The 57,032-nt window shown below is 37.5% G+C and carries 63 protein-coding genes and 1 pseudogene (1 of these 64 running past the window's edge); 26 read left to right on the forward strand and 38 right to left on the reverse strand.

Going from position 1 to position 57,032, the window contains the following annotated elements; genetic code table 11:
• Positions 1-39 precede the first annotated feature (39 nt).
• The gene (locus tag J582_RS07410; RefSeq protein ID WP_032047653.1) at positions 40-231 is read right to left on the reverse strand and encodes a hypothetical protein; all 192 of its coding nucleotides are present in this window, start codon (positions 229-231) and stop codon (positions 40-42) included.
• Between the two features lie 91 nt (positions 232-322).
• On the opposite strand from J582_RS07410, the gene J582_RS07415 reads away from it, so the two are divergent.
• Positions 323-664, forward strand: a complete 342-nt coding sequence (locus tag J582_RS07415) for a helix-turn-helix domain-containing protein (protein ID WP_032047655.1) — start codon at positions 323-325, stop codon at positions 662-664.
• Positions 665-675: 11 nt separating this feature from the next.
• A complete protein-coding gene (locus J582_RS07420; RefSeq protein WP_005137944.1) occupies positions 676-1,569 on the forward strand; it encodes a hypothetical protein in 894 nt (297 codons plus the stop codon).
• A gap of 15 nt (positions 1,570-1,584) precedes the next feature.
• On the opposite strand, the gene J582_RS07425 is transcribed toward J582_RS07420, so the two are convergent.
• The 3 genes from J582_RS07425 to J582_RS07435 form a co-directional block, all read right to left on the reverse strand.
• Positions 1,585-1,800 carry a hypothetical protein gene (locus J582_RS07425; protein ID WP_003655138.1) on the reverse strand — a complete coding sequence of 72 codons (216 nt, stop codon included), beginning with the start codon at positions 1,798-1,800 and terminating at the stop codon, positions 1,585-1,587.
• Between the two features lie 116 nt (positions 1,801-1,916).
• Positions 1,917-2,750 carry a Rha family transcriptional regulator gene (locus J582_RS07430; RefSeq protein WP_005137947.1) on the reverse strand — a complete coding sequence of 278 codons (834 nt, stop codon included), beginning with the start codon at positions 2,748-2,750 and terminating at the stop codon, positions 1,917-1,919.
• A 107-nt stretch (positions 2,751-2,857) separates the two neighbouring features.
• Complete coding sequence (locus J582_RS07435; protein WP_005137949.1) at positions 2,858-3,052, reverse strand: hypothetical protein; 195 nt, start codon at positions 3,050-3,052, stop codon at positions 2,858-2,860.
• A gap of 316 nt (positions 3,053-3,368) precedes the next feature.
• Here J582_RS07435 and J582_RS0104390 point away from each other — a divergent pair, with 316 nt between their 5' ends.
• From J582_RS0104390 to J582_RS07450, 4 genes are all read left to right on the forward strand, one after another.
• A complete protein-coding gene (locus tag J582_RS0104390; RefSeq protein WP_005137951.1) occupies positions 3,369-4,391 on the forward strand; it encodes a hypothetical protein in 1,023 nt (340 codons plus the stop codon).
• A 119-nt stretch (positions 4,392-4,510) separates the two neighbouring features.
• Positions 4,511-5,389 carry a BRCT domain-containing protein gene (locus tag J582_RS07440; protein ID WP_000451464.1) on the forward strand — a complete coding sequence of 293 codons (879 nt, stop codon included), beginning with the start codon at positions 4,511-4,513 and terminating at the stop codon, positions 5,387-5,389.
• Between the two features lie 128 nt (positions 5,390-5,517).
• Positions 5,518-6,366 (forward strand): hypothetical protein, encoded by an 849-nt coding sequence (locus tag J582_RS07445; RefSeq protein WP_000572407.1) that lies wholly within the window; start codon positions 5,518-5,520, stop codon positions 6,364-6,366.
• 14 nt (positions 6,367-6,380) lie between these two features.
• Positions 6,381-7,214 (forward strand): hypothetical protein, encoded by an 834-nt coding sequence (locus tag J582_RS07450; RefSeq protein ID WP_000065251.1) that lies wholly within the window; start codon positions 6,381-6,383, stop codon positions 7,212-7,214.
• 409 nt (positions 7,215-7,623) lie between these two features.
• Here the strand turns inward: J582_RS07450 and J582_RS07460 are convergent, their stop codons facing one another.
• The 4 genes from J582_RS07460 to J582_RS07475 all read right to left on the reverse strand — a co-directional run bounded on the left by J582_RS07460 (position 7,624) and on the right by J582_RS07475 (position 9,942).
• Positions 7,624-7,824, reverse strand: coding sequence for a TraR/DksA C4-type zinc finger protein (locus tag J582_RS07460; RefSeq protein WP_000130083.1), 201 nt, complete (start codon positions 7,822-7,824; stop codon positions 7,624-7,626).
• A complete protein-coding gene (locus J582_RS07465) occupies positions 7,821-8,060 on the reverse strand; it encodes an ogr/Delta-like zinc finger family protein (RefSeq protein WP_000113727.1) in 240 nt (79 codons plus the stop codon). Before J582_RS07465 ends, J582_RS07460 begins: the two co-directional genes overlap by 4 nt.
• Before the next feature lie 127 nt (positions 8,061-8,187).
• A complete protein-coding gene (locus J582_RS07470) occupies positions 8,188-9,501 on the reverse strand; it encodes a contractile injection system protein, VgrG/Pvc8 family (protein ID WP_032047657.1) in 1,314 nt (437 codons plus the stop codon).
• Positions 9,502-9,942 (reverse strand): phage tail protein, encoded by a 441-nt coding sequence (locus J582_RS07475; protein ID WP_032047659.1) that lies wholly within the window; start codon positions 9,940-9,942, stop codon positions 9,502-9,504.
• Positions 9,943-10,235: 293 nt separating this feature from the next.
• Here J582_RS07475 and J582_RS27580 point away from each other — a divergent pair, with 293 nt between their 5' ends.
• Positions 10,236-10,292 (forward strand): hypothetical protein, encoded by a 57-nt coding sequence (locus tag J582_RS27580; protein WP_227556605.1) that lies wholly within the window; start codon positions 10,236-10,238, stop codon positions 10,290-10,292.
• 546 nt (positions 10,293-10,838) lie between these two features.
• Here J582_RS27580 and J582_RS27585 read toward each other — a convergent pair.
• The 20 genes and pseudogenes from J582_RS27585 to J582_RS07570 form a co-directional block, all read right to left on the reverse strand.
• A pseudogene (locus J582_RS27585) lies at positions 10,839-12,398 on the reverse strand (phage tail tape measure protein); the annotation flags it as partial.
• Positions 12,399-12,411: 13 nt separating this feature from the next.
• On the reverse strand, positions 12,412-12,549 hold the full coding sequence (locus J582_RS25820) for a GpE family phage tail protein (protein WP_100221757.1): 138 nt from the start codon (positions 12,547-12,549) through the stop codon (positions 12,412-12,414).
• Positions 12,550-12,551: 2 nt separating this feature from the next.
• Positions 12,552-12,893: a phage tail assembly protein gene (locus J582_RS07485; protein ID WP_024436757.1), complete on the reverse strand. Its 342-nt coding sequence runs from the start codon at positions 12,891-12,893 to the stop codon at positions 12,552-12,554.
• A 66-nt stretch (positions 12,894-12,959) separates the two neighbouring features.
• Positions 12,960-13,478 carry a phage major tail tube protein gene (locus J582_RS07490; RefSeq protein ID WP_032047661.1) on the reverse strand — a complete coding sequence of 173 codons (519 nt, stop codon included), beginning with the start codon at positions 13,476-13,478 and terminating at the stop codon, positions 12,960-12,962.
• Positions 13,479-13,490: 12 nt separating this feature from the next.
• Complete coding sequence (locus J582_RS07495; protein WP_032047662.1) at positions 13,491-14,666, reverse strand: phage tail sheath protein; 1,176 nt, start codon at positions 14,664-14,666, stop codon at positions 13,491-13,493.
• A gap of 105 nt (positions 14,667-14,771) precedes the next feature.
• Positions 14,772-17,072, reverse strand: a complete 2,301-nt coding sequence (locus J582_RS07500) for a phage tail protein (protein ID WP_032047663.1) — start codon at positions 17,070-17,072, stop codon at positions 14,772-14,774.
• A gap of 11 nt (positions 17,073-17,083) precedes the next feature.
• Positions 17,084-17,689, reverse strand: coding sequence for a phage tail protein I (locus J582_RS07505; RefSeq protein WP_032047664.1), 606 nt, complete (start codon positions 17,687-17,689; stop codon positions 17,084-17,086).
• The gene (locus J582_RS07510; RefSeq protein ID WP_032047665.1) at positions 17,689-18,591 is read right to left on the reverse strand and encodes a baseplate J/gp47 family protein; all 903 of its coding nucleotides are present in this window, start codon (positions 18,589-18,591) and stop codon (positions 17,689-17,691) included. The genes J582_RS07505 and J582_RS07510 overlap by 1 nt, the downstream gene beginning before the upstream one ends.
• Positions 18,588-18,935 carry a GPW/gp25 family protein gene (locus J582_RS07515; RefSeq protein ID WP_032047666.1) on the reverse strand — a complete coding sequence of 116 codons (348 nt, stop codon included), beginning with the start codon at positions 18,933-18,935 and terminating at the stop codon, positions 18,588-18,590. The genes J582_RS07510 and J582_RS07515 overlap by 4 nt, the downstream gene beginning before the upstream one ends.
• Positions 18,932-19,558, reverse strand: coding sequence for a phage baseplate assembly protein V (locus J582_RS07520; protein ID WP_032047667.1), 627 nt, complete (start codon positions 19,556-19,558; stop codon positions 18,932-18,934). Before J582_RS07520 ends, J582_RS07515 begins: the two co-directional genes overlap by 4 nt.
• A gap of 72 nt (positions 19,559-19,630) precedes the next feature.
• On the reverse strand, positions 19,631-20,080 hold the full coding sequence (locus tag J582_RS07525; RefSeq protein WP_032040914.1) for a phage virion morphogenesis protein: 450 nt from the start codon (positions 20,078-20,080) through the stop codon (positions 19,631-19,633).
• Positions 20,077-20,604: a phage tail protein gene (locus J582_RS07530; RefSeq protein ID WP_032047668.1), complete on the reverse strand. Its 528-nt coding sequence runs from the start codon at positions 20,602-20,604 to the stop codon at positions 20,077-20,079. Before J582_RS07530 ends, J582_RS07525 begins: the two co-directional genes overlap by 4 nt.
• The gene (locus tag J582_RS07535) at positions 20,601-21,431 is read right to left on the reverse strand and encodes an N-acetylmuramidase domain-containing protein (RefSeq protein WP_024436839.1); all 831 of its coding nucleotides are present in this window, start codon (positions 21,429-21,431) and stop codon (positions 20,601-20,603) included. Before J582_RS07535 ends, J582_RS07530 begins: the two co-directional genes overlap by 4 nt.
• Positions 21,428-21,697, reverse strand: coding sequence for a phage holin family protein (locus J582_RS07540; RefSeq protein WP_024436838.1), 270 nt, complete (start codon positions 21,695-21,697; stop codon positions 21,428-21,430). Before J582_RS07540 ends, J582_RS07535 begins: the two co-directional genes overlap by 4 nt.
• Complete coding sequence (locus J582_RS07545; RefSeq protein ID WP_001114936.1) at positions 21,694-22,044, reverse strand: putative holin; 351 nt, start codon at positions 22,042-22,044, stop codon at positions 21,694-21,696. The genes J582_RS07540 and J582_RS07545 overlap by 4 nt, the downstream gene beginning before the upstream one ends.
• A gap of 8 nt (positions 22,045-22,052) precedes the next feature.
• Positions 22,053-22,262, reverse strand: coding sequence for a tail protein X (locus J582_RS07550; protein WP_032047669.1), 210 nt, complete (start codon positions 22,260-22,262; stop codon positions 22,053-22,055).
• Entirely contained in the window at positions 22,263-22,715 is a 453-nt protein-coding gene (locus J582_RS07555; protein ID WP_032047670.1) for a head completion/stabilization protein, read from the reverse strand.
• 102 nt (positions 22,716-22,817) lie between these two features.
• Entirely contained in the window at positions 22,818-23,582 is a 765-nt protein-coding gene (gpM, locus tag J582_RS07560; RefSeq protein ID WP_032047671.1) for a phage terminase small subunit, read from the reverse strand.
• Positions 23,583-23,592: 10 nt separating this feature from the next.
• Positions 23,593-24,582, reverse strand: coding sequence for a phage major capsid protein, P2 family (locus J582_RS07565; RefSeq protein ID WP_001243257.1), 990 nt, complete (start codon positions 24,580-24,582; stop codon positions 23,593-23,595).
• Between the two features lie 15 nt (positions 24,583-24,597).
• Positions 24,598-25,401 (reverse strand): GPO family capsid scaffolding protein, encoded by an 804-nt coding sequence (locus J582_RS07570; RefSeq protein ID WP_000039402.1) that lies wholly within the window; start codon positions 25,399-25,401, stop codon positions 24,598-24,600.
• Positions 25,402-25,558: 157 nt separating this feature from the next.
• Between J582_RS07570 and J582_RS07575 the strand changes: the two genes are divergently transcribed.
• The 4 genes from J582_RS07575 (at position 25,559) to J582_RS07585 (ending at position 29,226) form a co-directional block, all read left to right on the forward strand.
• Entirely contained in the window at positions 25,559-27,343 is a 1,785-nt protein-coding gene (locus J582_RS07575; RefSeq protein ID WP_032047672.1) for a terminase large subunit domain-containing protein, read from the forward strand.
• A complete protein-coding gene (locus J582_RS07580; protein ID WP_032047673.1) occupies positions 27,344-28,327 on the forward strand; it encodes a phage portal protein in 984 nt (327 codons plus the stop codon).
• A gap of 270 nt (positions 28,328-28,597) precedes the next feature.
• Positions 28,598-28,762 carry a hypothetical protein gene (locus J582_RS26730; RefSeq protein ID WP_155766476.1) on the forward strand — a complete coding sequence of 55 codons (165 nt, stop codon included), beginning with the start codon at positions 28,598-28,600 and terminating at the stop codon, positions 28,760-28,762.
• A 2-nt stretch (positions 28,763-28,764) separates the two neighbouring features.
• Positions 28,765-29,226, forward strand: coding sequence for a type II toxin-antitoxin system YafO family toxin (locus J582_RS07585; protein WP_050674824.1), 462 nt, complete (start codon positions 28,765-28,767; stop codon positions 29,224-29,226).
• A gap of 8 nt (positions 29,227-29,234) precedes the next feature.
• Here the strand turns inward: J582_RS07585 and J582_RS07590 are convergent, their stop codons facing one another.
• On the reverse strand, positions 29,235-29,939 hold the full coding sequence (locus J582_RS07590; RefSeq protein ID WP_032047675.1) for a hypothetical protein: 705 nt from the start codon (positions 29,937-29,939) through the stop codon (positions 29,235-29,237).
• Positions 29,940-29,981: 42 nt separating this feature from the next.
• Positions 29,982-31,025 carry a putative phage abortive infection protein gene (locus J582_RS07595; protein WP_050674825.1) on the reverse strand — a complete coding sequence of 348 codons (1,044 nt, stop codon included), beginning with the start codon at positions 31,023-31,025 and terminating at the stop codon, positions 29,982-29,984.
• A gap of 301 nt (positions 31,026-31,326) precedes the next feature.
• Here J582_RS07595 and J582_RS07600 point away from each other — a divergent pair, with 301 nt between their 5' ends.
• The 6 genes from J582_RS07600 to J582_RS07625 all read left to right on the forward strand — a co-directional run bounded on the left by J582_RS07600 (position 31,327) and on the right by J582_RS07625 (position 39,579).
• Positions 31,327-32,154 carry a Rha family transcriptional regulator gene (locus tag J582_RS07600; protein ID WP_050674826.1) on the forward strand — a complete coding sequence of 276 codons (828 nt, stop codon included), beginning with the start codon at positions 31,327-31,329 and terminating at the stop codon, positions 32,152-32,154.
• Between the two features lies 1 nt (position 32,155).
• Positions 32,156-32,365, forward strand: coding sequence for a hypothetical protein (locus J582_RS07605; protein ID WP_032047678.1), 210 nt, complete (start codon positions 32,156-32,158; stop codon positions 32,363-32,365).
• Positions 32,366-33,589: 1,224 nt separating this feature from the next.
• Positions 33,590-34,858, forward strand: coding sequence for a sensor histidine kinase (locus J582_RS07610; protein ID WP_031981598.1), 1,269 nt, complete (start codon positions 33,590-33,592; stop codon positions 34,856-34,858).
• Positions 34,859-34,926: 68 nt separating this feature from the next.
• Positions 34,927-37,677: a bifunctional [glutamate--ammonia ligase]-adenylyl-L-tyrosine phosphorylase/[glutamate--ammonia-ligase] adenylyltransferase gene (glnE, locus tag J582_RS07615; RefSeq protein WP_031981599.1), complete on the forward strand. Its 2,751-nt coding sequence runs from the start codon at positions 34,927-34,929 to the stop codon at positions 37,675-37,677.
• A gap of 24 nt (positions 37,678-37,701) precedes the next feature.
• Positions 37,702-38,628, forward strand: coding sequence for a branched-chain amino acid transaminase (locus tag J582_RS07620; protein ID WP_002051336.1), 927 nt, complete (start codon positions 37,702-37,704; stop codon positions 38,626-38,628).
• Between the two features lie 66 nt (positions 38,629-38,694).
• Positions 38,695-39,579 (forward strand): mitochondrial fission ELM1 family protein, encoded by an 885-nt coding sequence (locus J582_RS07625; protein ID WP_031953335.1) that lies wholly within the window; start codon positions 38,695-38,697, stop codon positions 39,577-39,579.
• Here the strand turns inward: J582_RS07625 and J582_RS07630 are convergent.
• Positions 39,564-40,973 (reverse strand): phosphoethanolamine transferase, encoded by a 1,410-nt coding sequence (locus tag J582_RS07630; protein WP_227556601.1) that lies wholly within the window; start codon positions 40,971-40,973, stop codon positions 39,564-39,566. The two genes, J582_RS07625 and J582_RS07630, sit on opposite strands and share 16 nt — an antisense overlap.
• A gap of 290 nt (positions 40,974-41,263) precedes the next feature.
• Here J582_RS07630 and J582_RS07635 point away from each other — a divergent pair, with 290 nt between their 5' ends.
• The 4 genes from J582_RS07635 to J582_RS07650 are packed head-to-tail and all read left to right on the forward strand — an operon-like array spanning position 41,264 to position 44,851.
• The gene (locus J582_RS07635; RefSeq protein ID WP_004711948.1) at positions 41,264-42,292 is read left to right on the forward strand and encodes a glycosyltransferase; all 1,029 of its coding nucleotides are present in this window, start codon (positions 41,264-41,266) and stop codon (positions 42,290-42,292) included.
• Positions 42,289-43,044: a polysaccharide deacetylase family protein gene (locus tag J582_RS07640; RefSeq protein WP_031981603.1), complete on the forward strand. Its 756-nt coding sequence runs from the start codon at positions 42,289-42,291 to the stop codon at positions 43,042-43,044. The genes J582_RS07635 and J582_RS07640 overlap by 4 nt, the downstream gene beginning before the upstream one ends.
• Positions 43,041-43,805: a glycosyltransferase family 2 protein gene (locus J582_RS07645; RefSeq protein ID WP_031981604.1), complete on the forward strand. Its 765-nt coding sequence runs from the start codon at positions 43,041-43,043 to the stop codon at positions 43,803-43,805. Before J582_RS07640 ends, J582_RS07645 begins: the two co-directional genes overlap by 4 nt.
• Before the next feature lie 11 nt (positions 43,806-43,816).
• Positions 43,817-44,851 (forward strand): glycosyltransferase, encoded by a 1,035-nt coding sequence (locus J582_RS07650; RefSeq protein ID WP_031981605.1) that lies wholly within the window; start codon positions 43,817-43,819, stop codon positions 44,849-44,851.
• On the opposite strand, the gene ghy is transcribed toward J582_RS07650, so the two are convergent.
• Positions 44,848-45,735: a glycosyl hydrolase Ghy gene (gene ghy, locus J582_RS07655; RefSeq protein ID WP_031981607.1), complete on the reverse strand. Its 888-nt coding sequence runs from the start codon at positions 45,733-45,735 to the stop codon at positions 44,848-44,850. The two genes, J582_RS07650 and ghy, sit on opposite strands and share 4 nt — an antisense overlap.
• 83 nt (positions 45,736-45,818) lie before the next feature.
• Between ghy and J582_RS07660 the strand changes: the two genes are divergently transcribed.
• Positions 45,819-46,586: a glycosyltransferase family 25 protein gene (locus tag J582_RS07660; protein WP_031981608.1), complete on the forward strand. Its 768-nt coding sequence runs from the start codon at positions 45,819-45,821 to the stop codon at positions 46,584-46,586.
• A 424-nt stretch (positions 46,587-47,010) separates the two neighbouring features.
• Here the strand turns inward: J582_RS07660 and J582_RS27235 are convergent, their stop codons facing one another.
• Together J582_RS27235 and J582_RS07665 are read right to left on the reverse strand one after the other, a co-directional pair.
• A complete protein-coding gene (locus J582_RS27235) occupies positions 47,011-47,565 on the reverse strand; it encodes a capsular polysaccharide synthesis protein (RefSeq protein ID WP_228131706.1) in 555 nt (184 codons plus the stop codon).
• Positions 47,566-47,591: 26 nt separating this feature from the next.
• Positions 47,592-47,807, reverse strand: a complete 216-nt coding sequence (locus J582_RS07665) for a hypothetical protein (RefSeq protein WP_006580305.1) — start codon at positions 47,805-47,807, stop codon at positions 47,592-47,594.
• Between the two features lie 203 nt (positions 47,808-48,010).
• Here J582_RS07665 and J582_RS07670 point away from each other — a divergent pair, with 203 nt between their 5' ends.
• Positions 48,011-49,039: a stealth conserved region 3 domain-containing protein gene (locus J582_RS07670; protein WP_031981611.1), complete on the forward strand. Its 1,029-nt coding sequence runs from the start codon at positions 48,011-48,013 to the stop codon at positions 49,037-49,039.
• A gap of 58 nt (positions 49,040-49,097) precedes the next feature.
• On the opposite strand, the gene aspS is transcribed toward J582_RS07670, so the two are convergent.
• Complete coding sequence (aspS, locus tag J582_RS07675) at positions 49,098-50,882, reverse strand: aspartate--tRNA ligase (protein ID WP_004711960.1); 1,785 nt, start codon at positions 50,880-50,882, stop codon at positions 49,098-49,100.
• Between the two features lie 169 nt (positions 50,883-51,051).
• Complete coding sequence (locus J582_RS07680; protein ID WP_004711963.1) at positions 51,052-51,816, reverse strand: DUF4184 family protein; 765 nt, start codon at positions 51,814-51,816, stop codon at positions 51,052-51,054.
• Positions 51,817-51,941: 125 nt separating this feature from the next.
• Between J582_RS07680 and znuD the strand changes: the two genes are divergently transcribed.
• Together znuD and J582_RS07690 are read left to right on the forward strand one after the other, a co-directional pair.
• Complete coding sequence (gene znuD, locus J582_RS07685; protein WP_017394152.1) at positions 51,942-53,954, forward strand: zinc piracy TonB-dependent receptor ZnuD; 2,013 nt, start codon at positions 51,942-51,944, stop codon at positions 53,952-53,954.
• Positions 53,955-54,028: 74 nt separating this feature from the next.
• The gene (locus J582_RS07690) at positions 54,029-55,492 is read left to right on the forward strand and encodes a phospholipase D family protein (protein WP_031981612.1); all 1,464 of its coding nucleotides are present in this window, start codon (positions 54,029-54,031) and stop codon (positions 55,490-55,492) included.
• Between the two features lie 315 nt (positions 55,493-55,807).
• Here J582_RS07690 and J582_RS07695 read toward each other — a convergent pair whose 3' ends face one another.
• Entirely contained in the window at positions 55,808-56,254 is a 447-nt protein-coding gene (locus J582_RS07695) for a hypothetical protein (protein ID WP_002051512.1), read from the reverse strand.
• A 163-nt stretch (positions 56,255-56,417) separates the two neighbouring features.
• Between J582_RS07695 and J582_RS07700 the strand changes: the two genes are divergently transcribed.
• Positions 56,418-56,792: an RcnB family protein gene (locus J582_RS07700; protein ID WP_002051261.1), complete on the forward strand. Its 375-nt coding sequence runs from the start codon at positions 56,418-56,420 to the stop codon at positions 56,790-56,792.
• Positions 56,793-56,836: 44 nt separating this feature from the next.
• On the opposite strand, the gene J582_RS07705 is transcribed toward J582_RS07700, so the two are convergent.
• Positions 56,837-57,032, reverse strand: partial view of a phosphate-starvation-inducible protein PsiE gene (locus J582_RS07705; protein WP_004885289.1) — the final stretch only. The gene runs 287 nt beyond the window's last position; the window shows 196 of its 483 coding nt (coding positions 288-483); the start codon falls outside the window, past its right edge; it ends in the stop codon at positions 56,837-56,839.

Below are 57,032 nucleotides of genomic sequence, written 5' to 3' on the forward strand. Positions count from 1 at the left end.
CTAAATTTAATAACACTAAGCATTGCGAATTGGCTTTGATTACAATTGCTCGTCTTTGCACGGTTCTTGTAATTCGGGGTGATGGTTCACCATAAAATTACGGATGTAGATGGCAACTTTTGTGTCCTTTTCATACGCAATTTTCTTGAGGACTTTTAACTGAGCTTTGGTCCAGCGGACTTGAGTGAGTTCAGTGTGTTTAGGTTTAGTTTGAACATTTGATGTAGTCATGCGAAAATCACCATAAATCGTACTTAGATACTTAGTGTTATTAAATTTAGTACTATTTATGGTGATTTACAAGTGCTTTTAAGGAAAAAGTATGAAAAATGGTGATTTTTCTAATCGTGGTGAACGTTTAAAAGAAGAACGTAAGCGCTTGGGCATAGGTACACAAGATGAGTTGGCCGAGATTTTAAACGTTAAAAAGAACTCAGTTGTGCGTTATGAAAAGCACAATGCACCTTTAGACACTGACCAGTTAGATTTGCTTGAAGATCATGGGTTTAATATTGCTTATATTCTTTGGGGAGCTTCGGAACTTAAGAGCAGTGAACTGGCAGATGATGAAGTAAAGCTGATTCAGTTATACCGTCAAACACGTGAAGAAATGCGTTCGGGGTTAGTCTCTATAGCTGAGACTTATGCAAATCAATTTAAATAAAATATGAAAAAATGAACATAACTGACTTTCAAAAAAAAATGATATGGGGTGTAGGAGTTCTATCTATTGTTTGTTTATGGATAGCTTTTCCATTTATTTTTAAACTTTTAATTGAAGCTTATAAATTTCCAAAGGACTTCACGGATTTTGGACCTTTTGGCGATATTTATGGAAGTTTAAATACGCTTATCTCATCCATTGCTTTATGTGCAGTTGCTTATTCGACTTATTTGCAAATTACTTCTTTAAATGAAACAAGAGTGACTAATAAGGAGCAATTGAAGTTAGCTGAAAAATCACATCAAGAACAATTAAACGAATCTAGGAATGCTATTTTTGCTAATCAGTTCTATTCATTGCTTAATTATAAAAGAGAAAAATTTAATAGTATTGTTCTAGAGTGTAGGAATAATGAATATCAAAAAGAAATAAAAAAGGCTAGCGGTTTAACAGTTATGCAAATTCTAACTACAGATTTTGTTGCTAGATTAAGTAGTAACCCACTATTTTTTGAAAATCTTAGCGAATCCGAAATACGTGACCATTTTTTTGAGGTAGGACGTCATTTATTTACGGATTCAATCAGTCCTGTTGTCTCTTATTTTTTTATCTATAAAAATTTGATTAATTTAATTAATGAATCAGAAATTTCTGCAAAAGATAAGGCTCATTTCTTGGATGTCCTTTGTAATTCTATGTTCCAAGAAGAACAAATGGTTCTATTTTGGATTGCACCTGTCTTCCCTGATATAAAAAGATTTATTGAGAATAGTTATATATTTAATCAAATTTGGTATGACGAGAGTTTAAAGAATTATGGTTTAAGATTTCATAAAATCAAAACTTTCCGTATTAGTGGTTGGGTAGAATTATTTAAAAAAAATGAGAGTGAAAACCCGACCTAAGTCGGGTTTTTTAATTCATTTGGCATGAACCGCGCGGTTAATGTTTACCACTTGGTGATGTAGCGTGTTGATGATGGCGCTAAATTCTTGTTCTTTTAAACCATCATCGACTTTCATTTTTGAAAAGGCAAAAAGTAAGTTTTGAAGGTTCTCAAGTGGATATTCAATTTCTTCCAGTATTTCTTCGGCCGTCATTTTCTTTTGGCTATTAACGTCTAGTGTTGAGTGCATTTCTCCCCCTGTCTATTGATCATGGGTCTATTTTCTTAAAATCTGCTTTGAAAATATAGATAGTGGCGACACGTTGTGTCGCTTATCTGTTTGATATTATGAAATTTTCCATAACATTAGCCCATTTCAGGTGCTGATATAGCGAGCTTTTTAATGTCGAAAACCATGCATCTCACCGTTTTATTGATGATCCCACTCTGTACAGGGTGGTTATGTTGCATAAAGACAGGGAAGGGAGCACTGCTTTGCATGAGGATGCTAGACAGTTGGTTTCGTGGCGGCAAACCTTCAATGCACTCGTAGATCTGCCCGAGATTAAACGCCAGTAAGTTGTGCTTACGGCTATGGTTGAGTTTATCTATTCCGTAGTTATGAACTGATGCCCAGAAGTCTTCTAGAGTTTTATTTTGAATGAGATTTTTAGACTCAAGCGTTAGGCAGTTAATGGGTAAAGTTTCACGGCACAGATTAGATTTGTTGTGCCAGATGACTTCAGCACTTTCCATGTAACCGTTTTGGTCATAAAGAATTTTACTGACCGTGTAGAGCGGACCACCAGACTTGAGCTGAACCACAGCACCTACATGAATTTGGTCATGGTTGCCTTGCGTATTGTAGAGCATGGCTGCCATGTGGTTAAAGGTGTTGATATAAGCTTCTTTGATTTGTGCTGCTTTGGCACCTGTAAAACCCATGACTAAGAAAATAAAACCGTCTTTGGTCATTTCATAATATTTAGATTCGCGGGTTGCACCATTCCCAATTTCAACTGTCTGAACATGAGCGCAAAAATGCGCTGATGTAAATTCAGGAGAACATTCTAAACTTTCTATTTTTCGTAATACGTCTTTGTGCTGTTTACCAAAAAGCTCGGCCACTTTGAGGCTAGAAGTTTTGACTTGCTCGTTTTGAATAAATACAGCATCTTCAACATAAGTGACTGCGTTCATAGCTATACTCCCAATTTGTTAGATTGAGAGAAATGATACAGAGCTTGAAGTGAAAACAAAGGCGCACAAGAGGTGTGCAAAAGGCGCGCAAAAAATTTATTCATGACTTAGGCTCCCCAAAACAAAGTTGAGAAGGTAAAGCCGGCAATACTTAGGAAGATTGCAGCATCAAATATGTTTTTGATGAGTTTTTGACGTTTGAGCTTGTGCTGGCGTTTTTTGAATGCAGCCAAGTCTTTGACTGGAGTATGTTCCTGAACGGAATTTTGAGTAGGGGCGTTCTTGAAAGCGAATGAGTTCATTTGCTATTCCTTGTATCAAGCTTAATAAAACCTGACGCCATTACTTCCTACGATAATGGTGACAGACTGAACAGGAGTAGGAATTACCGTGATACAAGAAACGGCCAGCCGAAGCTGTCCTGTCCAGCCTGCCATGAACAGCAAAGCTGAATTTTACGCAAAAAAATAGCCCGAAGACGGACTTTTATGCGTCTTGTATCTGTTTTTCAGGTTCCTACGCCTGACTAAAAAGACTTATGTCTCTCTAGCGTTTTTACAGTAGCTTAGATACTATTACGCGTCAAGACTTTATAATAATTTTTGGGGTGGGAATTACATGTCAACTGATGAAGCTACAATTAAACTAACCGAAATTATTAAGCAGCAAACAGATGAACTTAATCAAAAAATAGAAAAAAATGCAGAGATTCAAAATGGTCTTTTAGAGAATATTCAAAAGACAATTGATTATTTTTATGAGTTGAAAGACGGTAATCATATTAGTGAAGAAGCAATGACTAAATATCCTCTTCATTTAGATAACTGTAAACGTGGTATTAATAACTGTATAATTCTTGCAGAAAGATTAAAAAGTTATGTGTCAAGTGTTAATGAGCACCATGAAGACTTAAGTTATATGGAGTCATTGAATTTAACTTTAACTAGTATGATCAAAGAATATGATGCCTATAATTTCTATAAATTGCCTAATGAAATTGGAAGTGCAGAGGCAAGTTTAATAATTGGTGAAAATTTTATAACAAATTACACTACTGAGAAGAAAAAATTTAATCAAATAATTGTTAAAGAAATAAAAGAAATGTTGGATGAGGCAGAAAAAGAATTAAGAGACTTTAAAATTTTAAAGAATATTTTAAAAAATTTAAAAACTGAAGATTATTATTCAAATGAAAGTAAAAAGTATAAAATAGCACATTATATTTACTTAGGGCTTTTTTTAGTCACTCTTATTGGTGCTTTATGTATTTCAGCATATTCAATTTGTGCTGAACCTATATACTTTCTAGATAATTTTGATTATTGGTTTTTAAAAATATCATTTATTTTAGTTGTTATCACATTGGTTTCTTTCTTTATAAAGCAATCATCTCATTATCAAAGTTTAGCTGATCAAGCCAACCAGACTCGGTTGGAAATACAAGCATTTCCAACTTTTGTGACTGGAATTGAAAAAGCTGATGAAGTTGCAATTCGCAAAGAACTCGCACTTAAATATTTTGGACGTGAAGTTGATAAAACTGCTCATAAAGATATGGGTAATTTAGTTTCTGACCAAATGAAAAGTACAACTGAAATGGTTAAAGCTACAACAGAAGCAATTAAGAATTTAAAGGGGTAAATAAGACTAAAGATACAGATATAACCTTTTAAGAATTAAGAAAAATATAGATTATCAATAGTATCTTGGATACTATATAGCCAACTTTATTTTAATAATAAAATGAGATTGGTGCCATCATGGAAGTTGATTTAAATCGTATAAATTTCAATGCGAATCAAAGTAAATTAGGTAATTTGTTTTTAGGTTTTTTTGAGGGTTTGTTCTTAGATGGTCGTGTGCGTTTACAGGAAATTGAAGCCTTAATTAAATGGGTAGAGCAATATCCAGAAGCTGTAACAGTACCTCATTTTGAACCGCTTTATCAGGTTCTACTTAAAGCAGCTGAAGACCCGCAGTTCTTATTAGCGAATCACCAAGAAGTTCAAGCACATTTAGATTTATTCAAAAACTCAAAGTACTTTAAAGAACATACTTGTGATGTCCAAAGATTACATGGCGTGTTAGCAGGTTTGGCCTGTGATAGTGATTATACAGATGATGAGGTATTAGCTTTAAATGCTTGGTTGGATCGTCATGAATATCTGAAAGATGATCCTATCTATAAAGAAATAATTCTTGCTTTGAATCATGTACGTATTTTAAACCGTGTTAGTAGTGATACAAAAGAAGTTCTACGTTTAACGTTGGCTAAATATATCCAGCTCAATAATTTTGGTTTACCACAAGTTAGAGTATCTAGCTCTGAAGATAATAAAAATCCTGATTTCTACCATGGCAACGTTGAAATCATTGGCAAGACCATTTGTTTAACTGGTGCATCTGCTCGTTATAGTAAAGCAGAATGGAAACAGGTGATCGAATCACAAGGTGGTATTTTTAAAGATGATCTCACCAAAACTGTTGATTATCTCGTGATATGTAATAAGGGTAATCCTCATTGGGCACATATGAGCTATGGGCGTAAGTTTGAACAGGCTCTGAAGTGGCAAAAAGATGGAGCGAATATTCGTATTTTAACTGAAGATGATTTTGTGAAAGTATTGGGACAGGAGTAATGCATATTTATTATTACTGTGTGATGACTTAAAAATCGATGTTTAAAACTTTAATTTGGTGAGTATCTTAGTTACTATTAAAATGTAAGATAAAGATATTTATAAGGGCTAGTAGTATAATGATAGAAATGATTGAGCAAGATGGTTATTTGTCTACTTTAAAAGAAATGAGTCCAACAAGTGGCGGTATCTCTGCAAAAACATATTTAGCTGAAGTTCTATGGCCAGATGGTGAAGTCATTGAATCATTTGTTAAACTTTTTCCTGTAAATACTCGAATTAAAGAAATTATTAATGAAAGTTTTGGTTTCTTGCTAGCTAATTCAGCCAATTTGCGACAATCAAGTCGTGCAGCTTTGATCAAGCTTGATGTAAGTGAATTTTCTATTGATACCTCAACGGATAGTTTTGCTCAGACCAACGGTTTTGTATATGGATGGGTTACATCAAGTCTTGGCGGTAAAGATCTAAAAAAGGTCTATCTTAAGAATCCGCAGGAGATTGCTAATGATGAAGCACAACAGATTATTTCATTACTCGATTCTTGGCCGAACTTTAAATCTTTAGTTGCTTTTGATGATTGTATTGGGAATATTGATAGAAATATTGGGAATCTAATTTTTATTAAAAAGGATGACATTGGAATAATTGATCATGGTCAAATTTTTGGTGTAATTGATTGGCAGTATGAATCAATCGACCCAACATTCAATTGTACAAACTACATGCTCAATGCATTCAAAGCACAATACAATGGAACAATTATCCACCCTGCTATTTATCAACCTATATTAGATGTTGCTGCTAGAAATAGCAGTTTTTATGATAAAGACAAAGTAGATATTCATGGTTGTATCACTCATATTGATCAAACAATAGGTAGCAATTTAGATAAAAAGATTGATGATTTTTTCAATTATTTTGAAGTACGTTTTGCTACCATAGCAACTCGTTTGCCTCATGCATTAGCTGCTTAAATAGGTAGATTCATATGTCAAATATAATTAAAGGTGAATGGTCACTTGTGCAGTGGAACCCTGATATAGCTACTGAAGAATATCTAAATATTGGTGTTTCATTTAAGCACAATGGTAGAAATTACTTCAAAATGCTTGATAGTTTCAATCGCGTAAATTGCTTATATGATGAGGATACTGTACAGCATCTTCAGGATGTTATTGAATTATCTTTAAAAGCTTTTAAAGGAGATAATTTTTATTTTTCAGACCAAATTCGTTTGATAGATAAAGGCTTAGCTAAGGGCCTTAATGAAGAAAAGATTCTGGAAAGATTGTACACTCGTGTTGTTACTTTAGGCAAAACTCATGCATCAAAGAGTAAAGTGAAGAATGATTTTAAGTACATTAAAAATGAGCCATTCTTAAAACGTGCTACAACTAACCTCAGACAAAAAATTAAAAGTAAAAATGAATATAAGCATTTATTAGATCTATTCCCTGAAGATAGTTATTTAAGAAAAAATAATAGTGATTTGTATGTGCCTATGCGAAGTTCTTCTAATTACGGAAGTTTTGTTTCTGTCGTCACAAACAATGTAGATACCATCAATACAAATTACTTGATGTTGGCAACAGATCTTTTAACAGCATCTCAATTAGATCAAAAAGGCGCAAACTTTTTTGTTTTAAGACCTTCTGCAGAAGAGTTGAAGAAGTTAGATGAGGAAAAGGTTGATGAAATTGGAGAGACCTTAGATAAATTAGATTTCAAATTTAAAGGCTATAAGTTTAATATTGAAAGTGCAGATTCTGAAGAAGAGTTGAATGACAAAATGTTATTTTGGCTAGGTGAAGAAGCTGCATGATTTTTGAAATTAACCTTTTAACACAGCTTAAAAGGTTAACTAAAAATAATATAGAAAACAGATCAAGCAATATAGAAGTTTGGTAGGAAACTTTTAAGACAAGGTATTTACCGTAAAATAATAAAGCCCCATTGAAGGGGCTTGGCGTTATGCGACAAGATATAAGAACATGGAACTACTTAAAATAATGCCCATGATCATGCCGATTAAGATCGGGTATAGCTGCATTTATTACTCCCGTATGGATTTGCTGATTTAACTTGAGTTGGCTTTTGTTTTGGAGATTTTCTTCCTTATAAAAAGCCTTCATCTCATGGATGTACCGAGTAAATTGATAATCCAGAATCATCCAAAAAATAATGAGGGCTAAAACAAGAATAACGATGAAAAAGATTAGGAAATTTGTCATTTAAAAGTACCTTTTTGAAAGTTTTTCTTGTGTATTTTTACATTCAACACAAAGGGTTACAGAACCATAGCGCTGGCGCTCAACAGGAATATCATTTCCGCATTCTTCACATTCAGTTAGGGAAGGGCGGCTAAAGTCTTTAAGTTGAATTTGGACCTGTTTAAGTTGTAGTTCTTGAGCAATATCAATTTTGTCTGTCATGCGTGCTCCATTTTCCAAGTACGGTCTGGAGTAGGTAGGTTAATTTCAGGATTAGGATGAGCTGGAGGGGAAAGCTGGATCTTTAATTCAAAGAATCCTTGAGCAGTAAAACCACACTCTAAGTTTTGACACTGTCCCTGAAATGAACGGAGTAAAGGATTAAGTTCAGTACTTGAACGGATTGAAAAAGGTTCACCGCAGTGAGGGCATTTATAACGGGATCTTGGTCGAGCCATTTCGTTACCTGTAGGTTTAATTATTTACGATTTTATAACAAAATCACTATAAATGGTGATTTATAATAATTTGTATCGAAAATTGATTACCCTTTTGTCCTTGCTTTCCCCAAAGCAAGGATTTTTTTTATTTGCCCTTTTTAGCTTTATCTATTCGGGCTTGTTCTCTTTTTAAGGCAATAATCGCTGTCTTTTTTGTTTTATAAATTTTAATGAGTTTTAAAGGATTGCTTTGATCACCCGAAGTAAGCTTCTGGTCTTTTCCATTGTCACGATAAAAAACGATTACTCCGGTGTAGTCGGCATAGTTGCGACCGGTCCGTTTTTTGTTTTGTTTTTTTAATTCTTTATCTCCATCTTTATCAGGCTCAAAAAGAGTTGAAACATCATCTGCATTTGGTAGCTGTACCTCTAGCTCAACACTCGTTGTAAACCCTCCGTCAGTTAGATTATGAGTGACGTTGGTGCCCAGCCATACGATGTCATCAATTTGTGGTTTTAAACCGGTAAAAACAAACTCTTGTTCCGGGATAAGTTCCGGTTGGCCAAAGGCAAAGGTATATGACAATTTCTGAGATGTACGTTTGCAACGGTTGAATTCAGCTTGTGCCGCTAATTCAGCCGTTTTTTTATCACGGTGAACGTAGCGGATCTCTTTTAAATTGTCTTCATTGTCACCAATGACTACATACAGCTTTTTAGATTTACTTGAATCGTAATAGTAGGCTTTAACACCAGTGATTCTGTCAGTACCGGTACCAGTAGTGTAATTGTGGCCATCACCATCAGATCTAAAAATTTGGGCGGTAGGAAGGGGCAATCCTGAAGCGGTTTGACTGGCCCCACGAGGTAGTAAAATTAAATGGCCATTTTTTACAGTAGCAATAGCATCATGTTCGTCTGCAATCCGGGTAACTAAATTGGCGTCACTTTCGTTCTGAGCAATATATGAAATTACTCGGTTGGCCAGTGTGTCATGCACAATTGTTTTAAGCGCATATTCAGCACCAACGGTTTCAAAAATCATCTGTATTGATTTATTACTAAAGCTACGTTCACGCTTTTGCTTTAAGCCTTCAGATACGTCATTACTGAAGGCTGAAATACTTAAAACGTCCGGTGCACCACGATGAGTGACGGATTCAACTTTGTATTTCCCTTTGTCCACTAAGCCCGTATTTGACCAACCAATCCATACTTGAATAATTGCTCCTTCAGGGGGGATTTCTAATTGGCCATCAGAATCATCAAGATCAATGTCCACAGAGTCCACAATAAGACCACGATTATCTTTAATACTGAGAGAAATTAACCGGTCGACAACAAGAGGGGATATGTCATTTCCGTCGACTTCTAGGCGATAAATTGGGAAAGGATATTCAGTTTCAGCCTGATATGATTCAGCTGCTTCATTTAGCATATTGGTGATTTGATTAAGCATTTATATCAACCTATTTACTGCACCACCAGCCATGCCGATGAGTGTGCCGAGTAGCGTCGGTTTCCATTCCTTCACAATCTTTAGTGTCAAAGTAAATTCTGTTTTGCGGGCAGCACCATCTTTAAAGAAATAGGTTTTTGTCTCTTCCATATTTTCAATAATAACTAGGCCATAAATCTTTCCGGTTCCTTCAATCAATGTGTAGGCCATGCCTGTGTCTGCCATACGACGGACTTGATCTAGTACAATTCGGTTGTTGGTCAGTTCGTGGTAAATTTCTCCCTTCAGGGTAATGGTATCTTCACCTTTTCCCGCGAACTGGTAAGCTGGAGTAGAGCCAACCCGGCTATTGCTTGGATGTCTCCAGTTAGTAACACGTTGCAGTTCTTGATATGCAGCTGTTCGCAATGAAAATACGAACAACCCTAAAGCCATCATCATTTTGTCTACTCCGTATCAGTCAAAAATCTACGACGAGCATCGCGTTCTTCTTGTTGAAGGCGTACCATTTCAGCTCTTAAAGCACGTGCAGTTTCACGAACGGGTTGACCGTGCTCTGCTTTAATGGTGATTTGAATTGTGTCGTTACTAATGAAGCTGCCACCGCGTTGTGCCCGGATTGGCGTCACTGGTGTAACCTTTGCTGTGGTACCAGTACTAATCACATTTTGAGTAGCTTGCTGTGTCGCTTTAACGGGTAAGTTATGGTTCTGTGAAATACCTAATGCCATACCTTGCATGGTGTAGTCACCAATGCCCATAAACACACGGGAAGGGGAATGGATACCTAGAAGATTTCGGGCTTTTTCAATAACACCAGTTACGGCTCCGGAGAGAGCAGTTTTAACCTCACCGATTTTAGAAAGAATTCCATTTTTTAAGCCAGTCAAAATCATGGCCCCAAACCCTGTGAATTTCGCGGGCAGATCTACACCGAACCAGGACAAGACTTTCGCAAATGCAGCATAGAAAAGCCCAATAGGGGACCAGTTAATAATTAGGGCAGATACGCCTTTAATTCCGCCATTGAAGGCAGTTTTAACTGTATTCCAAATGCCAACAAAGAATCCTTTGATAGGTTCCCAATTCTTATAAATGAGATAAGCAGCTCCAGCCACGGCTGCAATAATGCCAAGGATGACTAAACCAGCTGGGGAGACAATGGCTCCTAATGCACTAAACCCAATCCCTAATGTGGAAAAGGTCATTTTGAGCATAGCAAGGGGACCAAGTAGCGCTAAAACTCCAAGTGATAAAGCGCTTATAACAGCAATAATAGCTATGCCACCAACAGCAATTTTTACCAGACTTGAGGCTAATGCAGGGTTGCGGGATGCCCAATCTTGAACAACTGCCATCACAGAGGTGAATTTGCCAAGCATGGTATTAATTGGGGGTAAAAGTACATTACCAATATTGATCGCCAGACCCGCTACTTGGTTCTTGGCCAACTGGATATTATTGGCTGTAGTTGCTGCACGTGCGGCATATTCGGCTTGCATTGAACCAGCATATTTAGATTTATCTCCTACCATTGATAGGTTTTTCTCAAGGGCTTCCATGTTAGTAAGTAATGGTGCAATAGAGCCTAAAGATTCAGATCCAAATAATTCTTTTAAGGTGGCAGCCTGTTTATATTTATCTAATTTTGAAATTGCTTTTATTACTTTCAACGTTGTAGCTTCAGCATCAGTTTGCATGTCTTTAGCAACTTGGCCAGCATCTAAGCCTAGATCTTTATAAGCAGCTCTTTGACCTTTAGTGGCAGACTCTCCAGCAACTAAAGCAAGCATCATATTCTTAATACCGGTTGCTGCAATTTCTTCTGCGACACCCATGCCCCGAATAGTGGCACCAAGTGCTGCAATAGATCCAGAGGCAAAACCACCAACTTCACCGAGAGGGCCAATACGTTGAACAATATCCATGATGCCTTTTGCTGCAGCTGGAGTGTTATTGCCTAGATAGTTAATTTTGTCAGCAAGAGAGACGACTTCTGGTTGAGACATTTTAAAAGCTGTACGCATTTCGGCCATAGCTTGACCAGACTCTTGAGCAGAAATGTCAAAAGCAACGCCCATTTTTACCGCGGATTCAGCAAAACCTAGCAGTTCATTTTTTGCAATTCCAGATTGACCACCAGCTGCAACAATAGCTGCAATATCTTTGGCAGCCATTGGAAGTTCGGTGGATAGCCGGATGATGTCATCACCCATGATTTTGAACTGTTGTGGAGTTTCAAAATTGACGACCTTTTTCACATCTGCCATTGCAGATTCATAGTCAATTGCCAGGTGTACCGGAATAGCCATTGCAGCTGCTCCAGCTCCAGCAACCATTAGACCTTTCTTGGCCAGATCCGATGCTTTAGCCATACGTCCTTGCATTTGCTCATACTGCTTTTGAGCTTTCTGGTGACGTTCTAAAGATTCCTTTTGTTTGTTAATTTCCATCGTCGTGAGATGGATTTTATTCTTCAGCTCTGATTCATCATCAGCCAAGTTGTCGACACTAATACCAGCCTGATTAAGTTCACGGACTAAAGCCGTCATTTCAGTACCTTGATTTTTCTGAGCCGCTTTCAGACGTTTTTGTGCAGCTTCAGCACGTGCTAAATCCTTAACCATCTGCTCAGTAGGGGCACCAATATTCATGGCTGTTTTGAGCTGTTTAAGTGTTTCCTTATTCTGTTCAATGGCCTGTGTAGTTTTTTCAGATTGTTCTTTAAGCTGCCTGAAGCCTGAAATTTTGCGTTGCTGGGCTTCTAGTGCCTTCAGTTCAGATGAAGTCTTTTTAAAGGCATCTGATAAGGTTTTAGAGCCACCAACGATTGTTTTTATAGGGCCAGATAATTTATCAACTGCATTAAATAGGACTTCTAATTTTAAATCTGCCATTGGTGGACTCTAATTAGTTAGTTTGATTTCTTAAGAGAGCTCTACGATGCCATTTGCTCAATTCAACAATATCCATGTCATCGTAAGTACTTGGTGGCCAGTGGAAGATGACGGCAATATTAGCTATTGCCTCATCTACATCATCGACCAGCTCTAGGCTGTCTGAGCCTTGATTTCCTTCTGTAAGGCTTTCGGGTACAAAAAAGTGACCAAATGCCCTCCTAAATTGGCAAAATCTACAGGGTCCATTTGGTAGATTTGCTGAGGTGTCAGTGCTGGGGAAGTAACACGTGGAAGGACTTTACAAAGTGCATCTACGTCATGCTGGTAAATAGCCTGGAGACTGGTACCACTTAATGCCTTTACACCCGGTTTACGAATTGTGACCTGAGTAATCATCTGTTCACCCATACGGATTGGTTCTTCTAAATTCACCACTTCTTCATTCGGGTTTTTAATTTGTTCCTGGTTAATCGCTTGATCAATTTGATTCATGTGGAAATATCCTAAAAGTTAAATAAAAAACCTTCTGCAGTACTGGGCTACAGAAGGGAAGGAAACTTATAAAATGCCTAAGATGTTGCGTTGTTTTTCAAGACGATCTACGCCACCGATCATTTCTTTCATGCCAAGAATGTCAATTTCGACTTCAACAACACCGTTTACTGTCAGCTTGTAGTAAACACAGTTCGTCACAACTTTATGTTCTGTGTCTTCACCAGGTGTTGATTCACCACCGTCAATTTCTTCGTGGCGACCTTTAACAACCACTTCAACGGCATCATATTCGCCATCATCATCTCGCTGGTATGCCCCAGCAAAACGGAGATAAACACCGTCAATTTTTTCCATACCAAATTGACGGAGTGTCAAAAGATCTAAACCACCATAAGTTGACTCAAGTACTAAGCCATCATCGGACATGCCTAAATCGACTTTTACGGTCCCGTTCATACCACCGCCACGGTAGTCTTCAGTTTTACGGCCTAACTTGGGTAAAGTCACAGTTTTAACTTTGCCCAAGTAGCTATTCCCTTCATTAAAGAAGTTCATATTTTTTAATTTTGGAGGTAAAGCCATGCGTTATGCTCCTTAAGCTTTTACAGATGCAGCAAAGTTAGCGAGATAACGATCCGTAATACGTTGGCGGAATGTCAGATCTTCTAACGGTGGGACAGGGGTGTAATCGTAATCAGTGGCCAATTTACCCACCTTCAACGTATCTGGAGTATTTGCTTCAGGATCGAACCAGGCGTCACCACCAATGAGGTATTTATTACGCGTGAGTTCACGTAGCTTGGCCTTTTGACCTTCAAGAATGTCCGTGACCAACGAACCATGAAGAGGTAAATCATTTGCCCACATGTGTGCTTCAGCCATGGTGTCAGCCAATACTTGAGCAGTACGTGTATAGTTTTCAAATAGGAATAATGGATCATCTGAACATGTACGAGATCCCCAAAAACGGAAGCCTTCATGCTGAATTAAAGTGGTGACTTCATTACTGTTGAGATAGCCAGCGTCAGTAGCTGGATCTTGCAGATCCCAAGTCACATCAGCATCAATGCCAGTAACACCAGACACAGCAACGTTTGAAAGAGTTTTATGCCAGCCGATTTCGTTATCAATTTTTGCACGTAATCCCATAGCAACTGCTACAGCTGGCACTGTTTCTGTTTGAGCAGTTGTTGTATTAAATGCTACAAAGTTCGGCCAAATGATCATGAGTTCACGTGCTGCAAAAGCTTCACGATATGCCACAGCTTCTTCTTTGGTTTTACAGCCCCATGCATACGCATAAGCCATAGCACGTAACTTTTTAGCAATAACAACTAATTCAGTAGCAACTGGCTGAGTATCAAGCCCAGGTGCGCCTAAAATACGCGGCTGAACCCCTAATTTTGATTTGGCAACAAGTAAAGCTTTAAGGCCGGTATATTTACCTTCAGCGGTAACAGTACCCACGACGTTTGCAGTTTGAGCTGCTTCATCAACTGCAGTGGGTACACGGACCACGACACAAATAGCGTTGGTCTGGTTGGCCATATTTTGAAGTACTTTTGCTAAAGTTCCGTTTTTACCGGCTTTAGCTACTGCAGCTTGTATATTTGTAATTAGTACTGCTTGGTTTTCTGGAAATACTAATGGGTCTGCATCATCTGCAGTTGCAACAAAGCCCGGAATTGCAGTTGCAATGGTTCGGATTGGCCGGATCCCATCATTGAGTTCAAGGACACGGATTCCGTGGTGGTATTGATCTATAGCCATAAAAAAGCCTGTTTATTGAGGTTTTAATTCAACAAACAGGCTTGCATGACTAAATCAAAAGTGTAAGTTTCTTGGTCTGTGAAAATGGTTTTTACATGATTACATCTAACTTTGTATTTCAATAGGATTTAAACGTATATCTATCCATCTTTGTTCACCATTTATATTGTCAGGTATATCAATCGGGTTTTCTTCATCAGCTACAACTGAAGCAGTTTCAATATCGAATTTACGCATAAATGTTTTAATTTCGATATCACCATTTTCTAATTGTTGATACTTAATTGCACAAATTTTATTTCCATTACTGTCACTTGGTACTTCTACCCACCAACCTATTTTCGCAAATCCTAAACTACCTTTAACCAGATAGTGACCAATTCCTAATTTTTCAAAAGAGATAGGCTGTTCTGAGGCTTCTTCATTCATCTCAACTCTATCAGCAAATAATTTAACAATGGGTGAAGCTGCTTTAAGAGTCCCATCTGCTGTAACAGTGGTATTACGACTATGATAAAGATAAAACCAAGGTAACCAATTTCCTTGTGTGTTAAAACGTGCATAAATTCGCTCACTTAATTGAGCTGCAAAAATCTGAAACGTTTCTGGAGATTCGCTACCAGTTGAAGAAAAACTAATTAAACTACCGTAAATGTCTATATTGTTTAATGGATATGAATTACGGACTTCTTGTGTCGATTTTGCGACCTCTACAGTAACGGGTCTTACATCTACGGTGCCTTTATAGTTGGGTATATTCGCTGTTTTGTGATGATAAGAGTGCCCGACATTATTGCTAACAGTCCATTCACTACCAACAAAACTTGTACTGTTTGTTTCTCCAATAGTATTAATATCAACAATAACAGCCTGATTTTTCTGACCGAAATTATATGTTCTATTAATCGCTTCAAAGGCTCCGTGAAACTCTAGGCTATTATTGTCATAAGATAACGGATTATATATTTGAGCTTCTGGAATAAAGATACATACCGCTTCACCATCTGGTAAACGATTATCTTGATATTGAATGAATTCAAGATATAGGTTTTTAAATTGTGAAGTTTCAATATCTTTAAAGAAAACAGTACATGAACCACCGACATGAGTAATATTATTAAATACAGATCGTGTAACTTTATTGCTTCCGCGTCCGCGATTAATATCATCTTGGGTTGATGTATTTTGTTCTCCATAAAATAATATTTTGACGTCTCTAGCATCAATATTAACGAGTTTATGGTAATACATACCATAACCACCGTAATTAGGATTAAATTGAATACCGATATCTAGACCATTTAATTTTAAATCTGTAATGTTTACCCACATTACAGATTCTCTAGTACCCGTTTTGTGAGCTTCATTTAAATCATATCCGAGGACGATAGCTCTTTGTTTCTTTCCATATGTGCCAGTTATTGTTCCATTGATAATACTAATGTGATCTCTAAGAATTTTGAAAAATGTTAAATTATCATTATGCGTTTTAATAGTCGCACCATTTAAATCTAATATTAAACGTTTGTCTGCATAGCCCCATTCAGTGACTAAATTATTATCTAAAGCATCAAACGTAACTGTAGAATCAATAAAGTATTCTTTACCGAAAGTCTTAATTGAGTTAATTCTATTTTTTAAACAATAATCTAATGCATTTTGAAAACGTAAACTTTGATCCAAACCATTAGATTGTACTCCCCAATATTCAATAAAATATTCTTTATCAATCTGGCGAACCCAACCATTTATAATAATACCGCCATCATTTATATTAATTTTTGATGAGTCAAATACAAACGATCCTCCAGCTTTTGATTCACCTTCCCAATATGATTTTACAAATACAGTTCTGCCATCCCATACTTCTAAACCTAATAATTCTTTTATTGAATTGACATGTTGAACCTTAGTTTTATTGGCAAAATCAATTACCTCAATTTTTGCATCTTCTAAGGCTTGAATAGTAGCCATAACTACAGATGCATCAATCTTTAATTCAAAATTAGCAGTATTATCAATTTGCAATACAATACGAATAGATTTGATTTGGGCGGTACCTTGATCTCCACTTGGTTTATATGTTGGTGGATAGTTTGCATAGGCAACCATGACATTGCCAGCCCATAGACCGACCTCACGAATATTAAATCCACCAACTGCTGAAGGAATTACTCCATCGGCTTCTAACCAGTTCGGATTCTCTCTAGAAGGGGCAAGCCTATTTAATGCAACACGATATACTTCATTAACCATATGAGTAAATGTTGCATCTGGTGTAGGTAACATGCCGCCACCATCACCAAATGACATATGTGTAATACCTAATTTGGTTCCGTTTTGAATCGATTCTCTAAGTAATGCCAAGCCTTTTTCAGTAAAAAGTGAGTGATATAGTGCTGCCATATTTTTATGCTCTATTTGGGATAAATGCTAGTAGTGTCATGCTCATAAAAAGCAAATACGGGATAGATAAGTGAATTTGGATCATCAACTTTTGGATAGATAGTTACGTCATCTCCGCCATAACATCCGCAAGCAACATTAGTTTCTCCATCAACGCTAATTACGTTGATTTCGATACCTTTAAGTTCTCGTGTTAAGGGTTTCGCATCGTTAAGTAATTCAACTAGTGTTTTAGATGTCTTTTCTGTTAGTGCACGGCCATTTGTTTCAATTGTGATTTGAAAAGTTCCTGGTTCATTCATAGGGCTTTCTTGCCACCATTCATGAATCGTTAATGAATAACCAAAACTTTCTACAATTGAGCGAAGAGCAAAGTTAGTCCCTTTATATGTATGAACTTTGATTGAGTTTTTAATTTGTGCACGCTTGACTTCATCTGGCCAATCATCTTGCCAGCGATCTACCGAAAATTGCCAAGCTAAAATTGACAAGAAATCGGCTGGAGCATTATCAACACGAATTAAGCTTGATAAGTTTGTATTTAGCTCTGTTGTTTTAGCTGTAGTTTCAACAATTTTTTTTTCAAAAATTGTCGTATTTGGAGGAAGTAGATTCATTATTCATTCCTCACACTAAGGCGGATAGCTGTACAGAATGCTGCTTGAAAGTTCGTGACATGCAGTTCTGTAGTGGGACTAATGAGTTCTACGCGTTCAACACCTGAAACTTTTAAAATAGAGTAAAGATCGGAGAAAAAAACACCCTTGCCAATACGTTTTGGCTCTTTGGTATAAGAAATAGTATTAGCTTGCGCTGCAGATAAAACAGGTTCTGTCTCAGGTACATTTTTAGTGACTAAAACAGCTTCTATCTCGTAGTTAATGATTTCTGCTGATTGAACTAAAACTCGGTCTCCGGTTGGCCGTTTTGTTTCTGCCGAAACGTAGTCATAGACAATTTTATTAAGTTCTTCTGTAGAAGCATTATTAGATGTATCGCGCTGTAGAATTGTTAAAAGTGCATGAGCTGGAGCTGGCGAACTACATTTAACATCTGCGACTCGGCTATCAGCAGAAAGCGTGTGGAATTCATAAGCTGATTCAGGACCTGCAGTACTTAATGCATCTAATTTCTTTTGAATGCGGTAACGAAAATCTTCATCTTCTTCATAAACAGCTGGGGCTGGTGGTGTGATTGAATCATCTGCAGGTGTAATTACTAAACGCTTAACATCAAAATTTGCACCCCAAACATCTAGATCATTACCCTTTGCAAAAGCAAGTTGTGTAGCCAATGCTTTTTCATTGATTTGATTCCGTAAAATCATTTCCCGGTAAGCATTTTCTTGTAAAAGCTTTGTGACTGGCTCACTTTCACGGCTCAGTGTTTTACGAACAAGCTCTTGTTCATCCTCTGGATGAAGCGAAATGAAATATTCTTTACGTTCATTGAAGATGTCTTCATAGTCAAGCACATCAACAAAATTTGGTTTTGGTAAAGAATTAAAGTCAACACTCATAAGGAAGATCCAATTGAAAGAGGAATACTTAATGAAGCTTGTTTATTGCTATCGACTAGACTGCAATCCATATCTAGAAAATATGAACCTTCTTCATTAGTCACTAACGAAACTGAATTGAGAATGATCCTATCTTCCCAACGTAAAAGTGCAGTTGCAGTCGCTGCATATAACTGCAGAGTGGCGATTTCATCAAAAGGGGAATCGATCAATTGGTAGACCAAAGAACCATATTCTCGACGCATGATTCTTGTACCAATGGGTGTAGTTAGAATGTCCTGGACAGATTGACGGATATGATCTAATTCAGTTTCAAGCTTTCGGCCATTTTCACGTGACATCATGGAATTGGCCCTCCAGTTGTCCCACCGCTATCTCCAGGATGCTTATGTTCTTTCAAACTAATTGAGCCAGCTTTAACATCAGCTTCAGTACTAAAAGCACCCGTTGAATGACTACTACCTTGCACTAACTGGCTACCTCCAACGGTATTATTTCCAGTCATAGCAGTACTGCCATTAACCTGAAGATTCCCATTGATGGTGGTATTACCATTAACTGTTATCCCACCATCAGCAGTTACAATTGCTTTGCCACCTGAAGGTAAAATGGCTGATAATTGATGAGCAGAAATGTCATAAGCAATGATGCAACCGTCAGCAAATACACGGATTTTCTGGTTTAAATCATCTGAAGGAGCGGGATGCTCATTGTTATAAAGACCACAAAAAACCACGCTAGTTGGGCCAATCTCACCGCAAGGTGAAATCACCATAACTTCTTCATCTAAAGAGGGTGGATCCCAATTTGAGTCATCTCCGGAACGTGCATTAAAAAAGCGAATTTCAGGTGTGACAATATCGTCAAGATCAACAGTGACAAGAGGGATGGGTTTAGACGGATTTACAGTCTTGATTTTTCCGAACCGAATCAGATTTTCAAGACGACGATTGATGTCAGCATTCATGCCAACACTTTGCGTTAGAGTTTTTTAGTTTTCAGCAATGGAAACTTGTGAAAATGGTTTTCACAAGTTGAGCTATTTAATATTGATATGCTTGATGAATGATGACTCAACCAAATTAATCTCTTTATCTGTAAAACCTAGCAATTCACGTTTTGGATAAATTGTATCTGGAGCAGATCTAGTTGCCCGATCTCTTAATCCATATTGATGTACCTTAGCAATTCGACTGACACGACCAATGAAACCTACGGCAATTGATTCACTATTGCTTAGTACTTTTAGATGAGAGTTAGATTTAATCCGGGAAAACATTTTTCTTTTTATTTTTCCTTTCTGGTCACGTAACCGTGTACGTCTTGCCGTATAAGCTGATCCATCTGGATTTTGTTGCGCTGTAATACGCTGCCGTTGGCTTGTTCGAAGATCTCGTCCAATATTTTTAGCTAGTTTTGCCCTTTCACCTGGGGACAAACGATCTAACAAAGGTTGAAGATAAAGGGCAAGATCCTGAATATTATTCATGGGTTTTTCCCGGGGAAAGGCATATCCAAAGAACGTCCTTGAATATTAGCCGTGCGCCATGTTGCCAGCGTAGATCCATCCTTATCTATTAATTCAAAATAAGTAGGTGGGCCAAACTCAGTATATTGTGGTTCAGTTGGGTATGAGATCTCGAATTTACCTTCAGCATTCTTTTTCACAATGACACGTTCAGTTAAAGGGATTTTAAAATGCAGATCATATTTGCTGTTATCAATGAGTTCAGCTTCAAAAGTAATGGCTTCTTTTACCTTATCTAGATTGGCCATAAGCTCGGATTGATTGTCCATAATCCATGTAAAAAGGACGACTCCAAATACATCTACATCACCAGCATAATCAGTGATGATCATATCTAGCGTATAAGCCATTTCAAAACTATATCCATTTGCTGCAGTACTCATTAATTTACCGTCATTTGCAAAGATGAGTAAACGGTCCGGATCTTGGGGCAGATCCGGAATCGCATTCAGCAAATATTCACGTAAAGCATGGGGCTTTTTCATGCTGCAGTTTTCTCCCCATAAATAGGTTCAAGATGATCCCATTCTTTTTGGAATTTAGCTTGATAGCCAAGTTTTTTATAGTTTTTGCCGTTGTAGAGTGTAAAGACTGTAGACCAATCTTGTTTTTGTAATGCTTCTAATAAGCCTGGTTTCCATTCAATAAACCGGATAAATGCCTCGAGTTGGTGACCTTCGCTAATCTGCTGTTGATCAACAAACTCTTGAACAGATGAATAACCGAGATCCTTCCAATTTTCGCCCATAATTTGGAACTGGCCCCAACTAGTAGATTTCAGGGCAGATTCTTTATGAATATTTATGGCCAAACTTAACCGAGTGTATTCAGCTGCATCACCTTTGTAGCCTCCCGTTAATGTATTGACTAAATTTGGTGTTACTTTTGCCTGATTATTAGCAAATGTTTTACCTAATGCCTGGCTTAAATAAAAATACATTCGATGACGTTCAAATAAAATTTTAGCCTTTCCGTTTTCAAGAAAGCCTACCCCTTGGCCTTCGACAGCTCCAAAAACTCGAATAACTAATTCAGGAACTTTTAAACGTATTGCAGCTTTTTTATAGTCTTCATCTTTTAAAAGTTTACTTACTGAATCACCAGCTAAAGCTTGGCGAGTTTTATCACCGACTTTACCGTCAACTACTAAGCCAAATTTACGCTGGAGTTGAACCACTGCAAATTCAGTACTCTCTCCAAAATGGCCATCAATGGAAAGAGGCTTACCTTTAATACCCTTGTAACCCATTTTAGCTAATTGCTTTTGAAGAGTTGCGACGGCATCACCTTTTGAACCAAATTTTAAAATCATGTCGTACTCCAAATGAGTTTGGCCACATTACCTTTTGTTCGCCAGATGAGCACTGCAAGAAGGATTGCAAAAATGGCATCCCAGAGCGTAACTGGATCCTTAAAAAATAAGATATGCACTGATTGGCCTAAAAAAGCTGCAATCAAAGTTGCTGCAAAGAATGAATAGCCACGGTGGAAATTTCCACCATGACTAAAGGTTGCAATACGAAAACCGCAAATGAGATAAGCTAAAACGGCAACAGCTTGAAATAACAATTCGATCATGACTTGCCACCTCGAAAGATATTAAGAATGTCGGAAAGCTTCGCAGTCTTAACCCAATCAACAACCTTGATTAATATGAATAAACAAAGTGTTGAAGTGATAAGGGCTGCCACTGCATCAGCTTTTAATAATGTATGTTCTGTAATTAATGGTGCACTGATATAACCAATACCAGTGGCCAATAACATATTGCGAATACGTTGGTAAGCATTTAAATCTTTTTCAAAAGTTGCAATAAATGCTGCACCAAGTACTGCACCTAGCAACGCATTACCATTAATAAATGGAAGCAATGAGACTGCACTTAGAGTGGCAATGGTTGCTGTTGAAGTTGTTGGTTCTGGCATAAATTCTCTCAATCCCAAAGCTGGACGCTTTGAACTTTATTTTGTTGAGTTGGGATGTCTGGTAATTGGACTTTGGTACCCATTGGAATGAATGGACCAAATTCAGAAAGATGCGGATTGGCTTCTAATACTCGTTCAACTACTCCAGTGCTCCGCCCATATTCACGCCAGCAAATTGCGTCAACCGTGTCGTGTTGGATTGCATAGATCTCTTTCATCTAAACCAACTCCACATTTAGGCGACGGACTTTTTTTATATCGCGGATGGCAAAACGCAAATCACGCTTATAGTCATCAATTGTCGGTGTCAATTCTTCAGCTTTTTGGCTACCGTTGTTGGTAGTGTCATAAGACCGGTAACGTTCGCAAAGTTCTGCACCAGCAGCTGCAGCAACTGCACGGAAATACAAAACAGCAGCAATAGGCTTTCCATTGACCTGTTTATTTGTAATTTCTACTAACGTAGGGGCTTTGCTGAGTAAACTTTCCAGTTGTTCATTAACATGAATTACAGCTGCTTCTATAGCTGAAATTAGACGTTGATTGGTGACACTTGAATCTAAACGCAAAACTTCACGGACATGGTTGCTTGATACCGATGGAAAGAACGGATCACTATTGATTACAACGTCCTGATTTGAAAAAGTACCGTTTGCAATTAATCCAGACATTTTTATTCTCGGTTAGTTGAGGGGTGGAGATCTGAACCAAAAACAGAACAAAACAATGCCTGTCTTTGTCAGATCTGCCCCTCGGTGGGTGCTGGGCACTCGTTAAGAAGAAACTCCCTCTAATACCTGATTGCCAAAATCATCTACAACAGGAGTTCCATCAGCATTAAGTAATGGCTGAGGTGGGTTTTCTTCTAATTGTTTTTTCAGTAAACGTTCAGACTTTTGAAGGTCTTGTTTACCACCACAATTTTCATTGTATTTAATTGCTTCTTTTAGCCACTCGACCGCTTGTGAGTAGATTTCTTTTTGTAAGAAAACACGGCCAATTGCTACATAGAGCTTTGCGCGGATCTGATCATGCATGCTGAAGTCAGATGTAATGCTAATGGCTTGCTTTAAAACTGATAAATCAAAAACTTTACCTTCAGCATAGGCTGCTTTTGCAGCATTACCGATCTCTTCAGCAACAATAGATGCAGTATCACGGCTGAAAGAATCAGGCATAGAAAGACCGTGCTTTAACGCAAACTCAGCAATACGGAGACCATCTTCAAACATGCCAGCATCAAAGCACCAAAGCATAATTGTCGTGACAACATCATCCTTCAGATCTGGTGCACGGTCTTCAATTGAAAGAACACCTTCAACATAAGGCATGTATTTCGGGATTAATGTTGCTTTGTATTGGGCACGTTCTATTTCTGATTTGACGTTACGCAATAAGTTTTGGTCATTTTTTAATTCAGCCAATTGCAACATATAGACACTGGCATCTTCACGAACACCACCAAATTCATTTTCAGCATTAGCGGCTGCTTTAGCTGCTAATGCCTGAAGGCGATGTCGTCGAGCTGGACTCAACATAAATCACCCCTTATTGAATTGTGATGTTTTCAACGAGGCCTACTTTCTCGTAGGCTTCAATGACGTAAGCTTCATTTGAAGATTGGTAATCTTCAATACGGTTCTTACTTGGCTTTTCATTAATGTGACGACGTTTTGCATCTTTCTGGTAGTAAATCGAGAGATTATCAAGCGAAGTAACTAGAAGGGCATTGTCTGGGAAGTGAGGTACACGGATGGCAGGTAAACCACCAATTTGCTTTTGACCAACCAAGATCTGACCAGCTAAAACATTCTGGTTATCTGCAGCGTTGTTTACGATTGGGAAGTTTTTATCTGCAAGTAACTGACGGCCACAAATTACGACTAAATCAGTGTCATCTTGATGTACTTCATCAATCAGCTCATTAACAACGTCTTGTACAAGAGCATCAAGGTTTTTGTATGTACCTGTAGCACCAACAGTCACGTCTGCCATTACTCGATCAGCAGCATTTAGACGAATTTTTTCTAACCACCCTACGTTCACATCCTGAAGTTTTGGGTTAGTCGCTCGGTTCGTTGTAGCCGCAGCAGTCTTACCATTAAAGCCGATCATGATGCGATCTAACGCAATAGATTTGGCAATAGCGTTCGTCCAACGTGCATGAAAATCTGGGAATACGGCCCATGCATCAAGCTTTTCATAACCAATGGCAACGTCAAAATCAGTTTTGATACATTCATAGTTATCTGCACCGAAACCCGTTGGATCTACTGGGGTACGTTCACCAGAACCTGAAGTATCTGTACGTCCGGCAATTGTTTGGTTTACAGATAAACCAATCGCTTGACCTTTAGGATTAATCACACCAATGACATTGATTTTAGATAAAAATTCGCTAGAAGCTTGAATTTTATCTTCCATCTTTTGAGCTGGTACTGGAGCAACATTAAAAGTATGTGCTACAGACTCAACACCATTAATTTCGGCTAGTTTTTGAAGGCTGTGGTTATATTTAATTCGTGTATCGTTACGCATAAGTTCGCTCGCTAATTAGCAATCAATTTGTTCTGAGAAATTGCCTGTATTTTCGGGAGCAGGCGGAGTATCAGGGTGAGGTTCTTGACTCAGCTTTACTTTCAAAGCTTTAAAGTCATTTTCAAGAGTGGAGTACTTTGTTTTGAACTCTTGGAGTTCTTGCTGAGTTTCACCAAAGGTTTTAGCAATCTGCTCAATTGACTTTGCAACTTCAGTAAATTGGCCTTTGTTTTTCTGGTCCTGTTCTTCTTGTTGTGGCTTTAGCCAATTCATAACGGTATTGAACAAGCCAGTAACTGCCAGCTCTTCTTCAAACTGTAAATCGACTTCTTCTGCAGCAGTGAAAAGGTTGTCTTTATGCTGCTTTTTTGAAGTAAATGGACTCGCTTCAGGGTTATTTGCCGCAAACTCCATGATTTGCGTACCTAAAGAAGCAGGAGTATCAGTGAATGCAATACCAACTAAATAAGCTTCATTGGTATCTGCAAAGTTGGGATTAACTTCAATTGAGTTAAACAATTTTTGTTTTCGGCCATGCATCTCAATGAGATTATCGAAGGCTTCAAGCTGTGCATATAAAGCCCATTTCTTTTGACCTGCAATTTCATCTTCTTGGGCTTTCAGTGCGATTACTTTGGCATAATTTCCAAAAGTAGAATCTGGCGAAATACCACGGAAGTGTTCAATATTTGCCATGGCTGTATAAGTATTCTGGCTATAGTTCTTAGCCATTTGTTGAATCCAAGCTGCTTCAATCTGGCGGCCATCGGTTGTGGCTCCAGCAACTGCAACTCGATAAAACTTGGATTTCTTACTCATGAGGTTTGAATCCTGCTTAATATTTAAATAATTCATAATTTACGTAGTAAGCAGAATCGGAATTAAACCTAAAAGAATCAACGAAGCTCCCTTGTGAAAACTGTTTTCACAAGGTCTGTACAGTGAATCAATAAATTGAAGTTGGCTTAATAAGCCAATGAATACGACGCCTGAAAATACATCTCTGACTTTTGATAACCGCCTCTTAGCAAAGTTCTTATACTGGATGGGGTGGCGGATCAGCTCGATTGCAGAATACTTAAAAGAAAAAGATAAAAATGTTCATGCCTGGAAGGCAAGAGATGAATGGGACGAGCAAGCTCCTGAAGGACGTGTTGCACAGGCTTTAGAAGCCCAACTTGTAAAGTTAATTATTCTTGAAAAGAAAACACCCGGTGATTTTAAAGAAATTGATTTGCTTATGCGCCAGCTGGAGCGTATGGCTAAAATCAATAAATATAACAATGGTGGAAATGAAACTGATCTCAACCCAAATTTAAAAAATAGAAATGCAGGTCCACGTAAACCCACTGCTAGAAATGTGCTGACAGAAGAACAAATAGAAAAGCTTCTTGAAGACTTTGACGAGGGCTTATTTGAATATCAAAAAGTTTGGTACCGTGCTCGTGAACAACGGAACCGTGCTGTTTTAAAATCTCGACAGATTGGTGCAACTTTCTATTTTGCCCGTGAAGCTTTAATTAAAGCAGTTACGACAGGCAGAAATCAGATTTTTCTATCAGCTTCTAAAGCTCAGGCGCATGGTTTTAAAACATACATTAAGGATTTTGTACTTCAGTCAATTGGCGTAGATCTACAGGGTGATCCAATCACAATCACTCTACCGACCAATGAAACAGTTCAACTCATTTTCTTAAGTACAAATGCTAAGACTGCCCAAAGTTACCATGGCGATTTGTACTTTGATGAATTCTTTTGGGTACATGGCTTCGCCACACTTAAAAAAGTGGCTTCTGCTATGGCAGCTCAAAAACAATATAAAAAGACTTACTTCTCCACGCCTTCAAGTAAATCACATGAAGCCTATAAGTTCTGGACGGGTGAGGCTTATAACAAAGGTCGAACTAAAGATAAGCAAGTTGTAGTCGATACAAGTCACGAAGCACTAAGAAATGGCGCTCTTTGTAATGACCAGATGTGGCGACACATTGTCAATATTTATGATGCTGAACGCCAAGGCTGTGACTTGTTTGATATTGATGAACTCATTGCAGAAAACAGTGCTGAAGAGTTTGCAAACTTGTACATGTGTGAGTTCGTCGATGACGGGCAGAGTGTTTTTCCATTAAGCCTTATTCAACCTTGTATGGTGGACTCATGGGAACTTTGGGCCAAAGACTTTAAGCCGTTAGCAATAAGGCCATTTGGAAGTAAACAAGTCTGGGTGGGCTATGACCCGGCAGAATCTGGTGATAGTGCTGGCTTGGTCGTAGTTGCTCCACCAGAACCAACTTACAACAAGTTCCGTTTACTAGAACATCATCAATTCAAAGGAATGGACTTTGCGAGTCAAGCACTTTTTATCAAGAAAATTTGCCAAAAATATAGGGTGACTTATCTCGGAATGGATAAGTCAGGAATGGGTACTGGTATTGCTCAGTTAGTTCTAGACTTCTTTCCTAACTTAACAACCTTTACTTACTCAGTTGATGTCAAAACTCAATTAGTCATGAAGGGCATGGACGTCATCAACAAAGGACGCTTTGAGTTTGATGCCGGTTCTACTGAAGTGGCTCAATCCTTAATGGCCATAAAAAAGACCTTAACAGCCTCTCAAAAACAAATGACTTTTGAAGCTTCACGTGCTGAAAACATTGGGCACGCTGATCTTGCATTTGCCATTTTTCATGCCTTCTTTAACGAACCGTTGTCTTTAGAAAATGACGGAAATTCTAAAAAATCCTCAATGGAGATTTACTAAATGTCTGACAGTAAAGTTCAAGCTTTTTCTTTCGGAGATCCAGAGCCGGTTCTTAATAATCATGACTTTTCAGGTTACTTTGAGACTTGGTTAAATGGACGTTATTTTGAACCACACATTAGCTTAAATGGTCTGGCAAAATCTTTCCGTTCAACACCCTATCTTTCAACGGCCATCATCTATAAAAAGAATCAGCTAGTTTCCTCTTTCAAACCACACAAATTGCTTAGCTCTGCTAACTTTGAACGAATGGTTTTAGACAATTTTGTTTATGGCAACGGCTATTTGCAACGTATTGATAACCGTCTAAAAGATCCACTTCAATTCAAAGGCTTGATGGGTAAATATGTTCGTCGTATGAAAGAATCTAATCGCTTTTTGATGCTAATAGATGGGTTTAATGAACACGAGTTTGCAGAGGGTTCAATTTGCCATATTAAAACTTCAGATGTTGACCAAGAAATTTACGGCTCTCCTGAATACTTATCAGCATTACAGTCTGCATGGTTAAATGAGTCAGCAACTCTTTTTCGTCGTAAGTATTACAACAATGGATCTCATGCTGGCTTCATCTTGTATATGACTGATTCAGGAATAGATGATGAAGATGTGGAGTCACTCAAACAAGCTATGAAAGACTCACGTGGACCAGGCAACTTCAAAAATTTATTTCTCCATGCACCTGGTGGCAAAAAGGATGGTTTGCAGTTAATCCCTATTAGTGAACTAGCCGCTAAAGATGAATTCTTAAATATCAAATCAATCACACGTGATGACATTCTTGCTGCCTTTAGAACGCCACCACAACTGCTTGGTATCATTCCATCAAATGCTGGTGGTTTTGGTTCAATTAAAGATGCACGAGAGGCCTATTGGTATAACGAAATTGTTCCAGAGCAAACACGATTTGCTGATACTGTCAATGAGTGGGCAGGGGATAAAATAGTGAATTTTAAATTTGAGGATGTGAATCCAACTTTGTAGCTTTATAAGTTATTGATAATAAAAGTAAAAAAATGATTTTCAGCTCGCACTACACTTGGCGGAAGTTTCTTAAGAAACTTCCGCCAAGTGTAGTGCGATGAAATGTAAATAGTGTTGCGAAAAGGTATTAAATTTGTAGTCTGTCTAATTTATAGGCAAAAATAGGGTTGAATAAACTCAGATACTCAACTACTATGATCCCAAGTTCTTTAGAACTTGGGATCATAGTAGTTGATCCTGCCATAATTCTTTCAATAAAAGAGGTCACTTATGAATACAATGGTAACACTGCGTCGCCCTGTTTCAAAACGTGGCAATCGTCGTGAAATCTCTCCAGAACGTTTAGCTGCTTTGGTAAACACTGCTGATCAATTAGCTGATCATGGTACCGAGCGCATGGAAAAAGTGAGACAGTCTGTTACAGCTAGAGGCTAAGATTGTCTCAGTTTCATTTTGCATTTCATCCGAAATTTAATGCCACACCAGCTTTCATAGATATTTTCGAAGAATTTTGCTATTACAAAGAAAATAGCGATTCTCATGAGCATCCTTCGCCTACACGCTATACACAAGAAACCTACGAATGTCTTTCGCCTTTATTTGGGCGTGATCGCTTTGACAAAAAATATCCTGAAGCAAGTAACCAAAATATCCAGCATTTACATGTAAAGCAGCCCAATTCTAAATGGGATTTTTCTAATGGTTCTGCAAAGGCTCAGTGGGATTGCACCAGTGACAGCTATTTGGTCTACTCATATTTTAAACATAATGATATCCATCATTATTTCATAATCGAGTTTTATAAATCTGGAGGGCATGCTCAATATGAACAAGACGTCCAGATTTTTATTCATGAAGCTGAACAATACAGACAAAGTCAAATTAATCTGTCCGCATAAAAAAGTTACTAATAGATTAATTTAGTCATTTTTATTTTCTTCATTCCTAATAGTTCACAAGCATTAGCTCGCTTCAAAAAATAACGAAGACAGAAAGCAACTAAAAATACCCAGCCAGTATAGAGACTAAATATAAATAAAACGTATAGATTTGAATCTGTATTAGGTGGCTGTTTGAATAATAGATGATAATATTCATATAACACCCATGCAGCTGCAGGTAAGGCCAAAATCCAATAGGTATAGAAGGCTATTGATTTATGTTTCTCTGCTTGTGCTGGGGTTGTGTGATATCCAGTTTTAAAATCAAGAGTTTTTTTATTAGGACAATACTCTAGGACTTTTTTACAACTATCAAATAACCTTACAGCCTTTTTTTCATCTTCATAAGAGCTAAGAATATCAAGAATTTCAATTCGATCTTCTTTAGTAAGTAGCTGTTTTTGAAGATACAAAGCTCTTCTTTTATCAATATATTTGTTTTTTACATATTCATTTAGACTTCCATGGTTAATTAATTCAGTCACTTCCTTAATCTCTTTATCGATCTTCCATCTTCGAAAGCGAATTAAAATAAACAAATGTTGGAATAATCCTGAATCAAATATTGTTTTATAAACAGTTAATATAATCAAAACAAGAATAATAAAACTACCTACAGTTTCACCAGCATATGTTTTGATAAAGGGAGCAAGACTGTCTAAATTTTTCATATTTTAATTTAAAATTCAAAACATAATTTTATAACTTTTAAGCTAATCTATAGCTTGATTTTCTGAGTGTTTTTCAAAAACTGGAGTCCAGCTACTTGTACCAAATGCAGTAATCTTAAAAAATTTAAGGCCAGTTTTCTCAAGATGTTCATTATATATACCGCTTAATAATCCATATTTGTTGCAACAATTCTGTAATTTTTTATCGAAGGTAGCATTCCACATTAATACTAATTGTTCTTCAAGACTAAGAAACATTCTAAAAATCTGAGTGTAATATTTTTTCTCAGCATCGCTGATAACTTCAGAAGAGTTAATAGTATGAAATATAACTATATATATTTTAAAATAAGATCTTACCTGATAATTGAATGAACCATAAACTTTTTTGTTAAAGTCATCCCAATGTTCAAGATAATAATCACTATCATGTATCTCAGGGTTAAAACCTCCTCTAATTCTACGAAACTCTTTAGAGTATTGAGTAAGTACAGCTTGTCCAGATATAGCTCCATTTTCTGTGGGAAAAATTAAATTATTCATTGCCATATTTTTTTGATCAATAAGTTTAAAATAATGATCTAAGAAATTAGTTTTCTGTGTTTCTTTAAATTGATCATTAATTATTTTTTGTTGGTTTTCATTGATAGTGGTTAGTTTTGCCAAAATTTTTGTTTGTGCAGCAAATTCTGATTTTTGATCAGATAAAGCTTTACTCTGTTTAGCTAACTCTTTTCTAGTTTCTCTTAACTCCAACATTTGTATTAATAGAGAAATAATTAATGTTGCAAAAGCTAGTCCGCTAAATAATGTGTTTAATGAACCATACATATCTCCATATGTACCATATGTACTTCCTAAAGCAGAATAATAAGAATTTCCTTCTATTTCTTTTTCTTTTGGAGGCAGATAGGGAATACCTTTCCAAATATTTGCGGGTAAGTCTTTAGAATTAACAGTATCGTCTTTTATTATCCGGCTTGGATAGCTAGCCCATACATAATAAATAAGAAACCAACTAAAAATTATTCCAAACAAAATAATAACTAAATAGTTTTTATAAAATGGCTTTTTTTGATCTGACATTATTTAACTCAAGTATTAATATCTACCTCTTGACCCGCGTATAGTATCTAAGCTACTCTAAATTTACTACCCACATTGGTGGTCGAGATTGGCGTCTCGTAATGAACATACAGCAGACAAACCGCTGCTAAGGCGGTATTTTTTCGTCTGAAGGTTCGATGTGCCTTGTTATGGCAGATCGGACGAGGGGACCTTGTGTCCACCGTTTTCACTGTGTGTTCAGCGGTACGCCAACCTTGTTCGGTCTGTCACCCTATTGGCGTGGGGAGGCAGTGATAAACCACGAACACTCAGGTGAAAAATGAATACTCAAAATAAAAGTATGCATTCTGCACAAATTAGCATTTCACATGCTGTCTTCATTCAAGATCAACAAATCAAAACTGATAGTCTCAAAGTTGCTGAAGCTTTTGGAAAACGTCATACCAATATTTTAAGAGCAATTGAAAATCTAGATTCCACAAAATCTTTTAACGAGCTCAACTTTGAGCTGGTTGAATATATGGATGCTAAAGGTGAATCTCGTCCTATGTATGAAATGACCAAAGACGGTTGGATGTTTTTGGTCATGGGTTTTACTGGAGAGAAAGCAGCTCAAATCAAAATTGCATTTATTAACGCGTTCAATGCAATGGCGGTACTTCTACAAAACCAGCAGTTAATAGAGCAGCAGGGTATTTCTGTTGGCTCAAAAGTACAGCTCAAATCAGGCAGTCCTGAACTCACGGTGAATCGATTCATTCCAAATGCTGAAGGTCACAATGATAGAGTCGAAGTAATCTGGTTTGGCAATCGACTCTATAAAGAAACTCTTTCTATCCACGCAGTCATTCCAGTGCATGAGCAACAAAACCAAATGCTCAAACAGTTTTGGGAAGCGATCTATCAGTATGGTTTAGACAAGCTAAATCATGGGTATAAGGCTGAGTTAATAGCGTTGAATCTAACTCAGCTCTATGAAGTTATCCACGGGCTACCAGAGCGTAAAATCTTAATCCAACAACTAAAAGTTAGCTCGAAACCCTATCCTCAATACATGGACACTAACTTACCAATACGAAGCGTATTAACAGGTAAAACAGTTAAATGTGTTGTATTCAAAAGCCCAGCTTTACTAGGGGAGAACTAACATGACTCCAATACTTAAAGCTGGAAACAAGCCTACAAGCGCAGAAGATAAGCTAGAAACTATTGGCGACTCTCTTTCTAAACTAGAACACTACTTATCAGCTCTATCACGCATGCACTTTGACGATGACCTACCGAGTGATGAGTTCAACGCCATCATGTGTGGGTTACACCTGCAGGTTCATGAGATCTGCCAGCAAATCAAAGCCTGACTAAAATCTGAAGAGAATGAGCCAAAGTTGCTCATTCTCCTTCAGCGCGGGCAGTTGTCCCCCCACCACACCTGGGCAGTAAATATGTCGAATACTCTACAAAAATTCAGCCACCCACATTTGTGGGTAAAACGGCTATAGATATGGCATACGTTAGGGCAAAACCCCACGAAATTGATTCTGCAATTTTCTACACGGTTTCCTCAAATTTCTACAGAAAGAAAATCAATGAAAAGTCATGGTCTCAAAACAGGCCTTTTAAAATCAAAATAAAAAATCTGAAATTAGGTAACACACACCTAAAACTGCACCTAAGAACTTGAAATATTTACGGAAAATTTGTCACAAAGAAAGGTAACATTAGGGAACAAGTTAGGTAACACTTTCGTTAAGTAATTGATAAATATAAATATTTTTAGTAACGCTCTGTTACCTGAAAAGTGGGTAACTTGTCACCTAGATGTTACTTAAATGTCACTTTATAAAATTAATAAAAAGATTATATTATTCATATGTTTAAATACTATTTTCTGAATCTGTTACTTTTGTTACCTGTTTTTTTTGTCATTAGAAATTTTGAGTTTTCATTATTTTGGCACTTCTTTTGATGCTTTATAAAAATCACCATAAATCGTACCTTCTTCCACATTTACCCACATATTTTTGATTAAACCTCTGTTATTCAATTCTTTTCAGACCCCGACCCTCGGGACCAAGATTCAGAATCTTATGATTCTACAAAAACCCCTAAGCTAACGGCTTAGGGGTTTTTTGTTGGATAAAAAAGTTCATAGACTTCAAGAAATTGTGAACTACTTACTTTAGTTCTGACGGTTGGGTTTGAATCTTTTATACATTTAGAACTTAAAGATTTTTTTAATTTAAGAAGACTTTATTTAAATATGAAATGCATTTATTAAAGCTAAAATTTAAGTCGAAGCTAAGCTTTAATACTTATAAGAAGATTTAAGATAATTTTTACCTTTTTGAATCTCTATTTCTTATTACTTACAACTCCTCACCTTCAAATAATTGTTGTATTTTTCTAAAGCATACCCACTTTATGTATCTGAAAACCTTTAATTGAAACTTCACATTTCTATTTCGAAAAGAAAGTTGCTCTTTTAATGTACTGTGTTAAAGTTTGTATTAGATCATAATGATTATAAGTACATTTCTCAAAGAGCGGTTCCGACTAACAACGACAAAATCTGTGAGGCGGGCATGACACAGCGATTAGAACTACATCAGGTCGAGCAATTAAGTGCTTGTAGAATTTCACTATTACTTGGATTAAATGCCGAGCAGAACTACATTGAGCAATTTTTCCGGTTTAGTGTTCGCCTGTTGAAGTGTCAAAAAGCTTTGCTCACTTTTAATCAGGAACCTTATTTCTGGCATCATTGTCCTGAAGGCATGACTGCTATTTCATTTAAACCTTCAAGGCACTTAAAACAATGTTTTGCTAAACAACAGGTGATTCATCACGATCATCCTTCTTATCAAAATTTAATCAACTATTTAAAAGAGCTAAATATTGAGTGTGGTCGTGCCTTAGCTGTCCATTTGGTGCAGCCTGACCAGACTTCTATGGGGTTTGCCGTTTTCTTTGATGACGGTGAAACCACTTTTGAAGATGATCAAATTCAGTTGTTGCTCGATTACTGTTCTAGTTTTATGCAACAAATCGAGTTGAAATTTAATTATGAAGAATTAAATGAACTCTATGAGCAACAAGTCGCCCTTAATTCGAGTAAAACAAAGTTCTTTTCTATTATTTCACATGATTTGCGGGCACCATTTCATGGCTTGTTAGGTTTCTCCGAAGTGTTGGCTAAAGAGCGTGAAACACTGGATGAATCGAGTATTCAAAATATTGCCGACTATTTGTACGACACTTCTCAATCGACCTATAACTTACTGGAAAGTTTGCTGACATGGGCGATGGCAGAGGGTGGGCGTTTCGTTTATCACCCTATTAATTTTAAACTTAGACAAGTGAGCAATATTGTCTGTGATGTGCTGCATACGTTGGCTTTAAAGAAAAATATTGAATTGGTAAATGCGGTTTCCGAAGATTTAAAAATCTATGCCGATATCAATATGATGACTTCCGTGATCCAAAACTTGGTCTCAAATGCATTGAAATTTACTGATGTTGATGGTTCTGGCAAAGTTTTCATTGAGGCTAAGCAAGCGGGCACAAATGTTGAAATCACTGTACGTGATACAGGTCTTGGCATGACCGAACAACAAATGGCAAATTTATTTCACCCACGCATTACAGCCAGCTTTAAAGGTACCGCAGGGGAAAAAGGTGCGGGCTTAGGTTTGAGTCTCTGTAAGCGTTTTATTGAGATTAATCAGGGGCAAATTAGTGTGAGTTCCAAAGAAGGTGTAGGAACAACATTTAAAGTTTTATTACCTTCAGCTCAAGAAAGTCATGAGACGCTTATTGAGCATCATGATTCATCTGAAGCAAAATTGGTTTAATCCCTTTTCCTATTACTACGTGAACTGCTATAACTAAAAAGAGAGTCTGAGGAAAAGAGCTTTTTTATATGAATGCGGAGCAGTTACAAAAAACATTGCGTGCCAGCCAATATGCTGAACAAGTTTTAGGGTTACATCAGGCTGTTTTAGAACAAGATTATCAAATAGATCAATTTGCTGCACCGCTCTCAACAGAACAAATTTACCAGCTTGTAGACACAACGCTTGAAGGCATTGCCGATGAAACAACTTGGATGCGTGCGCTTCGTATATTACGCAGTCGTTTAATGTTTCGCTGGATTTGGCAAGATGCCAATCAGCTTACCGATGTTGTGACACTCACTCGTGAACTTTCTGACTTTGCCGATGCAAGTATTTGTGCAGCAAAAGCTTTTGCTCGTGTTGCATTGGTTGCTAAACACGGCGAACCATTAAGTTATTCAGGTAAAGTTCAAGATCTGATTGTGGTTGCCATGGGTAAGCTTGGTGCACAAGAGCTTAATTTATCGAGTGATATCGACCTGATTTTTGCCTTTGATGAGCAAGGCGAAACCAATGGTCGCAAATGTATTGATGTACAGCAGTTCTGTATTTTGTGGGGACAAAAACTTATTTATTTACTCGAACATATCACCGCAGATGGTTTTGTGTTTCGAGTAGACATGCGCTTACGACCTTGGGGGGATGGCTCGGCATTAGCGATTAGTCATGCAGCTTTAGAAAAATATTTAAGTCAGCATGGTCGTGAATGGGAACGTTATGCATGGATTAAGGCACGCATTGTCACGGGCGGTAAAGAAGGGCAAGACTTATTAGAAATGACACGTCCTTTTGTATTCCGCCGTTATGTCGATTACACCGCTTTTGCTGCCATGCGTGATATGAAAGCGATGATTGAACGTGAAGTTTTACGTCGCCATATTGAGGATGATATTAAACTCGGGGCAGGCGGTATACGCGAAATTGAGTTTATTGTTCAGGTTTTTCAGCTGATTTACGGTGGTTCTAAACGTGAGTTACAAGACCGCCAGTGTTTGGTTAGTCTAGAGCATATTGGTGAGGCAGGCTTGTTGGAAAAACAGGCCGTATTAGAGCTTGAAGATGCTTACCTGTTTTTACGCCGTGTTGAACATGCAATTCAGGCTCTTAACGATCAGCAAACGCAATTATTACCCGAAGAAGTTGACCTAAGACAACGCATTATCGATACCTTGGGTTTTACGAGTTGGAATGAATTTATTGATGTTCTTAACGAGAAACGCCAAAAAGTAAAAGTTCAATTTAAACAGCTGATTGAAGATACTAGCTCTAATGCTGCAACTGAGAACTTTGGACAGTTAGAGCAGCAGTTAGATGAAGTGTTAGATGATAATGCGAAAAATCTGATTCATGAGTTTTGGCATGGTCATGCACTTAAAAAACTTCCTTCAAATGCCGTGCAGCGTTTAAAAACCTTCTGGCCTCATTTGATTGAAGCGATTTTGCAGTCCGAACAACCACAAACTGCACTGTTACGTTTAATGCCGCTGATTGAATCAGTCATGCGTCGAACAGTGTATTTGGTCATGTTGATTGAAAGTAAGGGCGCATTACAGCGCCTAGTGAAAATGGCGACAGTAAGCCCGTGGATTTGTGAAGAGCTGACTCAGTATCCAGTACTGTTGGATGAGTTCTTATCGATGGACTTTGAGTTACCAAAACGTAAGGACTTGGAAGATTCTTTACGTCAGCAATTGCTTCGTATCGAAATTGATCAAGTCGAAGATCAAATGCGGGTACTTCGCTTGTTTAAAAAGAGCAATGTACTCACGGTCGCTGCAAGTGACGTCTTAGCTGAAAGCCCTCTTATGAAAGTATCTGATGCATTAACAGATATTGCTGAAGTGAGTGTCAATGCAACTCTTCATTTAGCTTATCAGACCGTAGCAAAACGTCATGGTTATCCAAAAGATGTCGAGGGAAAACGTTGTTCTCTTGACTATAAAGCCTTTGCTGTCATTGGTTATGGCAAAGTAGGAGGCATTGAGCTGGGCTATGGTTCTGACTTGGACCTTGTCTTTATTCATTATCTAGATGAACAAGCTGACACCGATGGAACTAAGGCTATTAGTGGGTTTGAGTTTGCCATGCGTGTCGCTCAAAAGTTCATGTCACTGATGACCACTCAAACGCTTGATGGTCGTGTCTATGAAATTGATACACGCTTGAGACCTTCTGGTGAGGCTGGTTTATTAGTGACCAGTCTAAAAGCCTATGAACACTATCAGTTGAAAAGTGCATGGCTTTGGGAGCATCAGGCATTAGTTCGTGCCCGCTCTATTGCTGGTGATGAAACGCTTTGCCAAAAATTTGAAATATTTCGCCGCGAGATATTGACTCAATCTAGAGATGAGGCTTATGTTCGTGAAGAAGTGTTGAAAATGCGTCAGAAAATGAAAGACCACCTAGGTTCGTCTTCTGAACAAAAAAAACATGGTATTTTTCATTTAAAACAGGACGCAGGTGGTATCGTAGATATCGAATTTATGGCACAGTATGCTGTACTTGCATGGAGCGGGACGAAACCCGATCTCGCCCATTATTCTGATAATGTAAGAATATTAGAAGATGCTGCTAAAGCAGACTGCTTATCCAGTGAAGATGCCACAGCATTAATTCGAGCCTATCTTAGTGAACGTGCCGAAAGCCACCGCTTAGCCCTTGCGAATCAATCCATGCAAGTCAGCGCAGCGGACTGGCGTAGTACCCGTGCGGTCGTTTGCAATTTATGGCAAAGATTAATAGACCCAACCGCCTCGGTTGAGTTGGATAGTGAATGATTTTATAACAATTTGGAGTGTTCCATGAATTTGGCTGATCGTGATGGTTTTATTTGGCAAGATGGACAATTAATTGATTGGCGTGATGCAAAGATTCACGTTTTAACCCATACACTACACTACAGTATGGGCGTATTTGAGGGTGTTCGTGCTTATGAAACTCCTAAGGGTACTGCAATTTTCCGTCTTCAAGACCACACAAAACGTTTGTTAAATTCAGCAAAAATTTATCAAATGAAAGTACCGTTTGACCAAGCAGCGCTTGAGCAAGCACAAATCGATGTTGTTCGTGAAAATAAATTAGCTTCTTGCTATTTACGTCCACTTATTTGGATCGGTTCAGAAAAACTAGGCATTGCTGCAACAAATAACACTATTCATGCCGCAGTAGCAGCATGGGCGTGGGGCGCATATCTTGGTGATGAAGCGATGGCTAAAGGTATTCGCGTTAAAACTTCATCATTTACTCACCATCATCCAAACGTGACCATGTGTAAAGCAAAAGCATCTGGTAACTACACATTATCAATTCTTGCTCACCAAGAAGTTGCACACTCTGGTTACGATGAAGCAATGCTCATGGACCCACAAGGTTATGTATGCCAAGGTTCTGGTGAAAACGTATTCTTGATTAAAGATGGTGTTTTACATACTCCAGATATCGCTGGTGGTGCACTTGACGGTATTACACGTCAAACTGTGATGACGATTGCTAGAGATCTTGGTTACCAAGTTGTTGAGCGCCGTATTACACGTGACGAATTCTATATTGCCGATGAAGCATTCTTCACAGGTACTGCTGCTGAAGTTACACCAATCCGTGAATACGATGATCGTCAAATCGGTGCGGGTTGCCGTGGTCCAATTACCACTGAAATCCAAAAGACTTTCTTTGATGCAGTTCAAGGTAAAAATCCAAAATATGAACACTGGTTAACTTACGTAAAATAAGTTAATCCGTTAACATGAAAAGGCGAACATTGGTTTCGCCTTTTTATTTTTTAGTTAGGAGCTTTTATGCATATTGTCTATGTCTCTGATGGTAAAGCAGGGCATCGTTCACAGGCTTTAGGCTTGTTTCAGGCAATGCAAAGACAGCAGGCAAATGCAACTTTTGAAGAAGTTTCTATTAATGACTTGCCTATTATTTCCTTAATTAAAGCGCTTTTCTCTTCAAAAAATTCTCTACTTCAGCAAGCACCCGATTTCATATTTGGTGTCGGGAGCCATACGCACTTTCGTGTCTGGTTGCTGGGTAAAATTTTTAAAAAGGCGAAGACTGTTATTTTAATGAAGCCAAATTTACCTATTGCTTGGTTTGACTATGCTGTGATTCCAGAGCATGACGGTATTCTTTCAAATGAGCGCGTTATTGTTACGCGTGGAGCATTGAATCCAATTCGTAATGAAAACCGACATCAGGCAGGCAGAATTTTAATTGCATTGGGTGGTTCATCTAAACGACATCAGTGGAACCATGAAAAAGTATTATTAAGTGTCCAAAAAATTGTTGAGTGTAATTCAAATTCTGAGATTATCCTGACCACCTCACGTCGTACTCCTGTAAGTTTCATTGATATTTTAAAACAACAAAGCTTTGCTAAGTGTTTGCAGATATGTCCGGTTGAGCAAACTCCTCAAGGCTGGATTTTTGAGGAAATGCAAAAGGCAGAAGCTGTGTGGGTAACCGAAGATAGTGTTTCTATGATTTATGAGGCACTTACTGCAGGTTGCCGAGTCGGTGTGATTGCAATGGACAGACTCAAACAAGATCGTATTACCAATTCGGTTGATATACTGCTAGAGAAAAAGTTAATAGCAAATGTGTTTGATATAAATTTGCTTCCTGAAGGACAGGTCCTGCAGGAAGCGGATCGGGTCGTTTATCAGCTCACTAAATGACATTGGCTGTCATCGTGACCTTTATCATAGTTGACTGTTTCTGATGTTGCTAAAATTTCTCTTGGGTATGTTTTGTATTTCGAATTAAATAACGATCTCTCTTGAGAAATGTTTTTACAGTGAATACCTCTCATATCTAAGAGTGTAGGTAATATATTAATTGAGCTAATAGCACTACTTTGTTCTTTAGAAAGAGTACTCGCCATTTCTGGATGATGTTGCTTCCATGAGTTTGAGCTCCACATAATTAAAGGGACATCAAAATTATTTTTCATGTCTAAATGCAGTGAACTATTTTCTTTACATTCTCCAAGATTAAGACCATGGTCAGATGTGTAAATTAAATTGGCGTCCACATTGGTTGCTTTTAATTTTTGAATAACTTCATTGAGCAGATAGTCTGTATAAAGTACCGTATTGTCATAGGTATCTTTAAATTTATTAAATTGTGGTGGATAGCGTTTTGCAAAATCTGCATGTGAACCATAAAGATGTAACACGATGAATTTATGATGTGTTTTTTCTGCCAATGCTCGATCAAATGATTTGAGTAGCTCCTCATCATAATGAGTTTCTAGTGAGGCTGAATATGAATGTTGCGTCAAAAATTGGGTTTCTTGAGCAGAAGAGGCATACGCTGAAACAAGAGAATCATATTCTCCATATTGGGATTGTGCGCTAAACCAGTAAGTTTTGTAACCTGCTGCATTGAAAGCATTCACAATAGAAGGGCTTAAATTATCAGTCCCGTTTAACTTTCCTGTTAATAAGGTCGGTACAGACTTACTGGTCATATAAGAACCTGAAATCGTATTATTAAATAACCATAAATCTTTCTTATATTTTTCTAGATAAGGCGTTGTATTATTTTTGGTATAGCCAAACAAACTTAAACGGTCGCGTCGAGCACTTTCCCCAATAACTAGTACTGTAATGGTAGGGCGAGTTTCCTTAACTTGTGTACATTCAATTTCGTTTTGTGTGGCTATGAAGTCTTTTACTCGATTTACTTCAAGACTCGCTGCTGGTAAACCAAGAAGTAAATTTAAGGGGTAAGATTGTTTAAAATGGCGATATACATTTAGAAACCCTTGCTGATGATCAGGTGCTTTAAGGTAGCGTTGAATTGGCGAAAAAATAAGACATAAGGCTAAAATACGTAGCCATATTGGAGTGCTTAGTCTTTGATTTGGAATGAAATAATAAAATAAAATCAAAGGAATGATGTAAGCAATAATCAAACCAATTGCTAAAGGAAGATCTAATGTCGATAAATAAACTTTGCCTTCAGTTGTAGAGCTACCTAAAATTGTGAGCCACACTGAAATTTCAGTTGGGGCGTTATAGGTAATTTCATAGTACAGTGCAAAAGGGCTTAAAAGATAAATAGGCAAACTAAGCCAGAAAAAACGGCGGTAATGATAAATTAAAAAAACGAAAAAAATAAGCGGATATAAAGCTTTGAAAAAACCATCACTGGAAATAATGCATGATGGAACAAGCAGCATAAAGCAATAAATAAAGAACCATAACTTTCCTGTTTTGAATCGAAAAATCACGCCAAGCTGTTCCAAGTGTAAAAGCGCGATATCATCCTATATTTTGATAACACGGTCTACATAAATTAAGGCATGATATAATATTTTAGTTCATCTCCAGAATTGATGGAATTATAGAGTTTAGAATGAAAATATTGCATATCGCAAATTTTGGCTTTAATAAACAAGGCGCGCATTTTTACTGTACAGACCGTAAAATTTCTGCCGGATTAATTGAAAATGGCCATTTCGTTTATGATTTTAGTTTTCGTGATATGGCACGAATGGGGACGATTTTTAAAACAAAAAAATTGGGTGCCAATTGGGCCAACAAAGAAGTATTAAAAGTCGTCAATAACATTGAACCCGATTTGGTGCTCATTGGACATAGTGACTTGATGAGTCCAGATGTTCTAAGACAAATTAAAGAATCTTATCCAAATACTAAAATTGCATTTTGGTATGTTGATCCGCTTTATTTAGAGAGCAAACTTGGCTTTGTAAAAGCATTCTCCCCGTATTTAGACGCTATCTTTTGTACGACGGGTGGTGAGTATTTACAGAAGTTAAAGCAGCCTCATTTAAGCGTAGCCTATCTGCCTAATGTGGGTCATCGTAACGTTGAAACACTACAGCAATTTTCAAACTCTAAGACTGACAAGACATTTATTTTCTGTGGTGTGGTCTATAAAGAACCTGAACGTGAAAAATTCTTAAAAGATTTGGCAGATGCCCTGCAACAAGGTCATGTAAACTATCAATATTATGGTTGTTTTGAGCAACCAGGTGTTTACGGTAAAGCTTATTATAAGGTTCTTTCTGAAACAAAAATGGGACTTAATTACTCACGTCGTAATGATGTAACCTTGTATAGTTCTGACCGTATTGTACAGTTGACTGGTAATGGTTTACTCACCTTTAGTCCAAGAATTCCAGGTTTTGAGAAACTCTACACTGAGCAGGAAGTGGTTTACTTTGATGATCAGTTTGATTTGGCTAAGAAGATCCAATTCTTTGATCAAAATCCAGAGCAGGCTGAAAAAATAGCGAAAGAGGGCTGGGAGAAAACGCGTAAATCTTTCAATGCTAAACGTATCACTCAATTTATGGTTGAGGTGACATTTAAGCAGCCCCTTTCAGAAAATTATGAATGGTCACATGAGGTTTATGCATGATGTGGTTTTTGTACGTTGCGGTAGGCCTATTAATACTTGCTGTACTGTTATATGTGCTGGGTAATTATACATTCTGGCTTCCGTTCCGTTCGAACAAACTACCACGCATAGTGATGTTGCATCAGGTTACCCCTAAGGATGCTGCCTCTGGTATGAACATGCCCCCTGAAAAGTTTGAACAACTCTTACAGTTGTTGACGCGTAAAGGGGTTATCTTCTGCTTTGTTTCTGAGCTTGAACAATATCGGAATCAAAAGAATGTGGTTGCTTTAAGTTTTGACGATGGCTTTATGGATAACTATCTTTATGCCTATCCATTACTTAAAAAATATAATGCAAAGGCAACCATTTATTTGGCAACGCAAATTGAAGGTATTGAAAAGCTCACTCACGATCAAATCCATGAAATGGCGAACTCTGGTTTGATTGAGTTCGGTGCGCATACTCAACATCATGTGAACTTGCTTAAGCTTGATGACCAAACGGCTTACAATGAGATGCTTCAGTCTAAGCGTGATGTTGAAGCATTAGTTGGAAAATGCCCTAGTTTTGCTTATCCATTTGGTCGTTTTAATGAAAAGCACCAGAAAATGGCCCAAGATATTGGCTTTAAAAATGCAGTATCGACTCGTAAAAAAATCGAAGCGTATGAAGCAGATAACCAATTTAATATTCCACGTGTCAGCACGCATGGTGCCATGAATGCTTTACAGATGCGTATCGCCCTTGCTAAAGGACGTTATAAGTTATGAATAAAATTCCATGTAGTGTTTATATTGTCACTTTAAACTGTGGTGCTTGGTTAGAGCGAACTTTGCAAAGTGTCAGTGAGTTTGATGAAGTTATTATTTTAGACTCAGGTAGTACTGATAATACTTATGAAATTGCAAAGCGCTTTGAAAATACCCAAATTTCTCATCAAGACTGGCAGGGTTATGCTGGGCAAAAAAGTTTGGCCTTAGCAAAATGCCGAAATGATTGGGTACTCAATTTAGATGGCGACGAAGTCTTATCTAATGAATTAAAACAAGAGATTGTTGAGACTATTCAGCAGAACAAGCTTGATGCATTAATCACTCCAATTAATGATGTTTTTTTAGGTGTTCCCAACAGCAAACATACTAAAAAACATGCAAAGGTGCGTTTTTTTCGTAAGTCTAAAGGGCATTACGACCTTGCCAATAAGGTCCATGAAAATGTGATTGTAGAAGGTGAATCTCAGCGTGCTCAACATGATATCTATCATTATGGCGAGTCGAGCATTTTCGTTAAAGTCGAAAAAAATAATCAATATTCCAACCTCAAAGCACTAGAGAAATACCAAAAAGGAAAGTCTCCAAGCGTTGCAAAATTGGTTTTGGTAATGCCAGTGACTTTCATGAAGTCTTATTTTATTCGCCGTAGTTTCTTAAATGGTTGGCGTGGTTTCGTAAATAGTATGATTAACGCGTTTTATGCTTTTCTAAAAGAAGCCAAACTATTTGAACAGACCATGAATAAAGATAAAAAATAAGTAGGCAAGCTATGAAAATTGTTCAGGTATTGGCAACTAGTGGTGGAGTTGGTGGTTTAGAGCAGCACACTTTTAACCTTGTTAATGAGCTCGCTTTAAATCATGAAGTACATGTGATTGCACATCCTTGCTATCTAGACAAGTTTAGCCAACAAGTACATTTTCATGCGGTTGATTTTGCACGTAGCCGTTGGAATATTTTTTTACTCTGGCAACTTAAAAATCTTATCCAGCAAATTCAACCTGCTATTGTTCATGCACAAGCAGGAAAGGCGGCTGAACTGATTGCCCGAATTAAGCCATTTTTATCTGGCCCAAAATTTGTGACAACAGTACATGGTACTAAAAAGAATAAGTCTGCTTATTTAGCGGGTGATGCTGTTATTGCGGTGAGCCAAGCACTCACGCAAGGCATTCCAGAGTCTAAAGCCCATGTGGTTTACAACGGGGTCTATCCTCAACCCGTACTTACAGTTGAAAATAAAGAAAAGTTACTTCAATCGATTCAAAAAGATTTTGCTGAGCTAGATGCAAGCAAAAAAGTTGTTATGTGTATTGGACGTCTAGAGCCAGTAAAAAATATCAGTTTACTGATTGAGTCGATGCAACAGATTGATGCCAATTTATGGATTATTGGTGATGGTTCACTTCGAGTAAGTTTAGAAAAACAAGTCAGTGAATTAAACATGCAAGATCGGGTCGCTTTTCTTGGCTTTAGAACTGATGCACGTGATCTGGTGCAATTAGCAGATATCGTGGTTTTGTCATCAGATCGTGAAGGTTTTCCACTTGTTATGGTCGAAGCTTTACGGGCTGACAAAGCAATGGCTTCAACCAAAGTAAACGGTGTGATTGAGTGGCTGCCAGAGCAATATCTGGCAGAAATTGGAGATGCACAAGGTTTAGCAAAAGCGATTAAATGTGCGCTTCAACCTGAAGCTCAAAACGACTTCAGCCCACTATATGCAAAGGCCAAGGCTGAACTGACTGTACCAGCCATGGCTGAGCAGACGCTTAATATTTATAAAGGCCTGCTGAAAACTTAATTATTTTTTGGTGTAAGGCGGATGGCATCAAGTACCACGAAATTATCTTCGACATTAATAGTATGGCAACCGTCATCTGCTTGATTCCAGTCTGGTAAAACCACTTCTAGTAATTTTTCTTCATACGCTGTCGGGCTCAGTTGAGTAATCGCCTTTAATTCGATATTGCCTCCATAACGTTTTAAAGAATCTTGGCTTGGTCGAACCATTTGTCCTTTATAAATAAAAGGTTTACCCGCCATACGGAACTGCTGACTGCCTCGGCATACTGGGTTCATTGGGTGCTCTTGCCAGTTAGGATTTAAAATATCTTCGGTAAAAAATAAATCTAAACGGTCACCGAATTTCTTACAATCACGACGCGTTGAGGTAAAAAGATACCATAAGCCTTCATGGTAAAAAGGAGTGCTGTCAACTGCTTCAATATTCTCTAAAAGATTAGAATGCTTTTCCCATTTCAACGGGAAATCAGTACATTTCCAAAGCTCAATAGTTTTGTTGGCAGAAGATTCAGGAACCATGTACCAAGTACTATTTATTTTAAATACGCAAGGATAAGAAAGGTGATAGTCGAGCTTTAGGATTGTCTCTGGTGGCGTGTAGGTGCCATCTTTAAAGACTTCTAAAACAGAAAGAAAGCCTACAGGATGTTCATCATCAACTTCTTCAAAGAAAATGAAATGACGATCATTTTCATAAGCATAAAAGCTATCTGCAAATGTAAATTTTCTAGGTGAGTGGATTTCAAAGAGTGAATCTAATTGTTCAAGTGTTGTAAAGGGTTGGTCTAACCAGCCAAAACGCATATACCAATGAGAGTCAAAAGTTTTTGCTTTTTTTGCTTGTTGGTACTTGTACCATTTTTTTTGGATTGAACGAATCATGACAATACAAGAAAATAAAAAAGATATATTAACTCTATTTTACATTAGATATGATACTCGCTGTTTAAAAGGGGAATAGCTTAATGAAGATTTATGTTGTAACTATTGAAGATGAAAAATCACTTCGTTTAAGTAAGTTCCTCGGCCAAAATTTTTTTGAGCAAGGAGCCTTACCTATCACAAAAATAGGAATCAAGGGTGGGGAACTTTCAGCAAAAGAATATTTCGAAAAAGCTGTTAAAGGACGTTCAAAACCATTAACTCCAGCAGAATTGGGTTGTACCTTATCTCATCTTTCAGCTTTAGAAAATTTCTTGGAAACCAATGAGGAACTTGCCCTAATTTTTGAAGATGATGCTATTTTATCTAGTGAGTTAAATTTTAAAGATTTAGAAAAAGAGCTAAAAAATTTTAATTTACCTAAAAATATTCTATTCAGTCTGGGGGGGATACAGATGAAAGAAAGTTTAAAGGTAAGGGGTGTCTTAAAAAATAATAAATTATTTAATAAAGACGTATTGGAAGTACATCCACACTTTTATAACCGGGTAAACTATGCTGTTGCTTATGTAGTTGATCGTGAAATGGCAAAAAATTTAATTGCTTATCATTACTTGATTAGAAAAGCAGATGACTGGAGTTATCTATTTGACTTTAATGGAAGTTCACATATTTTTATGACATATTTGGTAGATCATCCTGTTATTAATTTAGGAGAAAAAGATACACAAATAAGTGCGATTGAAGGTGAGCGTGCTAAGTCTTCTGATTTACCTAAAAGTCGTTATGGTATATCTTTAAATTATAATTTTGCGAAATTAAAATATAAAAAATATCCTTTTAATGAATAAATTAGTTGTAAAAGAGATAATTTGATTACCTCTTTTTTTTAAATAGAAAAATAAATTTAAAAATCTAAAAAAGAGTTATTTTTAAATTTATTTTTAAGTACGTATGGTGTCAAAAGGGCACGGTCAGATCCAATTAATTTAATTAAATAAGGCATCTGATCTGGTCGCTCTTTTAAGACTAAAGCTTCAATGAAATAAATATTACATTTCAAATCAATGTTTTGATATAGAAAAGCATTTTTGTCACAATTAATTAGTGAAATACTATTGGGTATTTCTCGTAAGACTTTTTGACAAGCTACATAGGCAACTAGATATTCAAGTAAACCAATATTTTGAAAATATTCCGAATAATTTGGCTTTGTATTTCTTATTTCAGAAATATAGTTTTTAACCCCAAGTTTTAAAGCATATGATAATTCATCTAACCATTTTTAAAGAAAATATTTCCTTTTTCTGAAGCAAGTAACCAGTTCTCTATAACTGGATAATCTTTTACAGTCGTATTCTCAGCTCTATAATAAGCAAAAGCAGAAGTTTTATTTTTTTTACAAGTATCTAAAATCCATTGAAGATTACTATAGATTATAATACTTGCATCCAACCATATGCCTCCATAATAATAAAGGAGATAAAATCTCAATAAATCTGATTTTTGTTGAGGAGTTAAGTTTTTATAAACTGAAAAGTCAAAATCACAAAACTCTGTTATATTTTTAGAGTTCAAAATATTAATTTGATATTCAGGATTTAATTTCTTTACTTGATTAAAGCATCTTTCCACAAGCTCAGGTACTTCTGAGTCCCAATACATCCAAATTATTTTTGGTATGATAATTTCAGATTTATCTAAAGAATTTAAAATAATTGGATCTGCAAAGTTTTCAGAATTAAGATTTTTAAATCTTATATCTTTGTAGTATCTTAAATTAAATGCTAAAAAACGAAAAAATTTTCTTGTAGATTTTCGTAAGCCCATAACAACCTCAAATGATAAATAATTTTTTATTTATCCGCATTTCCTTTCAGCACCATATAAATGAGTGCTACAAAAATAAGTAATGCACCTGCGAGGCTGCTTACACAGAAATAAAGAATGCGTTGGTTGGTCGTTAAATTAAATAGTTCATGTGAAAGGATATAGCGCATGAAAAACCATTGCGCAAGAGAGAATACAATCACGACTAAAGCATGTCGACGAACGTCAGGACGCATTGCCATAATCAATTACCATGCGGGAGAAGAGAGCAGCTATTATGCCATTTGCCCACTGTCACCTCAATAGACTATGAATTAACGAAATTGTTTAGAAATAATAAAAATATGAAGGAATTGTGAACTTTAATTAACATTAATAAATAGTAATATCCCTCTTATTTGCTAAAACTTTCATTATCTTGTTGAATTTAGCTTAGGGGAGAATAATGCAGCCTATTGATTTTGTAATGATTTGGGTCGACTCAACTGATACTAAATGGCAGCAAGATTATAAATATTATAAATCTAAAGAAGCAAATACACAGGTGACTGAGGTCATTGATGAATGCCGTTATCGTGATTGGGATAATCTTCAATATTGGTTTAGATCTGTTGAAAAATTCTGTCCTTGGGTACGAAAAATTCATCTAGTAACTTGTGGTCATTTTCCAGAATTTTTAGTACAAAATCATCCAAAATTAAACTTGGTGACCCATGATCAAATTATAAATCCAGACTATTTACCTACTTTTAACTCTCATGCTATCGAAATTAATATTCATAAAATAGAAGGTCTTACAGAGCACTTTGTCTATTTTAATGATGATACTTTTATTAATAGCCCCCTAGAACCTGAGTTTTTCTTTAGAAATGGTCTACCTTGCGATGGAGTTAGACTACAGCCTTTAATGGTAGTGGGAGAAGAGAACTTTTTAGGTGCTGTTGCTTTGACCGATGTTGCGATTATTAATAAATATTTTGATAAGAGAAAATTATTTCGAAAAAATCCTTACGCACTTTTTAATCATCGTTATTCAATCAGTAATAATTGGGGTAACTTTTTAAGTTTATATAATCGAAAATTCTCAAGTTTTTATAGTAATCATTTACCTCAACCATTTTTGAAATCGATATTTGAAGAGGTTTGGGAAAAAGAAGAAAACTACTTAAAGGAAGTATCAAGTCATCGATTTAGACAGCCTTTAGATGTTAATCAGTACTTGTTCAGATTGTGGCAGTTATGTTCTGCTCGTTTTTGCCCCGTAAATATATTTGAGCGTGGTCAAAATTTTAATTTAAGAATCCAAAATCTTCCTGAAATTAATCATGTTATTAAAAATGAGCACCTTCCACAGATTTGTTTAAATGATGATGAGCAAGTGGTTGATTTTGAAAAACTAAAAAAAGAAATTATTCAGATTTTTGAACAAAAATTTAATACAGTTTCGAGTTTTGAAAAAGAAATATCTCATTAAAAATTATTTATTAAAAAACCCTGCATAAGCAGGGTTTTTTAATTTCACAATCTAATAATTATTTAGATTCTTCAGCTTTTGGCTTTTCACGTAAGCGGATGCCCAAGTCACGAAGCTGGTTTGCTTCAACAGGAGCAGGTGCTTGAGTAAGTGGACATTCAGCAGTTTTCGTTTTAGGGAATGCAATAACGTCACGAATTGAAGTCGCGCCAGTCATAAGCATTACTAAACGGTCAAGACCAAATGCCAAACCACCGTGAGGAGGGGCGCCATAACGAAGTGCGTTAAGCAAGAAGCTGAATTTCTCTTCTGCTTCTTCATCAGAAATACCAAGCGCTTCAAAAATCGCTTTTTGCATTTCTAATGTGTAAATACGAAGAGAACCGCCACCAACTTCAGTACCGTTCAATACCATGTCATAAGCAACAGAAAGTGCTTCGCCTGGATTGCTCTTCACATCTTCTACGCTAGATTTAGGTAGTGTGAATGGATGGTGAACAGAAGTCCATTTGCCATCGTCAGTTTCTTCAAACATTGGGAAGTCAACAACCCAAAGTGGAGCCCACTCACAAGTTGCAAGGTTCAAGTCATGACCGATCTTGACACGAAGTGCACCCATAGCATCGTTTACAACTTTGGCTTTATCAGCACCGAAGAATACGATATCGCCATTCTCTGCACCAACACGCTCAAGTAACTTCATTACGATTGGTTCAATGAATTTAACGATAGGAGATTGAAGACCTTCAATTCCTTTTTCGATTTCATTGACTTTGATATACGCCAAACCTTTCGCACCGTAGATGCCAACAAATTTAGTGTATTCATCAATTTGGCTACGAGTTAATGAACCTGCACCTGGTACGCGAAGTGCTGCAATACGGCCTTTAGGGTCTTTTGCAGGACCAGCAAATACTTTGAACTCAACTTCTTGCATTAAATCTGCAACGTCAACGAGTTTCAATGGAATACGCAAATCTGGTTTATCAGATGCATAGTCACGCATCGCTTCGCTATATGGCATGCGGCGGAATTTTTCAAATTTTACGCCAAGCAAGTCATTAAATAGTTTAACAGTCATGCCTTCCATCAAATCCATGATTTCATCGTCATTTAAGAACGATGTTTCAATGTCGATTTGAGTGAATTCTGGCTGACGGTCAGCACGTAAGTCTTCATCACGGAAACATTTCGCGATTTGGTAGTAACGATCGATACCACCAACCATCAATAATTGTTTAAACAATTGAGGTGATTGTGGAAGTGCGTAGAAGCTACCATTTTGTACGCGACTTGGTACTAAATAGTCACGTGCACCTTCAGGTGTTGCACGAGTTAAAATCGGAGTTTCAACGTCTAAGAAACCGTGATCATCTAAATAGTTACGGATCAAGTTAGTTACTTTAGAACGGAAACGTAAACGCTCTAACATTTCAGGACGGCGAATGTCCAAGAAACGATATTTTAAACGGTGTTCTTCTGACACGTTAATCGTGTCATCATTTAATGGGAATGGAGGAGTTTCAGAAGCAGCAAGAACTTCGATTTCTTTGCCTAAAACTTCGATTTGACCACTCACCATATTTGGGTTTTCAGTACCTTCATAACGGCGACGAACACGACCTGTAATTTTTAATACATATTCAGAACGTGCTTTATCTGCAGTTGCAAATGCTTCTGGAGTATCTGGGTCAATAACCACTTGAACGAGACCATCACGGTCACGCATATCAAGGAAAATAACACCGCCATGGTCACGGCGACGATGTACCCAACCGCATAATGTAACGGTTTGGTCGATTTGGGCTTCAGTTAAAGAGCCACAGTAATGAGTTCGCATCATGATGAAGATTATCCAAACTATATTGGCTGAAAGGACGGATGCGTAAACCGCGCACCGTCAAAAAAGTAAGTTTTCGATTATGCCCTGTTGAATGGCATGCCACAAGAACTAGATCAAAAAACAGCTATAATTTAGCTAAAAATGAGCAATTTGGCAGCAAGTTTACCGATTAGCCCATTCTTTGTTGTCGATCTAAAAACAAGAATAATAAGCACCCTAAACTAAAAGTACTTAACCAACCTTGCATAAACTCATTAATAGATCGGCCTGTAAAGTAATAGGTGTCGGTATGCCAAACCTCATGAGGAATGTAACGGGCATAATCCCAAAGTGAAAATAAGCCCAAAAGGGTAGATAAAATAAACAGAGACCATGCAAAAATTTTAATTTTATGACTTATTTTCCAGTGCTGTTTATGTTTTTGATAGTAATGAATACTCATCCAGCCTAAAAAAGGTAATGCTAGAGCAGAAGAACCGAGTTGAAGTAGTCGATGCAAAGGATAGGGACGACCAAAGAAATGAACCGTTTGGGATAAAAAATCTTGGAAGATAAAAGTTCGAAAGTCAGAATGAGTAAGACCATCCCAAATGAGATGAGTGGCAATACCGATAATGAGTGCAAATATAATTCCAATTAAAAAGTAGATAAAACGTTTAAAAGAGTCTAATTTCAAATCATGCTGAATACCAAAAAAACGGTAAACCACAGGTCGATAAAGTAAATACCAAATGACGCAAAACAATAAACCTAATGCAAGGTTTGGGTAAAGCAAACCCTTCCATTGATGAGTCAGCATACCTGACTGAACTGTAAATAAGCGGTAAAGGTCAGGTGTCATGCTGCCAATAGCTAGGGCGGCAACAGGCAAAGTGTTTCGGCTTAGTTTAGCAATCGGTGGAGCAAGAACAGCATGAGAGATTGTAAAAGGCATTGGAAAACGAAGCTTCTCACATCATCAAAACAACGAGTCTAACGAAACATGCCTTTGGTTAATGTTTTTTATTGCAAAACATTTGGAATGTTATAATATAACGTAAAAAATATGGGGCATTGACTATGCAGCTCAAAACACAGCTTTTTGTTCTCTCATTATTATCACTTTCTATTCAGCAAGTGATGGCAGCGGATGACACAAATACTAAGGAAGAGAAACCTGCCGAATTGGCAACAATTACGGTTAAAGCAGAACCCACAGCACCAGCCAATAATACGTCTTTAGCAGAAGGTGCAACGAGTATTGGTAATGCCTTAAATGGTCAGGCAGGGGTTTATTCAGCTCAATATACAGGAGGGGCGAGCCGCCCTGTCATTCGTGGTCAAGACGGTACACGTGTCAAGATCGTACAAAACGGTGGCGATGTAATGGATGTTTCATCTGTATCGCCAGACCATGCCGTTACGGTTGATCCAAACTCTGCCCAAGATATTCAGATATTAAATGGTGCTGAAGCATTATTATATGGTGCAGGCTCTGTGGGGGGACTGGTAAATGTTGTTGATGAAAAAATTCCAACCAGCATGCCAGACAAGGGCTATCAAGGAAAAGCCGGTGTCCGCTACAACTCAGGTAGTGATGAGCTACTATATTCAGGGCAAGCGACAGTCGGTTTAGGGGACCATGTTGCGCTACGTGTCGGTGGTTTAAAGCGCGATGCGAATGACTATATTTTGCCTAGAGATTTACAAACAGACGAGCGTCGTCAGGATAGCACTTTTGCCGACTCTAAAAATTATAATGCTGGATTATCTTGGATTGGGGATCGTGGTTTTATCGGTGCTTCATTTAGCCAGCGTCATGATCAATATGGTATTCCTGCCGATAATGAGCTTTTTGGTTCATGTGAACGTGATGGCTTGCACCTTGTGTGTGGAACTGACGACCCATCAACCGATCATGAGCATGAGCACGAACATGATGCCTCATGGATTAATCTCAAAGAAAAGCGTTACGATTTAAAAGGTGAGTTAAGAGACCCGTTTGCAGGTTTTGCTAAAGTTGCAGCGCAAGCAAGCTATACCGATTATCAACATGAAGAAATGCATAATACTGATGTCGGAACAACTTTTAAAAGCAAAGGGATTGATAGCCGAGTTACATTAGAAAATAATGCTTGGGCGGGTTGGACAGGACAAATTGGCGCGCAATATACCCAACAAAAACTGAATATTGTTGGTGATGAGTCGATTATGGATCCAAGCAAAACCCAACGTTATAGCGTATTTGGTTTGCAACAAAAACAAATCAATAACGTCAATCTTGCAGTTTCTTCGCGTATTGATCATCAAACTATCGACATTGAGTCAGATCAAAAGAATTACACGGGTACTGGATATTCGGTTGCTGGCACAGCAAGCTGGGAATTTATTCCGCAATACAAATTGTCCCTCACAACATCACACCAAGAACGTTTGCCATTTGCTCAAGAGTTGTATTCGGACGGTGTGCATATGGCGACCAATACTTATGAGTTGGGTAATGATGACCTGAAGAAAGAGCGCTCAAATAATGTTGAGTTAGGTTTGCACTTTAATAATGATCTTTTGAAATACAACGTAAGCGTGTTCCATAACCGTTTTGATAATTTCATTTATGCTAATACATTGGATGATTTCCAAGGCTTCCGTCTTATTCAATATAGTCAAGATGCAGCTAAGTTCTATGGTGTCGATGCTGACCTAAGCTACCAAATTTCACCTGTATATAATTTAGGGCTATTTGGTGATTATGTTCGCGGCAAAATTGATAATGAAAATGCACCACGTATTCCGGGTGGGCGTTTAGGTACTAAAGTTAAAGCAGATTTTGGTGATGGATGGGATGGTTCTGCCGAGTATTATCATGTATTCAAACAAGATGATATTGCTAATTATGAAACCAAAGGTCAGAGCTATAACATGCTGAATTTAGGCGTTGGTTATAACGGCAAATATAGCAACATTGGTGATTACCGAGTGTTCTTGAATGCCAACAACTTGCTTGATAGCCGAATTTATCAACATGAGTCTTTCCTTGCAAATGTTCCACAAGTCGGGCGTAATTTTACTGTCGGTGTAAACTTTAGTTTCTAAGGCCTAACACGAAACTAAACTTGAAAAATCAAGCTAAAAGACCTAATTTGGAATGATCAAGTTAGGTCTTTTTTATGCGTATTTTTCAGCGAATTCATCAAAAAATAAATTGGTCAGGGCGTCGTTATATGGCGGTATTACTTTGCGTTGTTGCTATTGCATATATTGCATCGGCAATTTACCACACAGTAAAACCATTACCACAGGGCATTAACTTTAGTGGCAAGCTTAGACATGCCGATGTCAAATTTTTAGCAGATAAAACTTATCTGGATGCCAATGGTCAACAGAAGCTTGATCAACATATTTTTGATGAAATTTTAAAAATGATTGATGAGGCAAAGACTACGATAGTGGTCGATATGTTTTTATTTAATTCAGAGGTGGGTGACTCAAAAATAAAGCAAAGACCATTGATGCAGGAACTTACTAATGCGTTGATTAGTAAAAAAAGACAAAACCGTCAAATCCAGATTGTATTAATTACTGACCCGATTAACTCAGTTTATGGCGGTTTAAGTCCGGAGCATTATCGGCAATTACGACAAGCCGGTGTTGATGTTATCGAAACGAATCTGGCACCTTTACGTGCTTCAAATCCACTTTGGTCTGGTTTTTGGTATATTTGTTGCCAAAATATCGGAAATAATCCAGACAAAGGTTGGTTACCCAATCCTTTTGGTAATGAAAAAATTACATTACGCAGTTATCTGAACCTATTTAATTTTAAAGCGAATCACCGTAAAACCTTGGTTGTTGATACTGACGCTGGTTGGAAATCATTGGTCACTTCAGCAAATCCACACGATGGTAGTTCGAGACACTCTAATGTGGCGTTGATTGTAACAGGAGCCACAGCTACTGATATTCTTCAAACAGAAGCTGCTGTTGCGCAGATGTCTGGAAGTAGCTCACCATCACTCATTTTAGGTGACTTCGAAAAAGATATAACCAAGCCTCAGGTTCAAGTGTTAACTGAGGGCGCAATCTATGAATCTGTACTGAAACTAATTAATTCGGCTAAACCCAAAGAACATCTCGATCTAAGTATGTTCTATTTATCTGAACGCAAGATTATTCAAGCTCTAAAAAATGCACAAGCACGAGGGGTTATGGTTCGGGTTCTGCTTGATCCAAATAAAGATGCATTTGGAAGACAAAAGAATGGTATTCCAAACCGTCAGGTTGCTTCAGAGTTACATGCCGTAGGTATTCCAATTCGCTGGTGTGACACGCATGGTGAACAGAACCATAGCAAAATGATTGTGAAATATAACGACCAGCAAGCTGAGTTGATTGTAGGTTCTGCCAATTTCACTGCTCGTAATTTAAAAAATTACAACCTTGAAACGGATATGTTGGTTATAGGCAAAGTTCAAGATCAAGTTTTTAAAGATGCTCAGGATTACTTCAATACTTCTTGGTCAAATCTACAAGGTAGACAGATGAGCGTCGATTATGCGAAGTATGCAGACGAGTCTAAAGTGAAGTATTGGATTTATCGCTTTATGGAATGGTCAGGGTTATCGACTTTTTAATCACTACCTTTGGAGTTTTCCAAAAAAATGGCTTGTGCCTAGAGTCATCCACAACCTGAGCGAGGGAAAGCAAACATCGTTTGCTTCGAGCGCAAGACAAACAAAGTGCGTAGTTCAAACTCAAGCATAGCTTTCGCCTTGCGGTACGGCAAAGATTATTAATCTTTGCTATTCGCACCTCAGGTTTTGTGGATGACAAATGCTTTTGGTTACTTTGGGCGAAACCAAAGTAACGAATTAGCTACTACAAGTAAAACTTAAAGCGGTAAGACCCCGTCGTGCTAATTAAAAATAGAGAATAAAACTTGGAATATTTTAAGGTGCTGGCGGAATCAATTGATCCAAAGCCTTATCATCTAACTTTTCTATTTCACTCAAATCAGTCTTAATCTTCCACTGCGATTCATCATCTACCGGATTAGGTAAACGTGCTTCAAGCCAATCACATACGGCATCAGGGTTAAACTCAGGATGATTACATTGAATAATCCATGACAAAAAGTCTTTTGCTTCGCCATTCATATAAGGCGGTGGTGACACTGGAAAAAATAACGTAGGTAGACGTTCATTCGTCGATAGATAGTTTAAAACATGGCCGAGTTCTTGCACGGTTTGCCATGCAAGTGGGTGTTCTACATCAATACTGAACTTAAACCACCAAGCGTGTTCGCCATCTGCTCCATGCGCCATAATACGGGCTTCTTGTACACTTGGAACTTTGCAGAAAAATTGATGAAGACGTTCAAAACTGATTTCAGACACAGCAATTGACCTAGCTTAGAAAATGCTAATGGTAGCACAGATACAGATTCTTCATATTTTCTTTATAGTCATTACAAACAATATCAATCAAGCCTGTTTTATTCATGGTTTCTCCTTGACTCTCTTTTAATCTAGCTCTATATCAAGACAAAAGGGATGCACCATGAAAAAGCCAATCGTTCTTGTACTTTCAACTTTAATGTTGGGTATGTCTGCTACTGCGATGGCGGATTCAAATAATCGCTGGGATAACTATCACGGTAAAGACTATCGACATTATGAACAACGCTACGATCATCGTTATGATCGACGCGATGACCATAGACCACCGGTTTGGTCAAATGCAAACCGTGGCCATGAATATGTTGTGTTCAAGCGAGGGGAGCGTATTCCTGTAGAATACCGTGATAACCGTTATTTTGTTTCGGACTGGCGTGCCCATCGTTTATATGAGCCACCACGTGGATATCACTGGGTGAAAACACCGAATCAATATTTATTAGTTGATTCACATCACCAAGTTTATCGTGTGCGTTAAAACTAAAATATAAAAATGAAAAGGCCTCAATATTGAGGCCTTTTTTATGCTAATTCGTCATCTTGTGGTTGAGGAGTTTTTAAAGAGTTGGGTGTTTTTGAATGCTTTTCTTTCATTACAGATGGGTAGTGCCAAGAAGCAAAACGAACCACTAAAATTGAAATCGCTAAAATTAAAATTGAACCAGTAATAATCACTTGATCGATATCTGCTTTATGGTCATGTTGAATATCTGAAATC

The sequence above is a fragment of the Acinetobacter sp. 1566109 genome (genome assembly GCF_000582255.1).
In the GTDB taxonomy this organism is placed as follows: Bacteria; Pseudomonadota; Gammaproteobacteria; order Pseudomonadales; family Moraxellaceae; genus Acinetobacter; species Acinetobacter nosocomialis.

Coding starts and splice junctions, on each gene's coding strand:
- J582_RS07410 (WP_032047653.1), bottom strand. CDS start 231: ATGACTACATCAAATGTTCAAACTAAACCTAAACACACTGAACTCACT.
- J582_RS07415 (WP_032047655.1), top strand. CDS start 323: ATGAAAAATGGTGATTTTTCTAATCGTGGTGAACGTTTAAAAGAAGAA.
- J582_RS07420 (WP_005137944.1), top strand. CDS start 676: ATGAACATAACTGACTTTCAAAAAAAAATGATATGGGGTGTAGGAGTT.
- J582_RS07425 (WP_003655138.1), bottom strand. CDS start 1,800: ATGCACTCAACACTAGACGTTAATAGCCAAAAGAAAATGACGGCCGAA.
- J582_RS07430 (WP_005137947.1), bottom strand. CDS start 2,750: ATGAACGCAGTCACTTATGTTGAAGATGCTGTATTTATTCAAAACGAG.
- J582_RS07435 (WP_005137949.1), bottom strand. CDS start 3,052: ATGAACTCATTCGCTTTCAAGAACGCCCCTACTCAAAATTCCGTTCAG.
- J582_RS0104390 (WP_005137951.1), top strand. CDS start 3,369: ATGTCAACTGATGAAGCTACAATTAAACTAACCGAAATTATTAAGCAG.
- J582_RS07440 (WP_000451464.1), top strand. CDS start 4,511: ATGGAAGTTGATTTAAATCGTATAAATTTCAATGCGAATCAAAGTAAA.
- J582_RS07445 (WP_000572407.1), top strand. CDS start 5,518: ATGATTGAGCAAGATGGTTATTTGTCTACTTTAAAAGAAATGAGTCCA.
- J582_RS07450 (WP_000065251.1), top strand. CDS start 6,381: ATGTCAAATATAATTAAAGGTGAATGGTCACTTGTGCAGTGGAACCCT.
- J582_RS07460 (WP_000130083.1), bottom strand. CDS start 7,824: ATGACAGACAAAATTGATATTGCTCAAGAACTACAACTTAAACAGGTC.
- J582_RS07465 (WP_000113727.1), bottom strand. CDS start 8,060: ATGGCTCGACCAAGATCCCGTTATAAATGCCCTCACTGCGGTGAACCT.
- J582_RS07470 (WP_032047657.1), bottom strand. CDS start 9,501: ATGCTTAATCAAATCACCAATATGCTAAATGAAGCAGCTGAATCATAT.
- J582_RS07475 (WP_032047659.1), bottom strand. CDS start 9,942: ATGATGATGGCTTTAGGGTTGTTCGTATTTTCATTGCGAACAGCTGCA.
- J582_RS07485 (WP_024436757.1), bottom strand. CDS start 12,893: ATGAATCAAATTGATCAAGCGATTAACCAGGAACAAATTAAAAACCCG.
- J582_RS07490 (WP_032047661.1), bottom strand. CDS start 13,478: ATGGCTTTACCTCCAAAATTAAAAAATATGAACTTCTTTAATGAAGGG.
- J582_RS07495 (WP_032047662.1), bottom strand. CDS start 14,666: ATGGCTATAGATCAATACCACCACGGAATCCGTGTCCTTGAACTCAAT.
- J582_RS07500 (WP_032047663.1), bottom strand. CDS start 17,072: ATGGCAGCACTATATCACTCACTTTTTACTGAAAAAGGCTTGGCATTA.
- J582_RS07505 (WP_032047664.1), bottom strand. CDS start 17,689: ATGAATCTACTTCCTCCAAATACGACAATTTTTGAAAAAAAAATTGTT.
- J582_RS07510 (WP_032047665.1), bottom strand. CDS start 18,591: ATGAGTGTTGACTTTAATTCTTTACCAAAACCAAATTTTGTTGATGTG.
- J582_RS07515 (WP_032047666.1), bottom strand. CDS start 18,935: ATGATGTCACGTGAAAATGGCCGAAAGCTTGAAACTGAATTAGATCAT.
- J582_RS07520 (WP_032047667.1), bottom strand. CDS start 19,558: ATGAATGCTGACATCAATCGTCGTCTTGAAAATCTGATTCGGTTCGGA.
- J582_RS07525 (WP_032040914.1), bottom strand. CDS start 20,080: ATGAATAATATTCAGGATCTTGCCCTTTATCTTCAACCTTTGTTAGAT.
- J582_RS07530 (WP_032047668.1), bottom strand. CDS start 20,604: ATGAAAAAGCCCCATGCTTTACGTGAATATTTGCTGAATGCGATTCCG.
- J582_RS07535 (WP_024436839.1), bottom strand. CDS start 21,431: ATGATTTTAAAATTTGGTTCAAAAGGTGATGCCGTCGCAACTCTTCAA.
- J582_RS07540 (WP_024436838.1), bottom strand. CDS start 21,697: ATGATCGAATTGTTATTTCAAGCTGTTGCCGTTTTAGCTTATCTCATT.
- J582_RS07545 (WP_001114936.1), bottom strand. CDS start 22,044: ATGCCAGAACCAACAACTTCAACAGCAACCATTGCCACTCTAAGTGCA.
- J582_RS07550 (WP_032047669.1), bottom strand. CDS start 22,262: ATGAAAGAGATCTATGCAATCCAACACGACACGGTTGACGCAATTTGC.
- J582_RS07555 (WP_032047670.1), bottom strand. CDS start 22,715: ATGTCTGGATTAATTGCAAACGGTACTTTTTCAAATCAGGACGTTGTA.
- gpM (WP_032047671.1), bottom strand. CDS start 23,582: ATGTTGAGTCCAGCTCGACGACATCGCCTTCAGGCATTAGCAGCTAAA.
- J582_RS07565 (WP_001243257.1), bottom strand. CDS start 24,582: ATGCGTAACGATACACGAATTAAATATAACCACAGCCTTCAAAAACTA.
- J582_RS07570 (WP_000039402.1), bottom strand. CDS start 25,401: ATGAGTAAGAAATCCAAGTTTTATCGAGTTGCAGTTGCTGGAGCCACA.
- J582_RS07575 (WP_032047672.1), top strand. CDS start 25,559: ATGAATACGACGCCTGAAAATACATCTCTGACTTTTGATAACCGCCTC.
- J582_RS07580 (WP_032047673.1), top strand. CDS start 27,344: ATGTCTGACAGTAAAGTTCAAGCTTTTTCTTTCGGAGATCCAGAGCCG.
- J582_RS26730 (WP_155766476.1), top strand. CDS start 28,598: ATGAATACAATGGTAACACTGCGTCGCCCTGTTTCAAAACGTGGCAAT.
- J582_RS07590 (WP_032047675.1), bottom strand. CDS start 29,939: ATGAAAAATTTAGACAGTCTTGCTCCCTTTATCAAAACATATGCTGGT.
- J582_RS07595 (WP_050674825.1), bottom strand. CDS start 31,025: ATGTCAGATCAAAAAAAGCCATTTTATAAAAACTATTTAGTTATTATT.
- J582_RS07600 (WP_050674826.1), top strand. CDS start 31,327: ATGAATACTCAAAATAAAAGTATGCATTCTGCACAAATTAGCATTTCA.
- J582_RS07605 (WP_032047678.1), top strand. CDS start 32,156: ATGACTCCAATACTTAAAGCTGGAAACAAGCCTACAAGCGCAGAAGAT.
- J582_RS07610 (WP_031981598.1), top strand. CDS start 33,590: ATGACACAGCGATTAGAACTACATCAGGTCGAGCAATTAAGTGCTTGT.
- glnE (WP_031981599.1), top strand. CDS start 34,927: ATGAATGCGGAGCAGTTACAAAAAACATTGCGTGCCAGCCAATATGCT.
- J582_RS07620 (WP_002051336.1), top strand. CDS start 37,702: ATGAATTTGGCTGATCGTGATGGTTTTATTTGGCAAGATGGACAATTA.
- J582_RS07625 (WP_031953335.1), top strand. CDS start 38,695: ATGCATATTGTCTATGTCTCTGATGGTAAAGCAGGGCATCGTTCACAG.
- J582_RS07635 (WP_004711948.1), top strand. CDS start 41,264: ATGAAAATATTGCATATCGCAAATTTTGGCTTTAATAAACAAGGCGCG.
- J582_RS07640 (WP_031981603.1), top strand. CDS start 42,289: ATGATGTGGTTTTTGTACGTTGCGGTAGGCCTATTAATACTTGCTGTA.
- J582_RS07645 (WP_031981604.1), top strand. CDS start 43,041: ATGAATAAAATTCCATGTAGTGTTTATATTGTCACTTTAAACTGTGGT.
- J582_RS07650 (WP_031981605.1), top strand. CDS start 43,817: ATGAAAATTGTTCAGGTATTGGCAACTAGTGGTGGAGTTGGTGGTTTA.
- ghy (WP_031981607.1), bottom strand. CDS start 45,735: ATGATTCGTTCAATCCAAAAAAAATGGTACAAGTACCAACAAGCAAAA.
- J582_RS07660 (WP_031981608.1), top strand. CDS start 45,819: ATGAAGATTTATGTTGTAACTATTGAAGATGAAAAATCACTTCGTTTA.
- J582_RS27235 (WP_228131706.1), bottom strand. CDS start 47,565: ATGGGCTTACGAAAATCTACAAGAAAATTTTTTCGTTTTTTAGCATTT.
- J582_RS07665 (WP_006580305.1), bottom strand. CDS start 47,807: ATGGCAATGCGTCCTGACGTTCGTCGACATGCTTTAGTCGTGATTGTA.
- J582_RS07670 (WP_031981611.1), top strand. CDS start 48,011: ATGCAGCCTATTGATTTTGTAATGATTTGGGTCGACTCAACTGATACT.
- aspS (WP_004711960.1), bottom strand. CDS start 50,882: ATGATGCGAACTCATTACTGTGGCTCTTTAACTGAAGCCCAAATCGAC.
- J582_RS07680 (WP_004711963.1), bottom strand. CDS start 51,816: ATGCCTTTTACAATCTCTCATGCTGTTCTTGCTCCACCGATTGCTAAA.
- znuD (WP_017394152.1), top strand. CDS start 51,942: ATGCAGCTCAAAACACAGCTTTTTGTTCTCTCATTATTATCACTTTCT.
- J582_RS07690 (WP_031981612.1), top strand. CDS start 54,029: ATGCGTATTTTTCAGCGAATTCATCAAAAAATAAATTGGTCAGGGCGT.
- J582_RS07700 (WP_002051261.1), top strand. CDS start 56,418: ATGAAAAAGCCAATCGTTCTTGTACTTTCAACTTTAATGTTGGGTATG.